General features: G+C 31.8%; 46 protein-coding genes and 1 other RNA gene. 26 read left to right on the top strand and 21 right to left on the bottom strand.

Going from position 1 to position 57,671, the window contains the following annotated elements:
* The first annotated feature begins 14 nt into the window (after positions 1-14).
* From Q1B05_RS10155 to Q1B05_RS10135, 5 genes are all read left to right on the top strand, one after another.
* Positions 15-719 (top strand): FadR/GntR family transcriptional regulator, encoded by a 705-nt coding sequence (locus Q1B05_RS10155; RefSeq protein WP_299780275.1) that lies wholly within the window; start codon positions 15-17, stop codon positions 717-719.
* Between the two features lie 67 nt (positions 720-786).
* The gene (locus tag Q1B05_RS10150; RefSeq protein WP_299780274.1) at positions 787-2,073 is read left to right on the top strand and encodes an MFS transporter; all 1,287 of its coding nucleotides are present in this window, start codon (positions 787-789) and stop codon (positions 2,071-2,073) included.
* A 48-nt stretch (positions 2,074-2,121) separates the two neighbouring features.
* Positions 2,122-2,883 carry an SDR family NAD(P)-dependent oxidoreductase gene (locus Q1B05_RS10145; protein ID WP_299780271.1) on the top strand — a complete coding sequence of 254 codons (762 nt, stop codon included), beginning with the start codon at positions 2,122-2,124 and terminating at the stop codon, positions 2,881-2,883.
* A gap of 577 nt (positions 2,884-3,460) precedes the next feature.
* A complete protein-coding gene (locus Q1B05_RS10140) occupies positions 3,461-3,610 on the top strand; it encodes a hypothetical protein (protein ID WP_299780269.1) in 150 nt (49 codons plus the stop codon).
* A gap of 61 nt (positions 3,611-3,671) precedes the next feature.
* Entirely contained in the window at positions 3,672-4,034 is a 363-nt protein-coding gene (locus Q1B05_RS10135) for a DUF1304 domain-containing protein (protein WP_299780267.1), read from the top strand.
* Positions 4,035-4,121: 87 nt separating this feature from the next.
* Here the strand turns inward: Q1B05_RS10135 and Q1B05_RS10130 are convergent, their stop codons facing one another.
* Entirely contained in the window at positions 4,122-4,985 is an 864-nt protein-coding gene (locus tag Q1B05_RS10130) for an outer membrane beta-barrel protein (RefSeq protein WP_299780265.1), read from the bottom strand.
* 225 nt (positions 4,986-5,210) lie between these two features.
* Between Q1B05_RS10130 and Q1B05_RS10125 the strand changes: the two genes are divergently transcribed.
* Positions 5,211-5,891 carry a peptidoglycan DD-metalloendopeptidase family protein gene (locus Q1B05_RS10125; RefSeq protein ID WP_299780263.1) on the top strand — a complete coding sequence of 227 codons (681 nt, stop codon included), beginning with the start codon at positions 5,211-5,213 and terminating at the stop codon, positions 5,889-5,891.
* 107 nt (positions 5,892-5,998) lie between these two features.
* Here Q1B05_RS10125 and Q1B05_RS10120 read toward each other — a convergent pair whose 3' ends face one another.
* The 10 genes from Q1B05_RS10120 to Q1B05_RS10075 all read right to left on the bottom strand — a co-directional run bounded on the left by Q1B05_RS10120 (position 5,999) and on the right by Q1B05_RS10075 (position 15,245).
* A complete protein-coding gene (locus tag Q1B05_RS10120) occupies positions 5,999-6,490 on the bottom strand; it encodes a DUF6265 family protein (RefSeq protein WP_299780261.1) in 492 nt (163 codons plus the stop codon).
* Between the two features lie 23 nt (positions 6,491-6,513).
* Positions 6,514-8,799, bottom strand: coding sequence for a heparinase II/III family protein (locus Q1B05_RS10115; protein WP_299780259.1), 2,286 nt, complete (start codon positions 8,797-8,799; stop codon positions 6,514-6,516).
* A 293-nt stretch (positions 8,800-9,092) separates the two neighbouring features.
* Positions 9,093-10,397 (bottom strand): AarF/UbiB family protein, encoded by a 1,305-nt coding sequence (locus Q1B05_RS10110; protein ID WP_299780257.1) that lies wholly within the window; start codon positions 10,395-10,397, stop codon positions 9,093-9,095.
* Between the two features lie 8 nt (positions 10,398-10,405).
* Positions 10,406-11,062 carry a TetR family transcriptional regulator C-terminal domain-containing protein gene (locus Q1B05_RS10105; RefSeq protein ID WP_299780255.1) on the bottom strand — a complete coding sequence of 219 codons (657 nt, stop codon included), beginning with the start codon at positions 11,060-11,062 and terminating at the stop codon, positions 10,406-10,408.
* 346 nt (positions 11,063-11,408) lie between these two features.
* Entirely contained in the window at positions 11,409-11,558 is a 150-nt protein-coding gene (locus Q1B05_RS10100; protein WP_299780253.1) for a hypothetical protein, read from the bottom strand.
* A 22-nt stretch (positions 11,559-11,580) separates the two neighbouring features.
* Entirely contained in the window at positions 11,581-11,883 is a 303-nt protein-coding gene (gene raiA / locus Q1B05_RS10095) for a ribosome-associated translation inhibitor RaiA (protein ID WP_299780251.1), read from the bottom strand.
* Positions 11,884-11,903: 20 nt separating this feature from the next.
* Positions 11,904-12,302 (bottom strand): VOC family protein, encoded by a 399-nt coding sequence (locus tag Q1B05_RS10090; RefSeq protein ID WP_299780249.1) that lies wholly within the window; start codon positions 12,300-12,302, stop codon positions 11,904-11,906.
* A gap of 133 nt (positions 12,303-12,435) precedes the next feature.
* Positions 12,436-13,119, bottom strand: a complete 684-nt coding sequence (locus Q1B05_RS10085) for a hypothetical protein (protein WP_299780247.1) — start codon at positions 13,117-13,119, stop codon at positions 12,436-12,438.
* 112 nt (positions 13,120-13,231) lie between these two features.
* A complete protein-coding gene (locus tag Q1B05_RS10080) occupies positions 13,232-14,182 on the bottom strand; it encodes a hypothetical protein (RefSeq protein ID WP_299780245.1) in 951 nt (316 codons plus the stop codon).
* Between the two features lie 112 nt (positions 14,183-14,294).
* Entirely contained in the window at positions 14,295-15,245 is a 951-nt protein-coding gene (locus tag Q1B05_RS10075) for a sterol desaturase family protein (RefSeq protein ID WP_299780243.1), read from the bottom strand.
* 492 nt (positions 15,246-15,737) lie between these two features.
* Between Q1B05_RS10075 and Q1B05_RS10070 the strand changes: the two genes are divergently transcribed.
* The gene (locus Q1B05_RS10070; protein WP_299780241.1) at positions 15,738-18,305 is read left to right on the top strand and encodes a chondroitinase-B domain-containing protein; all 2,568 of its coding nucleotides are present in this window, start codon (positions 15,738-15,740) and stop codon (positions 18,303-18,305) included.
* Between the two features lie 80 nt (positions 18,306-18,385).
* Here the strand turns inward: Q1B05_RS10070 and Q1B05_RS10065 are convergent, their stop codons facing one another.
* Positions 18,386-20,611, bottom strand: coding sequence for a response regulator (locus tag Q1B05_RS10065; RefSeq protein ID WP_299780239.1), 2,226 nt, complete (start codon positions 20,609-20,611; stop codon positions 18,386-18,388).
* 437 nt (positions 20,612-21,048) lie between these two features.
* Between Q1B05_RS10065 and Q1B05_RS10060 the strand changes: the two genes are divergently transcribed.
* The 16 genes from Q1B05_RS10060 (at position 21,049) to Q1B05_RS09995 (ending at position 46,246) form a co-directional block, all read left to right on the top strand.
* The gene (locus tag Q1B05_RS10060; protein WP_299780237.1) at positions 21,049-23,844 is read left to right on the top strand and encodes a LuxR C-terminal-related transcriptional regulator; all 2,796 of its coding nucleotides are present in this window, start codon (positions 21,049-21,051) and stop codon (positions 23,842-23,844) included.
* A gap of 250 nt (positions 23,845-24,094) precedes the next feature.
* A complete protein-coding gene (locus Q1B05_RS10055) occupies positions 24,095-27,193 on the top strand; it encodes a TonB-dependent receptor (RefSeq protein ID WP_299780235.1) in 3,099 nt (1,032 codons plus the stop codon).
* A gap of 19 nt (positions 27,194-27,212) precedes the next feature.
* A complete protein-coding gene (locus tag Q1B05_RS10050) occupies positions 27,213-28,625 on the top strand; it encodes a RagB/SusD family nutrient uptake outer membrane protein (protein WP_366944359.1) in 1,413 nt (470 codons plus the stop codon).
* Between the two features lie 63 nt (positions 28,626-28,688).
* Positions 28,689-30,047 (top strand): glucoamylase family protein, encoded by a 1,359-nt coding sequence (locus tag Q1B05_RS10045; RefSeq protein ID WP_299780233.1) that lies wholly within the window; start codon positions 28,689-28,691, stop codon positions 30,045-30,047.
* A 13-nt stretch (positions 30,048-30,060) separates the two neighbouring features.
* Positions 30,061-30,861, top strand: coding sequence for a prolyl oligopeptidase family serine peptidase (locus tag Q1B05_RS10040; protein ID WP_299780231.1), 801 nt, complete (start codon positions 30,061-30,063; stop codon positions 30,859-30,861).
* Between the two features lie 6 nt (positions 30,862-30,867).
* Positions 30,868-33,216, top strand: coding sequence for a beta-glucosidase BglX (gene bglX, locus Q1B05_RS10035; protein WP_299780228.1), 2,349 nt, complete (start codon positions 30,868-30,870; stop codon positions 33,214-33,216).
* Positions 33,217-33,529: 313 nt separating this feature from the next.
* Complete coding sequence (locus tag Q1B05_RS10030; protein WP_299780226.1) at positions 33,530-35,377, top strand: family 43 glycosylhydrolase; 1,848 nt, start codon at positions 33,530-33,532, stop codon at positions 35,375-35,377.
* A gap of 113 nt (positions 35,378-35,490) precedes the next feature.
* Complete coding sequence (locus Q1B05_RS10025) at positions 35,491-36,870, top strand: sugar porter family MFS transporter (RefSeq protein WP_299780224.1); 1,380 nt, start codon at positions 35,491-35,493, stop codon at positions 36,868-36,870.
* Positions 36,871-37,374: 504 nt separating this feature from the next.
* Positions 37,375-38,967: a DUF5060 domain-containing protein gene (locus Q1B05_RS10020; RefSeq protein WP_299780222.1), complete on the top strand. Its 1,593-nt coding sequence runs from the start codon at positions 37,375-37,377 to the stop codon at positions 38,965-38,967.
* Positions 38,968-39,060: 93 nt separating this feature from the next.
* A complete protein-coding gene (locus Q1B05_RS10015; RefSeq protein WP_299780220.1) occupies positions 39,061-39,192 on the top strand; it encodes a hypothetical protein in 132 nt (43 codons plus the stop codon).
* A 12-nt stretch (positions 39,193-39,204) separates the two neighbouring features.
* Positions 39,205-39,576 carry a GNAT family N-acetyltransferase gene (locus Q1B05_RS18705; RefSeq protein WP_366944362.1) on the top strand — a complete coding sequence of 124 codons (372 nt, stop codon included), beginning with the start codon at positions 39,205-39,207 and terminating at the stop codon, positions 39,574-39,576.
* A gap of 172 nt (positions 39,577-39,748) precedes the next feature.
* Positions 39,749-40,024 (top strand): hypothetical protein, encoded by a 276-nt coding sequence (locus Q1B05_RS10010; protein WP_299780218.1) that lies wholly within the window; start codon positions 39,749-39,751, stop codon positions 40,022-40,024.
* Positions 40,025-40,074: 50 nt separating this feature from the next.
* Positions 40,075-40,587, top strand: coding sequence for a hypothetical protein (locus Q1B05_RS10005; protein WP_299780216.1), 513 nt, complete (start codon positions 40,075-40,077; stop codon positions 40,585-40,587).
* A gap of 254 nt (positions 40,588-40,841) precedes the next feature.
* Positions 40,842-40,940, top strand: a complete 99-nt coding sequence (locus Q1B05_RS18700; protein WP_366944358.1) for a hypothetical protein — start codon at positions 40,842-40,844, stop codon at positions 40,938-40,940.
* Positions 40,941-41,175: 235 nt separating this feature from the next.
* Positions 41,176-42,498, top strand: coding sequence for a glycoside hydrolase family 2 TIM barrel-domain containing protein (locus Q1B05_RS10000; protein ID WP_299780214.1), 1,323 nt, complete (start codon positions 41,176-41,178; stop codon positions 42,496-42,498).
* Positions 42,488-46,246 carry a glycosyltransferase family 2 protein gene (locus Q1B05_RS09995; RefSeq protein WP_299780212.1) on the top strand — a complete coding sequence of 1,253 codons (3,759 nt, stop codon included), beginning with the start codon at positions 42,488-42,490 and terminating at the stop codon, positions 46,244-46,246. The genes Q1B05_RS10000 and Q1B05_RS09995 overlap by 11 nt, the downstream gene beginning before the upstream one ends.
* Before the next feature lie 209 nt (positions 46,247-46,455).
* Here Q1B05_RS09995 and ssrA read toward each other — a convergent pair.
* Positions 46,456-46,851: a transfer-messenger RNA gene (ssrA, locus tag Q1B05_RS09990) on the bottom strand.
* 240 nt (positions 46,852-47,091) lie between these two features.
* On the opposite strand from ssrA, the gene Q1B05_RS09985 reads away from it, so the two are divergent.
* A complete protein-coding gene (locus Q1B05_RS09985) occupies positions 47,092-48,297 on the top strand; it encodes an NAD(P)-dependent oxidoreductase (RefSeq protein WP_299780209.1) in 1,206 nt (401 codons plus the stop codon).
* Between the two features lie 130 nt (positions 48,298-48,427).
* Here Q1B05_RS09985 and Q1B05_RS09980 read toward each other — a convergent pair whose 3' ends face one another.
* Both Q1B05_RS09980 and Q1B05_RS09975 read right to left on the bottom strand, forming a co-directional pair.
* Positions 48,428-49,975 carry a PepSY domain-containing protein gene (locus tag Q1B05_RS09980; RefSeq protein ID WP_299780206.1) on the bottom strand — a complete coding sequence of 516 codons (1,548 nt, stop codon included), beginning with the start codon at positions 49,973-49,975 and terminating at the stop codon, positions 48,428-48,430.
* A gap of 4 nt (positions 49,976-49,979) precedes the next feature.
* Complete coding sequence (locus Q1B05_RS09975; RefSeq protein WP_299780204.1) at positions 49,980-50,279, bottom strand: hypothetical protein; 300 nt, start codon at positions 50,277-50,279, stop codon at positions 49,980-49,982.
* A 125-nt stretch (positions 50,280-50,404) separates the two neighbouring features.
* Between Q1B05_RS09975 and Q1B05_RS09970 the strand changes: the two genes are divergently transcribed.
* Complete coding sequence (locus Q1B05_RS09970; protein ID WP_299780202.1) at positions 50,405-50,590, top strand: hypothetical protein; 186 nt, start codon at positions 50,405-50,407, stop codon at positions 50,588-50,590.
* 97 nt (positions 50,591-50,687) lie between these two features.
* Here the strand turns inward: Q1B05_RS09970 and Q1B05_RS09965 are convergent, their stop codons facing one another.
* On the bottom strand, positions 50,688-51,404 hold the full coding sequence (locus tag Q1B05_RS09965) for a DUF4198 domain-containing protein (RefSeq protein ID WP_299780200.1): 717 nt from the start codon (positions 51,402-51,404) through the stop codon (positions 50,688-50,690).
* Positions 51,405-51,412: 8 nt separating this feature from the next.
* The gene (locus Q1B05_RS09960) at positions 51,413-53,806 is read right to left on the bottom strand and encodes a TonB-dependent receptor (RefSeq protein ID WP_299780198.1); all 2,394 of its coding nucleotides are present in this window, start codon (positions 53,804-53,806) and stop codon (positions 51,413-51,415) included.
* Positions 53,807-53,983: 177 nt separating this feature from the next.
* Between Q1B05_RS09960 and Q1B05_RS09955 the strand changes: the two genes are divergently transcribed.
* Positions 53,984-54,349, top strand: coding sequence for a DUF1801 domain-containing protein (locus tag Q1B05_RS09955; protein ID WP_299780196.1), 366 nt, complete (start codon positions 53,984-53,986; stop codon positions 54,347-54,349).
* Positions 54,350-54,351: 2 nt separating this feature from the next.
* On the opposite strand, the gene Q1B05_RS09950 is transcribed toward Q1B05_RS09955, so the two are convergent.
* From Q1B05_RS09950 to kdsA, 4 genes are read right to left on the bottom strand one after another with little or no spacing between them, the layout of a single operon-like run.
* Positions 54,352-54,819, bottom strand: coding sequence for a GNAT family N-acetyltransferase (locus tag Q1B05_RS09950; RefSeq protein ID WP_299780194.1), 468 nt, complete (start codon positions 54,817-54,819; stop codon positions 54,352-54,354).
* Positions 54,820-54,822: 3 nt separating this feature from the next.
* Positions 54,823-55,608, bottom strand: a complete 786-nt coding sequence (locus tag Q1B05_RS09945) for an META domain-containing protein (RefSeq protein ID WP_299780192.1) — start codon at positions 55,606-55,608, stop codon at positions 54,823-54,825.
* 16 nt (positions 55,609-55,624) lie between these two features.
* Positions 55,625-56,482, bottom strand: a complete 858-nt coding sequence (locus Q1B05_RS09940; RefSeq protein ID WP_299780190.1) for a hypothetical protein — start codon at positions 56,480-56,482, stop codon at positions 55,625-55,627.
* A gap of 18 nt (positions 56,483-56,500) precedes the next feature.
* Positions 56,501-57,319, bottom strand: coding sequence for a 3-deoxy-8-phosphooctulonate synthase (gene kdsA, locus Q1B05_RS09935; protein ID WP_299780188.1), 819 nt, complete (start codon positions 57,317-57,319; stop codon positions 56,501-56,503).
* Positions 57,320-57,671: the final 352 nt, after the last annotated feature.

Genomic DNA, 57,671 nt, shown 5'->3' with positions numbered 1-57,671 from the left:
AATTTTTGAAATAAATGAAAGTAGGAGTTCTATCTAAAAATGATAACGAAGAGATTCACAATAAAATTATTGTTCAAATTACTGAGCTAATTAATTTGAAAAACTTAGAACCTGGAGACAAATTGCCTTCAGAACGTATGTTGTCTGAGAAATTAGAAGTTAGCAGAAGTGCAGTAAGAGAAGCAATTAATAAACTGGAATTTTATGGGATATTAAAATCTATTCCTCAAAGCGGAACTTTTGTCGCAGACATAGGTGTTACAGCTATGAATGGTATGATTGAATACATTCTAGGTCTCGGAGATCCCGATTTTAAATCGTTAGTAGAAACTCGAATTCTTTTAGAATTAAAAATTGTAAAATTAGCTTCATTAAGACGAACTAAAGAAGATCTAATAAATATAAAAAATGCTTTAGATGCTTTTGAAGAAAAAGTTTTAAATGGAGAGGATGCAGTTCAAGAAGATCTGTTGTTTCATTTAGCAATAGCAAATACTTGTGGTAATAGTACCCTTAATGGTTTTATGTTAAAAATAACACCAGAAATTATTACCAATTTTAAAAAGTATCATGTTTGTGGTGATGAATTATCGGTTGTAGCGATTAAAGAACATAAACAAATTTATGAAGCTATTAAAAATAGAGAAACTCAGAAAGCAAGAGAAATAATGAAAATTCATTTTAAAACACTTTACCAATATTGTTATAACATCAAATAAGTATTAATAATTACCAGGAAGATATAGTTAGTAAACCGTCTCTTCCAAAAAAAACGAAAGAAGTATTATGAAAGTAAAAGGATTAAGGTGGTTTATTATTGGGCTAATATTTTTAGCTTCGGTAATTAACTACATCGACAGAAGTGCATTAGCAGTAATGTGGGGTAACGAAAATTTACCAGGTTCAATCTCTTATGATTTAGGATTAACTACAGAACACTATGGTTATATTCTTAACATCTTTATGGTAGCTTATGCCTTAGGACAATTGTTTTCTGGTAAGTTATTCGATAAAGTAGGAACACGTTTAGGTTATGTTATTAGTATTGGTGTTTGGGGATTATCTTCTTTCTTACACTCTACAGTAAGAGGATTTATTGGTCTTGCATTTTTTAGAAGTACATTAGGTTTGTCTGAGGCAGGTAACTGGCCAGGTGGAGTTAAAAGTAATGCGGAATGGTTCCCGATTAAAGAGCGTGCTATAGCTCAAGGATTGTTTAATGCAGGAGCCTCTATTGGTTCAGTAGTTGCACCACCATTTATTGCTATGATTTTCGTAGCATACGGATGGAGAACAACCTTTATGATTGTTGGTTCTTTTGGTCTTATGTGGATTATTCCTTGGTTTTTAATTAACAAAGCAGGACCAAAGAAACACCCTTGGATTACTGAAGAAGAACAAAAATATATTTTAGAGGGTCAAAGCCAGTCAGATCGTGACGCTAGTGATGATGATAAAGGATTAAGTTTAAAAGAAATTTTATCTCACAAAGAAGCTTGGGCTATCGTTGTAGGTCGTTTTTTCTTAGAACCAATCTGGTGGTTATTTGTAGGTTGGATGCCAATTTACTTATTCCAAGTTTATAATTTCGATGTAAAAGCAGTTGGTATGTTTGCATGGGTACCCTATGTTGGTGCTGCAATTGGTAGTATTGCTGGAGGTTATGTTTCAGGTCAAATTATTGCTAAAACAAACTCTATAGATAAAGGTAGAAAAACTACAATTTTAATTGGAGGAATTATCATGTTCTTAGGTTTAGTTGCTACTGTATTATTTGGTAATACACCAGAACGTTTCGTAGGTATTGTATTCGTTGTATTATTCGGATTCCAATTTGCTATCGGTAACGTACAAACTTTGCCTAGTGATTTATTCAATGGTAAAAATGTAGGGTCTTTAGCTGGATTAGGAGGAATGGTAGGAGTGTTCTCTGTTATTATCATGAACTTTATTGTTCCTATAGTAAGTAAAGTATCTTATACACCTGTATTTATTGCAATCGCAGTATTTGTGCCGTTAGGAGTTGGAGCAATTTACTATTTCGCGAAAGAAATTAAGAATGTAGAGGAATAGAATAGATTAAAAAAAAATAAAATTAAGTTAAATATTAAATAAAATAAGATGAGTAATTCAAAAAAAGTAGCTGTAATTACAGGTGCTACAGGTGGAATTGGTTTCGCAGTAGCTCAAAGATTAGGTCAAGATGGTTATACTGTAGTTTTAAATGGTATTGAAGATGAAGCAGGTGCAGAACGTGTAAAAGAACTTACTGCTGCAGGGATCACTGCTGAATATGTTGGATTTGACATGACAAAAGACGAAGCTGTTACTGAAAACATTACTAAAATTGGTGAAAAATACGGGAAAATTGATCTTCTTGTAAATAATACTGGTGGTATTGGTGTAAGAGCTAGATTTGAAGAAATGACAACTGAACAATATAGATTTGTTATGGCTTTAAACTTAGATTCAGTATTTTTTGCTTCAAGAGCAGCTATTCCTTTCCTTAAAAAAGGAGAAAATCCTTCAATTATAAACTATACTTCAAATGCAGCTTGGAATGGTGCAGGACCTGGAGCTGGAATTTATTCAGTATCTAAAGGTGGAGTACAATCTATCACTAGAGCTTTAGCTAAAGATTTAGCTGAATACGGAATTAGAGTAAATGCAGTATCTCCTGGTACTATTGATACACCTTTCCACGCTCAAATTAAAGCAACTAAACCAGAAGTTTTTGCTTCTTGGGCAAACAGTGTTTTATTAGGTAGATTAGGTCAGCCAGAAGAAGTTGCAGGTGTTGTTTCTTTCTTAGCAAGTAAAGATGCCTCTTTTATGACAGCTGAAACTGTTCAAATTGGTGGTGGTCAAGCTTTAGGTATCTAATACAATTTATGCATAATTAGAAGGTCGCTTTAACGGCCTTCTAACTTTTATAGTACATGTTTTATTAATAACTAACTCACGGTGTCGTTTGTTTTTTATTATAATACTGTTTGTTTGTTGCCCCTAATGTTAGGGTTATTCAATTTTTTAAACTTTAGTATTAATTATAGTCAGAACATAGAAATTAAATTAGATTACTGTGTTTTATTTCATAATTTAATTTCTTCATTTTGTGTTTTTTTTTAAGATTCTCAAAAGACTATTTTAAATACTAAAGTTTTTAAATTGAATATAATTTTAATAAACATCTTCCAAATACAAACCAAATTTTTAGAGTTCTTTCTAAAAAAAGATGGTTAAAAAATCAATTCTTTTTCATTACTAGTCAGCAGTATTGGTCTACACTTTAATTCTTAAAAAGATACTTTTATATAAGGAGGTATTCTGCTTTTGTATTGTAGTCAATCGTGTAACTCGTTAAAAATACTTAACTTTAAAATTCCTAAATATTCAGTTATACTATGACTAGAATAACCAAAAATAGAATTTTCTGTTTTATAGCTTTTATTGTAATGTTTTGAATTATTTTTTCAATGCTTTACAAGCTGCATATAGAGCTGTGGTTTCAGGTGTACTTACCGCTATTCTAGCACCTAGAGTCCAGAAAAGAGGTGTTGAAAATCAGTTGACTTGGATTTTTCTAAAAAAGCCAGTTTCAATAAATTAAAAATATGCTTTAGTTTGTTAGATTTGCCGTTATTTAGGTCCTTAATTTAAATAAGAAAATCATGTATTTAGTTGCACAAATATTAACAGCATTAGTCGCTGTAGAACATTTATATATTTTATGGATAGAAATGTTTGCTTGGGAAACAGCTGGTAAGAAAACTTTCGATACGTTACCAAAAGAATTATTTAAATCTACAACAGCATTAGCTGCGAATCAAGGGTTATATAATGGCTTTTTATCTGCAGGATTAATCTGGTCATTCTTTATCTCAGACTCTTATTGGATGAAAAATATTCGTATATTCTTTCTTTGCTGTGTTATATTGGCTGGTATTTATGGAGCAAAAACAATTGCTAAAAAAATATTTGTAGTACAAGCTATTCCTGCTATTCTAACACTAACCTTTATAATATTGTCTTAGACATTATTATATGTTTTTAACGCATAAAAAAGGCGAGGATTTATGTCCTCGCCTTTTTATTTATATGTTATACTTTAACAGGATAGATTATTCTGTTTTAGAAGGTGAATTAAATTTATAAGTCACACCAAAATTAAGTCCGAAAGATGAGTATGGTACTTTTACAGAAAGCTCTTTAGATGAATCTGTGTTTGTATGCGCTAAATCATCTACATAGGTTGTTTTTTTAGAATAACCAGCAGGTAAGTTATCTATAGAGTAAAAACCTTCTACAGCTACAGTACCATCAGGCATCACTATATTTGTATTGAAACTTTGAATTTCAGAATCTTTACGCTTTAAACTGATTCCGTAATATTCAGCTTCTACAAATAAACTGAAGTTTTTGTCTAAGTCATGCTTATAACCTAAAGCTGCAACAAATCCTAAAGGGAATACACCATGAAAATCTTCAACATAATTAGTTTCAGAATAAGATCCTGAAGGAAGACCAAAAGCAGCAGCTTCTTCATCCGAAAATACAGCTGTATTACTAACGACAGCTTCTGTTTTTCCAGCTATTTTAATTAAAGCTCCAAAACGTCCGTAAACATTATTTGTAAATTTATATACAATAGAGGCTGAAGCTCCAAAAGCACGAGCCCTCGCAATGGCATCTACTTGCTGACTTTCAAGATCAACTTTAGAAACCGTTTGATCTGCACCATGTAGGTAACCCAAACTTACATCTGCACCGAATGTATCGTTAAAAAAATAAGTTCCTCTTATTTGAAAATTTAATCCTTCTCCGTAACTCCCGTAGGTGTTTGTTGTTTTAGTCGAATTTATTTCTTCCCCCAATTTCATTCCTGCGCTTCCAATAGCATACCCTGTACTTGCCGAAATTTGGAATTGTGCATAAGACATCGTACTTAATAGTAAGATCCCTAAAAATAGTATCCTTTTTATCATAAAAATTGAATTTAGTTTAAGCAAAAATAAAAATTAAATTATATTATGCAACATTCTTTGAATAATATTTAATTTAAAAGGGTAAAAATTGTTATAAATGCATAATTCTCTATTCATTAGACTATGTTAAACTCTTTATAAAATGATAGGGCATATGTTTTAAAGTGATAAATGAATTGAAAGTTTAATTACTTTTGAATAAATGATTCTATATTCCTTAATAGTATGTTTACAACTCTGATTAAAAGTGTATTTACAAAACCAATACACGTTTTAGCACCCGAAATTAATAGTGTAGACTATGTGTCTTTAGATTTATCTCCTTCTAATTTAGACTTAAAACAGGTTGACGTGTCGTCTTCTGAAAAATTACAAGAATACATAAAATTACATTTAAAGCACCATAACGCTAAATTAGCATATGGAGGTTACTTGGAAGTACGAGATATTTATAAACGTAGTATGTATTTTAATTCCGATGATCGTGTAACCGAGCGTAATATTCATATAGGGATAGATTTGTGGTGCGAAGTAGGATCTTCTGTGCTAGCAGCATTAGATGGGACAGTACATAGTTTTAAAAATAATACAAATCATGGCGATTATGGTCCCACTATAATTTTGAAACATTCCTTTTCAGATTTCGATTTTTACACGCTATACGGACATTTAAGTTTAGATTCTATAGTTGGGTTACAAGTAGGGAAAACGGTTAAGCACGGAGACAAGATAGGAGAGTTAGGGGCTTCTAATGTGAATGGCGATTATCCGCCACATTTACATTTTCAAATTATAAAAGATATGCAAGATTATGTTGGAGATTATCCGGGAGTTTGTTGCCAATTAGATTTAGAATTCTATGTAGCAAATTGCCCCGATCCGAATTTACTATTGAATCTTGTTTAAGATTCTCGCCTAATAATATATAACTAAAAAAGCAAAGTAAAATTTAAAAGTTGCACTTCTAATTTCTATTTTGCTTTAATGAGTTTGTTATTATAACTAGTTAAGGTTTACTTTGTTTTTTCAAATTCAAAAGGAATGGTTATAGCTACGCTAGAAACCATCGCATGTAATTTTTCTCCGTCTATCCAATATTTTATCTGATTTGGAAATTCAATTTCTGTATTCTCACATGTAAAATTATTAGAAGTATGATTAATTCCTTTAAAGGTAATCCAATCTTGTTCGTCCGGTGTTTTTACTTTTAAATTCCAAGATTCTTGTTGTTTAATTAATTGTATGTGTTCTTGTTTAATGGTGTCACCATGTTGCATGGTAAACCCTATTCCAACATATTCCGTTGCACTTATTTTATTCCAATGCTCGAAAGTGTCTTTGCCTTCCTCTTCGTTTAAGCGTTTCCAAGCGCCTAATAACCAGTCAAAATTTTCAGATTTTTCTGCTATCACAGTTGGTGTTTCTGTAACTTTAGGAGTTTCTTTTTTATCTTGATTACAAGAGCAAATCAATAATCCAAGGCATACAATTAACAGTTTTTTCATACGTTTCTGTTTTTATAGTTTCACTAATTTAGACTAAAAATATGTTTGTCTCCAGGTTTAAGAGTAATTTCACTATCATTATTCACAGTTATAGCTGTTTCTTGATCTGCAAGTAAATACACTTCTAGTTTACCGTTAAGCATCTGTATATATAAATCGGTTTCTTTTGATGTTTTTAACGTAATGCCTTGGTGTATAATTTCCTTTATTCCAAAAGCAAAACATTCGTCGTTTTTACTAATTACAGTTGTATCACCTCCGTTTGTGTTCCAATTAAGAGTATTAACAGTCCAGTCGTTTAGTTGGATTTCTTTTTGATCTTTATCGATTCCGTTATTATAGCCTTGGTACGGAAGAATAACTGTTAAAAAATTGAAATCTTTTTGATTGCTTTTAGATATTACAGTCCAGTTTTTTCCATTAGCACCAGATGTTTTGGCGGAGTCGGTTTTGTTTAATTGAAAAATATCGCAACCTACAGCGTCAGGAAAAGAAGCTCGAATTAAATCTGAACCTAATTCGGTAGTATAATGACCTTGCCATACTTGTTTGTAATTGTGAGGTGTTGCAGATTTAAAATTGTCTTTTACAATCCAAAAGTTATCTTTTAAATAGATAACTTGTCTAGAATAAGTAACGTCTTTATTTTTAAAACCATCATGGCTACCAACAAAAAGGTCGAATTTACCTGTTGTTTTCCAAGTAATAATATTAGGTTTTGGTAAGTTTTTAAATTTCCCGAAACCACTTCCACCTTTGTTAGATGTCCATTCTTTTCCTAATAATTCATCATCAACAAGAGCTACATTTTTCACCATAGAATTCTTGAATACATCAAAGTCTTTAAGAGAATATCTTACTTGATAATTTGGTAGAATAACGTGTCCGTTGGCCATGGCCTGAATGCCTAAAACATCTCCGTGTTGGTGGTCTGGTTTGTCGGCATCTACGCCTGCACTAATAATCATCATATCATCATTAGCTTCCCAGCCTTGTCTCATAATATAATATTGGGTGTCTTTAAATGCTAGTGAGCCATATTCTGGTGCTTTCTTTTTAATAGTGTTTAGCTGCTCAACTTGTTTGTTACTTAAAAACCAATACATACCAGAATCGACTTTATCGGTCGCAAAATATCCAAAACTAGGATCGTCATATAATAAATAACCAAGTGTTAGTGCTCCAGAAATGTCGTTGGTTTCTGCCCAAGGTTTATCTGTGTCGTCTTGAAGTACGGGAGCACTTTTGTCTGGATAAGCAATTTTGGGAAGCGTAGTAAATAAAGATTGTAGTTTGTCTTCCCAAGCTTGGTCTACTTTTATGTTATTAATTTTTGTTAGTTGATAAGCATAAAAATAGTTGTTAATATCTGCCATATGGTAATGTACAGAGCGTTCAAATTGAAAACCATCTGGATTAATTTCTTTTTCTAAATGCTCGCTTAATCTAGACATAGCCCTGTCGTACCATTTATTGGTGCCTTCAAAATCACGAAGTAAAATAGATATGGCAGCTAAAGCCGACATGCCTTTTGTTTGGTGATTACCAGCACTAAATTTGGTATTATTCTCATACAGGTTTTGACCGTGTTGCAATAAGGTTGCAATGGTTTGTAACTGATCTGCGTCTGTATACGCTTTATCGCTTAAAAACATATTATGAATCCAAAGCCAATTGGTAATTCTGTATCCTGCTCTATATACTTCGTAAACACCGTTTCCGTCTTTTATGGTTTCAAATTTATTAGCTTTAAGCGCATCATTTAAGGAATGCATTTGGTTTACAAAATATCTGATATACTCCGGATTTTTACCTTCATTAAAATAAAGTAAGGCGATATCTACCATTTTATGTTGCCTCGCCAAATGTCTAAGCGCATAGGCATCTACAGGATCTCCATTTTTGTAATTGAAAGGGAGCTTCCATTGTGTGTAATCTGGAAATTTATTAAGATGATCTAGCGCTCTACTTTTATGATTAGCTTCATTTTTATAAACATTATTGTAAGTAACAAGACGTTCGTTAAATGTTTTATAATCGTAGTAGAAGCGTTCCGAAAATTTTTCTCTAAAATAGTCTGCAAGTTTTGCTTCAGTGATTTTTCCACCGGTTTTTAATTGAGAGCGTACGTCTGATTTTAAATATTTTTCAAGATTTTTATTATCTATCACCCTTTTACTTGAAATAGATTGAGACCAAAGGTTAGGTGTGAAAAATGTGAATAATAGAATAAAGGCTAAACTTAATTTTTTGAGGTTCGTTAAATTGAAATAAAGTGAAGAGGTTGAGTTATTGCGAAATCTTGTCATGTAGTTGTTTTTTCTGATGTACTCTTGTAAGCGTAATTAATTATTAGTTGTTTCAAATATAAAAAAATAGGAGCAGATTTGCCGAGAAATGGGACTGCTATAATTTGATAATACAGAATTTAACGTTCAACGTTTTAGACGATGTAATCTTATTTTATTTAAAAAAAAGGAAACCTTCTAAAATTTGTAGGAGGTGATTTTTTAAGATTGAAGAGAAGTCGAATTAATAAAAAAACCTCTACCATTTATAAATAAAGAGGTAGAGGTTTTATTATATATTAAGCGCAGATTATTTATTCCCACGTTTTAATTTGAACATCTTTTGCTTTCAGGTCGAACATTAAATTATAAAGACCAAAGAAAGTACGATTCATGTAAATAAAATGTTTAGAACCTCTGTTGGCATTCAATTTTCGTAATTGGGTGTTTTTTGAATATTTTTCTCCTAAATCTGCTATTTTACCAAAGAACTGTGCATCAGAAAAATCAAAAACGGTTTCATGTAAAGGTTGGGTAAATAAACTTAACATTTCATGAAACATGGCTGTAAAGAAAGTTACTTCTTCTTTGCTGTCGTCTGTTCTTAAAATTTCAAGCTCGTATAATTTAGTCTGAAATAATTCGGGATTATCCATATTCTCCTTTAATGCTAATTCAAAGTATGGAATATAAAAATCGTTCGGAATCTGTTTCATACATCCAAAATCTAGAGCAATTAAATCGCCTGCTTTAGAAACTAAAAAATTGCCCGGATGAGGATCTGCATGTACTTTTTTTAAGATATGAATTTGATACATGTAAAAATCCCAAAGTGCTTGTCCTAATTGGTTTGATAATGCTTGATTAGTGTTATATGCCGTGAATTCAGATAAATGTTCGCCTTCCATATAATCCATAGTAATGATACGTTCAGACGACCATTCGCTGTAATATTTTGGAAATTTTAAATGCGGAATATGTGTACAGGCTTCAGAGACTTCTTTACTTTGTTGTACCTCTAAAATATAATCGGTTTCTTCTATTAGTTTGTTTTCAACTTCTTTAAAATATTGATCGGAGCCTTCTCCTTTAATATTAAACATGCTCATTGCAATGGGCTTTACCATTGCTAAATCTGAAGCAATACTATCTGCAACTCCTGGATATTGAATTTTTACGGCTAATTTTTTTCCGTCTTTTTCTGCAATATGTACTTGACCAATACTCGCTGCATTAACAGAATTTACGTCGAAAGTATCAAACATATCTTCAGGCATTTTTCCAAAGTATTTTTTAAATGTTTTTAACACTAATGGTGGAGATAATGGTGGAACAGAGAACTGTGCTAAAGAAAATTTTTCTACATAAGCTTGAGGCATTATGCTTTTGTCCATACTTAACATTTGTGCTACTTTAAGCGCACTTCCTTTAAGTTGTTTTAAGCCGTCGTAAATGTCGGCCGCATTATTTTCGTTTAAATTATCTTTAGCTTCGAGTTCTGTTTTCGTAATTTTATCGCCGTAATATTTAATGTAATTCACACCAATCTTAGCTCCTGTAGATACTAATTTTGATGCCCTCTCTATTTTAGAGGTTGGAATTTTATTTATAGCTTTCATATGTTTTCCTATTGCATTTGCATTTTTTCTTTAAACAAAAATTTGCCTAAATCCAGTAAACTTTTAAGTGGTGCTACATCTAAAAATTCAAAACTTGTATTGATGGATTTTTCTATAAAAATGTCTGTTTTTTCAAAACCTACAGAGTCGTCTTCCATCCAGAATTTTAAAGTAACCAAAAGCTGAATCCAAGCACTTTCTTGTAACCCTCTTTCCTGAAATTTATCTATGTGTTGTTGTTTGGTTTCAATCACTTCAATATTTAAACTAGAGATGTAATCTATAAATTCTTGTCGTAATTTTACTAAACACTTTAAGTTTTTTAGTTTGTTTTCGTGCTGGTTTAAGGCAAATAATACATAGCTTCTGTTTGCGGTTAGATTCTCGAAAAATGTAAAATAGAAACTTAATAACTTACTTCTTGAATCGAAAGATTCATAACTTTCACTTTCATGAAGCACTTTTAAGGTGTTATTGAAAAAGGCTTTGAATATATGAGATTCTATAGATTGAAAGGAAGTAAAAAATTCATAAAATTTAGATTCTTCAAAGGCGTTTGCTTTTGCAAAAGCATATACTGTTTTAGGTTGTTGGTTATGTTCTAAAACATAATCCATATATAGATCTATAATGTGTTCTTCTGTAAGAATTTTCTTTTTAGCCATGTTGAAATGATGTTTTTTTAACCTGATGTTTGATAAATTTACAATGTAATTTATTAGAAATAGAATAGTTGATGAGGTTTTATATTGATTTTAACGCTTTTTAATAAAGCGGTTAACTTTAGGGTTTGCTTTTATTATTTTAGTTAGACAAAAGAGAACCTATTCAGCTGTTTATAAATCTGATTGTGTGTTTTTTATTTGGTGTGAGGAGGTGAAAATAAGAATGGTTTGGCTTCGTTTTTTCCTACAAACATGATCACAATTTTTAAGTTTATTGTAAAAAAAAATCGTCCATAAAAATGTTTTTATGAACGATTTAAGTAATTAGTGTTAACTATTTTAGTGTTTATTGTGCTATTTCTTTGTTGCCTTCTTCAGATTTATTTTCTAAATACGTGTAAGCAAGATACCCTAATTGTAAGGCTACAAACACAATTTTTAATTTTTTACTTCTCATTATTGCAGAAGCAGCTCCTAATAATATTGTTGGTTTCATATAATTTAGGTTTTAATGGTTATTAATAGGTTTTCATTTTTTCTTTCCGTTTACGTAATTGGCGTTCTAAATCGTTTATGGATTCAGATACGGAATCTGTAAAATTATCGTGACTTGCTTCTGCAAACAAACGAGGTCCAGGTAAACTCAATCTAATGTTACATATTTTACCAGTCTCATCTGATGTTGTGTTCTCTGTTTTAAAAAACACATCGGCACGTATAACCATATCGTATTTCAATCCTAACTTTTCTAGCTTCTCTGTTGTGATTTGTTCTAAAGCATCACTAGAAGTTACGTCGTGATATTCAAATATTATTTGCATAATTGTAGTTTGTTTAAAGGTTATTTTTCGCAGTTTACCATCCAATTGATGCCATACTCGTCTGTGCATCTTCCAAAATATCCCCATTCGCGTTCTCTAAAATCGTGATGCACTTGCCCGTTTTTAGAAAGTGATTTAAAAATGTGTTCCGCTTCCTCTTTAGAATCTAGATCTACACTCATATGTATTTGGTTTCCATGATTTATAGGAGTGTCTGGAGAAGCATCATAAGCCATAAAATGGATGCCTTTACCTTTAAGTTCTGCGTGTTGTAATTTTTCACGATAACTTAATGGTACATCAATTTTATTATCCTTATATGTTTGTTTATTTATAATTTGAGCATTAAATGTGTCACTATAAAAGTGAAGTGCTTCATGACAGTTGCCTTGAAAAGCAAGATAAGCTTGTATATTCATGATTTCTGTTTTTATGGTTTAATAAAACTAAGATATGAGCTTTATAGGGCTTAGCTTGACTGAAAGACTTTCATTTTTACCTCAAATCAATTCTATAATAATGATGGTGTTTTATAAAAAAGATATAGTAAGATTAACTATGTTTTAAATTACGAATTAAAGCGTTGTTTAAATTAGTTAAGGTTGTTTTGTTATTAATTAACTGCTTTAAGTCTGTCTCGAAAGTTTTGGTTTTTGATAAATTAGGAAACGATAGCTTTTTTTTTGCAATTGAATTGGTTAGTAGTATATTGAAATAATTAAAAATTAAAATCATTTTTTGTAATATCTCTGTTTCTGATATCTTAAAACCTATGCGTCTGGCAGTCCTCTCGTTTATAATATAACTCGTGCCAATAATTTTTAAGTTGGTGTCTGAATTTGTGTTTTCGTAAGTTTCAATTAGAGCTAATACCCCTTCTATTTGCTTTTGAAGAATGAAGTTTGTTCTTTGTTTGCCATTCATATGGTGTTTAAGTACAAATACATAATCAAATAAAGTGCCTCCATGAATTCTGATTATTCCATTTTTAGGACGTTCTGTTATAAATAAAGATGAGTAGTATATTAATTTACCACTTTTTTTTAATTTAGGTGTATCTATAAAAGGAGCCAGTATGGTTAGTACAATAACACTAATTAAAGTCGCGATAAAATAAATGCCCGTAAACCAAGAAAAGCAGAGTGCAATTATTATAATTAATAGCGCTAACAGTACAATCTGTAATTGAATTTTAGTTTGTTCTTTTTTACTTTTTATATAAAACCGATGATCCAAATTATGAAGAGTATATCTGTTTAGTCTTTAAATAGTTTTGAGTAAATAAAGCTAAGTATTAGAATCGCTATGTTTTTCTTTATTAGTAATGGATATTAAATTAATTTGTATGCTATTTTTTTATAGTGGCATAAAATAATTTATAAGAGTCATCATTCAATATAATAGTGTCATTATTAGTGTGTAAAATATGAACTCCGTCTCCGTTATTTGCGTTCTTGGCTTTAAATTTTGTTGTTTCGCTACCTATAGTTAATTCTACATAATTGTAACCAACGGGAGTGTAACCACCTACAAAATGATTACCTGAATAGGTATTGTCTAAAACAACTTTATCAAAAGAAATAGGTCGCTTTTCTAGGTCTATTATACGTTGTACCGTTTTTACATATTTTTCTTTTTTTAAATTGTTCAACTCATCAAAAAATAATAAATTACTATATAATGCGACATCTTTGTCTTGATATTTAAGAATATCTACTTCATTGTTCTCTAAATGCACCATAGCATCGGCACCTTCAATAGCGTGTGTTAATTTTACTAGTGTTTTTTGCTTATCGTTTGTTGTTTCAATAGTGTAGATACTATCAATGTATGTTTTACTTTTTCCTTTTAAATGTGTCGTTAATGAATCTCGAATGTCTAAAAATTCACGAGAAAAAATCTTTAGAATTTCAAGATTTTCTTGTTTAAAATTGTTCTTAGGGCTTAATTTATGTACTGTTTTTAGGGTTTTAATAATATCCCCATTTTCATTAACACTGTATATGTCGCCTTGATTGGTAATATTTTTTAGATTTACAATTATAGGTTCTTGTTTTATTTTTTTGAATTTTCGATCTAAAATCAATAAATCTTGGTTTTCGGTAGTAGCGAAGATATATTTTTTATTAAAGTATAGATCTGTAGTTAAAAAAGGAAAACTAGTTATGTTTATTTTTGAATTTGTGTGTTTTGGAAAAACAGGAATTTCTGGGTGTTTATCTGTTTCTGTAGTTTTGTAACCGCAAGATGTTAATGTGGTTAGGATGATAAGTGAAAGAAGAGTTAATGTTTTATTCATTTTTAATTATAGAATAAAGGTGATTATGGTTGAATAAATTTTATTAAAAAAACAAAGAGAGTAGCTTAATTAAGTCACTTTCTTTGTTTGATATGTTTTAGTCTAAAAAAAGTTAAGATGAAGCAGTTTCTAATTTGGCTTCGGTCTCGTTTTTAGCAATTTCGGCTCTCATTTGTTTTACGGTTAGAGTGCTACCGTCGTGACTCCAGCCAGGAGGAGCAAAAACATACATGAATTTATGATACCAATTACTCGATTTTTTCATGTCTTCCCAGATGTTTTTATATTCATGAGTTAGAATAATAAATAAATTAAAAGAATTTGGAGGTGTAGAAACACCATATTCTATAGGTATAGTTTCGTCTAATTCTTTCCATGTTCCAAAAATTCTATCAAAAATATTTAGAATACCACCATGATTTTTATCCATATACTCTAGGTTTCTAGCATGGTGTACTTGGTGCATGGTGTGGGTGTTCAGGAATTTATCTAAAATTCCTAGTTTCTTAACATATTGGGTATGTAGTTGGAATTGCCATAACGATTCAAACCCTAAACAAACCATTAGCATTTCTGGCGGAAAGCCTATAATTATAATCCAAACGTAAAAAAATGGTTTGTAAAAAAGGGTAAACCAACCGTTTCTTACTGCTGTACCAAAATTAAAATTATCGGAAGAATGATGTACAATATGTGCTGCCCATAAAAACCTAACCATGTGGTTTTGTCTATGAAACCAATAATACGTATAGTCGTCTAATAACATACATATTGCCCAAAAATACCAGGCATAGCCAAAAGATTCCCAGCCCATAATATTGGTACGAACACCATTTACTATAGGGTTAAATAAGTCGTAAGCAAATCTGAAAACCAATAATACAGAGACTGTTTTTACCAGTGCAGCAATTACAGCAGACCCAATACCTAGCGATAAACTAGATATTAAATCTCTTTTATTATATAGTTCTTTATTGTCAAATACTTTACTATACGTTAGCTCCAAGGCAATAAAGCCCAAAAAACAAGGAACTCCGTATACTAAAGGGTTAGTGAAATCCATAAAAATATCTTTTGTCGCAATGTAAGATTTATTTTTATTTAAATTAAATCTGTGGTAAATAGTGTTAGATTTTGAGAGCTTTATTAATAAAATATTAGTATTTATAAGGCGTTAGGCCGTATATATTTATGTTTAATTTATATTTTTTATGTACAATTTTAAATTAGTTTTAAAACAAAAAGTGCTTATGGCTAAGTTTAGTGATTTCTATCTTAGTGCTGAGAATTTAATTGCTTTTATTTATAGATAATTTTTGTTTTAAATCGATTAAATTGCTGTATAGTAAGTGTTTATGAAGAGTTGGGTGGTTGCTAGGATAATCTGAAATTGTATCTAAGAAAATGAAATGCTATTTTAATATTATGTAGGTCTTTTTTTACATTTAGTGGTTATTTTATTGATAAAAAAACAGTTTAATTTATATTAAAAATGTAAATTTATGCTGTTCAAACTACAATAAACTAAATTATTAACTTAAAAGTGATTTTACCAATGAAAAAAATTACACTATTTTTTCTATTACTGTGTTCTATATCAGCAATAGCACAAACTACACATTATATTGACGACCCTGAGGATCTTAGTGATTTGTCTGAGAGCCTTGCCGCAGGGGACACTGTTATTTTAGCAGATGGCGAATATGATTCAGACGAAAGAATTAAATTTTCACCAACTACAGGTACAGCCGCTTTACCTATTACTTTTAGACCAGAGACTCCAGGAGGTGTTACGTTTACAGGAGGTTTAAAAATGAGTATTGGTGGCGACTATGTTATTATAGATGGTTTCTACTGGAAAGGTGGCTATGGAGCTAGTAATTTTATTGAATTTAGAGATGGTTACAATTATGCTAACCATAGTACAATTCAAAATTGTGCTATCGATGGATTAGAAATTGAACCGGATGATAAAGCAGACGATCTAGCCGATAATTCTATAACAAAACATAGATGGGTTGTGCTATACGGAACATATAATACTGTAATTAACTGTACTTTTATGAATAAAGAAAGTGCAGGAGCTTTAGTGTTGGTAGAGTTAGAATATAATGCTTCGCCCGACGACGGAACGAATACACGTTGCGATGTTGTAGGGCACACAATTAGTAATAACTATTTTTATAAATATTCTAAAATAGATTCAAGCTTAAGTAATTCTGGAGATAGTGAAACAATACGTGTAGGAACTAGCGAATATCAAAATGTTAATAGTAATACTACGGTAACTAATAACTATTTTGTTGAAGCCGATGGTGAAAACGAAATCATCACTAACAAAAGTAAAAATAACATTTACACAAATAATACATTTAGAAGAAGTCGTGGGTCTTTAGTACTTCGTCATGGCTCTAATGCAACAGTAGATGGTAACTTCTTTTTAGGTGAAAATGTAGAAGGTACAGGAGGAATTAGAATTGTTGATAGCGACCATACAATTACTAATAATTATATTCAAGATTGTATTAATATTGATGAGCAAGCAAAGTGGAATAACGGAATAACCTTCTTAGGAGGAGGCGATAGCGCAGCGGTTGATTGTTCGTCTACAAGTGTGTCAAACGGATATCAAAAAGCGCAAAACATTACCCTTACTAATAACACGATTGTTAATACAAATGCCCCTTTGTTTTATAACACAGATAAAGGAAAAAATAAAGTAACAGGAACAGTTTCTAATAACTTAATTTATTTTACTGCAGGGAATTCAAATATTACAGATGTTATTACTGGCGATACAGACGATTCTTATAGTGATTTAGGGACAGCCTTAGATTATATAGGAAACGTTTATACAGGAACGGTTTTAGGTGTAACAAATACAGGTTTTTCTGAAGAGTCTGGGATAACAGCTACTGCAGATGGCGAAATTTTTACATTTTCTGGAGCAGATGGTAAAGGTGCCAATTTAGGGAGTAATACACCAATTACAGACGATATGGTGGGGTCAGGAATAGGTGCTTGTTTTTTAAATAATATAGGAACTAAAATCACAGGTACAGATTGTACTATTGCAATTGGAGAAACATTAACTGTTAGTAGCCTGGAAACACTTGCAAAAGAAGCTGGTAGTTACAATGTAACAGTTAATGCTAATGTAAGCTGGACAGCAGCGTCTAACGATGATTGGATTTCTATAGATGTAACTTCTGGAGATGGCGATCAAACGGTATCAGTAACTGTTACAGAAAATACAGATACAATGGGTAGAACAGGTTCTGTAACCTTTACACAAGTTCCAGGAGGAGATAACATTGTAAAAGAATTAATTGTAACTCAAGAAGCTGCACCACGTACAAATTTAATTAATACTGGAGACGATGCAGATCCTGTTGTTATAAACTCAATCTCAAGTGAAAATGTTACAGATTCAAAAAACGAGGCAGCTATTAATACCTTAGATAAAGATGTAACATCAATTTGGTCAGCTCAAGATGGAAGTGTTTTGTCTGGAGATTACAAAGGCGATGGAGAATATATTATTTATGATTTAGGAAGTGAATATACTTTAGATTTTATTCAATTTAATACCACAAATAAATCAGATGCTTTCGGAATTCAGATTTTAGTATCTACTACAGGAACAGATGATTCAGATTTTTCTGTCATCTTACCAACTTCAGGAGATTTATTATTTCCAGCGACAGGAACTACAGATTTTAATGAATATGAAGTTGATGCTAAAGCACGTTATGTAAAATTAATGGGATATGGTAGATTTAATGCTGAAGGAAATAACAGAGAAAGTGCTTGGACTTCGATTGGAGAAATTGAATTTTATGGAACATCATCTACATTATCTATAGATGATGTGGCTACAACCGACATAAAATTATACCCAAATCCAGTAACTAAAGGAACTTTATACTTAAGTAAACAATCTAATAATTTTGATAATTTGGTTATTTACGATGTTTCCGGAAAAGTGGTTTTAACTAAGAATTTAAATGCTTCAGTAAGCAAAGAATCTGTAGATGTATCTGCAATTTCTGAAGGATTATATTTTGTTGAAGTTACAAAAGGAAGCAGTAAATCTGTAACAAAAATTGTTATTTCAAAATAATTAATATTTTAAATTATATAAAACCCCAGAACAATTAATGTTTTGGGGTTTGTTTTTTTAAGCAGTCTATTTTTATATTACTAAACTTTATTCTTACAAAGGTTAGACGCTAATGTTTTTAAAAAGTCATTCATTTTATAAGGCTTCACAATAACATCGTCAAATTGTGCGTCTTCAAAACGATTTTCTTGTTCATCTTGTGTTACTGCGGTAAGAGCAATAATAATGGGGGTGTTTATATTTAGTTTATTAATTTCTTTAGTGGCTTCTATACCATTCATTATTGGCATATTAACATCCATAAGTACAATGTCGTAATCTGTTTGTTTTACTTTATCAATACTCTCTAATCCATTTTTGGCAATTTCAACAAATATGCCATGAGTTTCTAATGTTCTTTTTGTGACTAAAAGATTAATATTATTATCATCTACCACCAATATTTTTTTGCCTTGAAGCCTTTCAAGAGAGTTTTGGTCGCAAATATCGTCCTTAGAGCTTTTCTTTTTCGCAATACCAAAAGTCATTTCAAAAAAGAAATTAGAGCCTTCATCTACAACGCTTTCTAATTGTATTTTTGAAGACATATCTAAAAGCAATTTTTGCACAATAGTAAGTCCTAAACCAGATCCTTGAAAATAACCTTGATGTTTTAATTGTTTAAATTCTTTGAATATTTTTGTCTGATCAATTTCAGAAATTCCCTTTCCGTTGTCTTTAACTTCGAACTTTAATGTTACTTTATTTTTTGTATTATTTAATAAAGTAACAATAAGTTGCACTTGTCCATGGTCTGTGAATTTTAATGCATTTCCTAATAAATTAATAAGGATTTGCGACAGTTTAGTTTGATCTCCTTTTATCCAATCAGGAATATTTGAGTCTAAGGAAATAATAAAATCGTTATTGTTTTGTCCAGTAATATATTCTAGCGATTCTTTAATGTTATTAAGAAAGTCTTTTAGAAGAAATGCTTTAGATTCGGGTTTGTTTTTTTCATTAGAATCCATTTTATTTAAAGTCAATACATCATTTACAAGATTAAGTAAATAGTCTGCCGAAAACTTTAAATTTTGCAACTCCGTTTTGTGCGATTTTAGCTTTTCATCGTTATTAAGAACCGTGCTTAAACCAATAATACCATAAAGCGGAGTACGTAATTCGTGACTCATAGTAGATAAAAAACGCGATTTTGCTTGAGCTAATTTTTCAGATTCCAGCTTGGCTTCTAAATATTCCTGATTCTTCTTTTTTAATTCTATGTTTAACTTTCTTCTGTTTTTAATGACACTTAGGAGGTAGAATAAGAGCCCTAGAAGTAGTATTAAAACCAAAGCGCTAATAATTAATAGCTTTTTCTGAGACTCTGTTTTTTCGGTAATAAGTTTGTTTCTTAATTCTTTGTTTTCAAGTTCGTCCTGTATTTTTGCATTTTTTAAACCAGCAGTTAAAATTTTCGCAGACTTCTCGATTTCGTCCTTGCTTCTTGCTAGAGTAAGGCTGTCTTCTATTTTACCAATTTCATATGCTCTTTTATAATCGCCTTTTTTAACAAGACAATTAATGTAGCCTAGATAACTTTCTCTCAGAATTTGTACATAATTTATTTCTTTAGCCATAGAGATTGTTTGTTGGTATAAACTGGATGCTAAATCATAATCTTTATTGTAAAAAGCGTAATGGCCTTTTAGTAAGCTAATCCCTGTATGGCCAAACTTAAAGTCTTTTGGAACGTTACTATCTGCGGTGTCTAAATATGGTTTAGCGTCTTCAGGAGCTTTTAAGTTGTTAAAATAGATGTCAGCTATATTGTAATTTAAAATAAAAAGGGCCATTTTATTGTTCTGCTTTGAAGCAAGAGGTAAGGCGTTTTTATACGCATTTAAGGCATTGTCTAGTTCTCCTAAACCAACATAAATATTACCCATATCAACTTGAGAGCCTATTATTGTGGTTGTGTCCTTTATTTGTTCAGATAATTTTATGTTTTTCCGGGCATACTCAATCGATTTGATTGAATCTTTTAATTTCAGATAAGAATTTGCTAAATAACTACGAATATTAATAATTTTAAGAGGTAGCTTATTACGTTGTGCAATTTTTAAAATTTCATTGGCAGTAAGAATCACAGAATTGTAATCTTCCTTATAATAATTGGCTACCATTAATTCTTTAATAGAATCTATGTAAACTATGATTTCCGATTCAGGAGTACGTGTTAAAGCATTAGGCTTTTCTACACTTTCTTGTGCATGAAGATTGCAAAATAAAAATAAAAATATGAGGTGGAGTAATTGTATCCGCATTTATATCTGAAAATATCTATTAAAATACTAAAATATTATAATATGTATTGTTTTTTGTTTTTTATGCGATTATTATCAACTTTAATTAATTTGGCTAATTTTAATAATAATAAATCATGATACAATTGCTACACTTGTCTTATAACGTATGCATGCTTTTTTATAGTTAAACGTAACAAATAGAACGTCTTGCAAATTTATGATGCCTGTAATACTGCTAACTGTAATAGTTTTGGTTATTAGGCTTGCTATTTAAAAAACAAAAGGTATTGTTAAAAAGGTTTGGAATAATGTGATAACAATTAATCTGCTAACGCTATTTATCAATTTTCTTTTACCTTTAATCTGTAATTTAAAGTTTTTATAAGCGAAAAAAAAGTTTATAACAACACACAATCCAATGTTTTTAATTTCAAGCAAATAAGTAACATAGCAGAATGATAAACCGTTCAATAACTTTAACTGTACTTTTCTATTGTTTAATTCTATCAGTAGGACATGCACAGTTTTCTCCCAGTCTTCAAAATTATACTTTAGCAGAATATAAAGCAGGTAATCAAAATTGGGACATTTCAAGAGCTAAAAATGGTAAAGTGTATGTGGCCAATAGTAGTGGCTTATTAGAGTATGATGCATTGCTTTGGGAGCTTTATCAATTACCAAACAAAACAACTGTGCGTTCTGTTTTAGCTGTAGATAATATTGTGTACACTGGTTCTTACGAAGAGTTTGGGTATTGGCAAAAAGACGATTTCGGAGTGCTAAAATACAACTCGTTAAGCGATACTATCCTCGATAAAATTTCTCCTAATGAAGAAATATGGGGAATCGTAAAATTCAAGGACAAAATAATTTTTCGGTCATTTTCAAATATTTATGTATACGATTATAAGACTGTTGTACAGTTAAAGTCTAATTCTATCATTATTTCGTTTAGTGTTATAGAAGACGATTTGTACGTAAGTACTTTAAGTGAAGGTGTCTTTTTGCTAAAAGACAATAAACTCGAACCTTTTTATTTTAATGATTTACTTGTAGATACTAAAATTATATCTATAAACAAGTATAAAGATAAACTACTCTTGATGACGTCTTTAAAAGGAAGCTTCTTTTTAAAGAACAGAAAATTAATTTCAACTAATTTTCAGGTAAATGAAAAAATTAAACAACATCAGCTTAATGATTTTTCTATTCTAAGAAATGGAGAAATGGTTTTCGGAACTATAAAAGATGGCGTTTTCTTAACAGATTATTTAGGGAACTTAAAGTTTCATGTTAGTAAAGAAAATGGGTTGTTAAATAATACTGTTTTAGGGCAATCGTTAGATAGCTCTGATAATCTTTGGTTGGGCTTGGATAACGGAATTGCCAATATAGAGCTTAATAGTACTAACTATTTCTTTAATGATGTCTCTGGTAAATTAGGCGCTGTTTACGATATTATTACATTTAAAGGTGTTATTTATATTGGGACTAATACTGGACTTTTTAGATTAAATAATAACGATAAGCTAGAATTTGTAGAAGGATCTCAAGGTCAAGTTTGGGATTTAACAATTATAGGAGACGAGCTGTTTTGTGGGCATAATGAAGGTACTTTTTTAGTAGATGATAATACGTTTAAAAAGATCTCTAGTTTTACCGGAGGATGGACTATAAAGAAAGTTCCAGAACGTAATAATACATATATTCAGGGTACGTATTCTGGCTTAGTGAAATTTGAAAAAAAGGATGGAACGTGGACGGTAAAACACTTCGATAAAGCCATGATCCCCTCACGTTTTTTGGTGTTCGAAAATCCTCATACCGCGTGGGTTGCTCATGAAACAAAAGGGATTTATAAAATTCGTTTCGATGACGATTACCAGGCCATTCAAAGTGTAGAGAATTATCAGAAAAAGGGCATAAGCTCTAATTATAACATTAGGGTTTATAATATTAAAAATAATATTAGTTTTAAAACTAGTGAAGGTTGGCAGAAGTATGAACCTATTTTAGATTCTATTATTCCTTACGAACTGCTAAACACAAAACTAGGTAAGCATAGTTATATTATCTCTGAAGATAACACCAACCTTTTTGCTTTAAAAAATAAAGAAGGTTTTATTAATTTTAAATCATTTTTTAATGATGAAGAGCAACTTGTTTTAAGTGACGATTTTTTGAAGAATAGATATATAGTAGGTTATGAAAACGTATCTAAAATAAACGATTCGGTTTATGCTTTAAATTTAGATAATGGTTTTATGATGATAAATAGCACCATACCTTCTAATTACACCTTACAAAAACCAAAAATAGAAATTATATCGGTTGGTGGTGTGCCCATTAATTTATCCGAGATAACAAACGATGAGGTGCGTTTTAATTTCAATGAAAATATTACCATAGAGTTATCTTCAGCAAAATCTGTAAATCATTTTTTTGAATATAAAATTTCGAATACCGATAACTTATGGTATAAAATAGATGGAAATAAAGTAGAATTTTCTAGCCTTAAAGATGGAGATTATACTATATCTTTTAGAACAGTAGGTAATTCAGGAACAGTTTCTCCTTCTCTAGATCTATATGTTTCTGTACTTCCACCTTGGTATAGAGATACATTTGGTTTTTTATTATACGTGCTTATAGCCATACTAACGGTTGTGTTATTCTATGTTATGCAGAATAAGAAAATAGTAAAAGAACAACGCCTGATTAAAATTAAATATCAGAAAGAACAACAAAAACTACTACGCGAAAAAACTTTAGAAAACGAAAAGCAGATTGTCGAGCTTAAGAATGAATCTTTGCAAAGAGAAATTAAGCTAAAAAGTAAGCAGTTAGCTAATAATGCTATGGCATTGGTTAAGAAGAATGAAACACTCCAGGAAATTAAAAAAGAATTAATGGTTAATAAAGAAGGTTTTAATAGTCATTACTCCTTTAAAAAACTGTTAAAAAAGTTAGATAACTCGATCGTTCTTAAAGATGAATGGGACGTTTTCGAGAATAACTTTAGTCAAGTTCACGACGAATTTTTTGAACGATTAAAAGCTAAACATTCTAAGCTTACACCAAAGGATTTAAAGATTTGCGCATACATCAAAATGAATCTGTCTTCAAAGGAAATAGCACCTTTAATGAATATCTCTGCTAGAGGGGTAGAAACGCATAGATACAGATTAAAAAAGAAGTTAGATTTAGAAAATGATATTTCTGTAACCGATTACTTGTTAAATTTTAAATAAGATCCCTGTTTTTTTATCTAATGCATAATTAAGCACTACGTCATTACTACGTCATTTACTCAATTTGTTTTTAACTACAACGTTTTTTTTAAAAGTATAAAGTACGTCAAGTGAGTTTTCTTGATACTTTTTAACATTTTAAGGGTGTAATGGCGTATTTAAAATGTAAAGGGATTTTAACTTTATTTAACAATAGGTTATAATTTAGTCAGACAAACAAACTGAATATTTAACTTTTAATAATACTAATATGAAAACAAAGATTAGTCTGTTGTTAATGCTGTTTTTTTCATTTTCTGCTTTTGCACAAGAAATGGAAATTAATGGTGTTGTGACAAGTAAAAATGATGGTATCCCTTTACCAGGAGTAAATATTATTGTAAAAGGAACCAGTAATGGAGTATCAACCGATTTTGATGGGAAATACTCAATTAACGTTAATAAAGGTGACGAATTAGAATTTAGCTACATTGGCTTTAAAACAATTACAATAGTTGTAGATAACCAAAAAACTATTAATGTCTTATTGGACGATGATGTAGAAGCGTTAAATGAAGTTGTGGTTATTGGTTACGGTACACAAAAAAGATCTGATCTTACAGGTGCTGTTTCTAGTATTAAATCAGACGAACTTTTAAAACAACCGGCTATTAATGCAACCCAATCAATTCAAGGAAAATTATCTGGGGTAAGTATAATTAATACCAATGCTCCTGGTAGTGACCCTGTAGTCATGATTAGAGGTTTAGGTACAGCCGCATCAGGGACCACACCACTTTATATTGTAGATGGTATACAGGTAAGTGGCATTAGTAATATAAACTCTGCAGATATCGAAACCATGGATGTTATGAAAGATGCTGCATCGGCAGCTATTTATGGTATGGATGCTGCAAATGGTGTTATTTTTATAACCACTAAAAAAGGTAAACAAGGAAAAGCAAAAATATCTTTAAGTTCTTATTATGGAGCGACAAGTATGCTTAACCAAGTAAAAATGGCAAATGCTTCAGAGTATGTTACTTATTATAATGAAGTTCAAACCTCATTAGGATCTACAAATCTACTTTCAACAAATCAACCTTATAATACAGATTGGTATGATGAGTTGGCCGAGATTGGCTTATCTAATAGTAATAATATTTCTATTTCAGGAGCGAATGATCATGTTAACTATTTCTTCAGTTTAAATAATTATAATGAAGATGGTATTTTAGAAGGGCAAGATTTAACTAGAAATACATTAAGATCTAATACGACATTCAATCTTTTTGATGATAGAGTGAAATTCACCCAAAGCCTTAGTGCGGCTTTATCAAAAGAAAATCCAAAACCTTCTTCTGCCTTTGATCAAGCTTACAAACAAGCTCCAATAGTACCAGCATATTATGATAATGGTGGTTTTGGTCAGCCAGATTGGGATCCTGCTACAGGTCTTGTGGCTTACCAAGGAAGTAATAGTCTAAACTCTATTGGTAACCCTTTAGCAACGGTTTATTATTATAATCAAAAAGATGTTACAACAGATTTACAAGGTTCTTTTGATTTGGAAGTTAAATTAACAGATTACTTAAAAGCGAATTCTCGTTTTGGTGCTACAAAATCGTATTACAGATCTAGATCTTTTAATGATATTAAAGCTCAATATTTAACTTCAAATACAGGTCAAGACGAAGATGATTTTAATGCTTTAAAAGAAGCAAATCCTACAACTACACAATATGCAGATAACAGTTTGTCTTATACAACTTCAGAAAGTTATAGATATAACTGGGATAACTATTTAACCTTCGATAAAAAAATAGGGGAACACTCTATTAATGTTGTAGCAGGACTTACTAAAGGTAGTAAAAACGATATATTCCATACATATCAACTTGCTTACGATGTTCCTGAGAAAGAACAATATTGGAATATAAATTTTGCTTCCGATGATTATGATCAAACTTCAGAGCAATATTTCTCAACGCCTACTCATCAATTATCATATTATGGAAGATTGCAATATAACTTCAGCGAAAAATACTTTCTTCAAGCAAATATTCGTAGAGATGGTATAAGCACATTTAATAATGATAACGATACAGAATATTTTGGAAATTTCCCTTCTTTTAGTGGAGGTTGGGTGTTAACTAAAGAGCCTTTTTTAAGTGAAGTAGAACATTTAAATTTCTTAAAAATTAGAGTAGGTTGGGGTAAATTAGGAAACTCAGACGTTCCTTTTAATGTGTCAACATATTCAACATCTACAGGGAGTAGTAATGTAAATTATGTTTTCGGGGCAAATCAAGATTTAGTTTATGGTGCAGCCTTAGGTGCTTCTATTTACCCTATTTCTTGGGAAATTACTAAAGAAACAAACGTTGGTTTAGATTTTCAAGCTTATAACTCTAGATTATCTGGTAGTTTTAATTACTATAACAGAAATACAGAAAATGCTATTTTAAATGTAACTCCTGTTTATACATCAGGAGAAGGGTCTAATTATTACGATCATGGAGCAGAGGTGCTTAACAAAGGTTTTGAAGTTGAGTTTAATTGGAAAGACGATATTTCTGAAGACTTATCATACAGCGTAGGTTTTGTGTTATCTAACAATAAAAATAATGTAGAGAATGTAAAATCTGCTTATGATGGACAAACAGGTGGTAGTTTATCTAACGGTCAAATAACTAAAAGATTAGAAGAAGGTCAGCCAATATATGCATGGTGGATGTGGGAAGCAGATGGTGTTTGGCAAAACCAAGACGAAATAGATAACAATACACATTACGGTACACCATCTCCAGGATATTTGCGTTACAAAGATCAGAACGATGATGGCGTTATTGATGATGACGATAAAAAATTCTTTGGATCTTACATTCCAACTTACAATTTCGGATTTAATCTAGCTGTAAACTATAAAGATTTCGATTTTTCAGTTGATGCTTTTGGAGCTGGTGGAAATAAAATATATAACGGATTAAAAGGTACAACAATAGATGGCGGTGAAAATGTCGCACAAGATACTTTTGCTAAAAGATGGACCGGAGAAGGATCTACAAATGTAAATCCTGGTGCAAATAAAGATTCTTATGCATCAAGTTATTATTTAGAAGACGGAGATTATTTAAGAATCAATAATATTACCATAGGTTATACTTTACCTAAAGTAATAAATCAAGTGTCTAGAATTAGAGTTTATGCATCTGCAAAAAATCCATTCATGTTTACCAAATATTCAGGTTTTACTCCTGAAATTGTTGGATCAAGCGGATCTACCGGAGCAAGCGGAACATCAGGAATAGAGCTTTCTGCATATCCAAATACAAAAACGTTCTTATTTGGTGTTAACATCGATTTATAAAACTTAAAAAACAATTATCATGAAAATTAATATTAAATATATACAAGTTCTATTTTTTCTTGGATTGCTTTTGTTTACGATATCTTGTAGTGAAGATTATTTAGATGTCGATAGTAAAGATTCTCTAGAACAAGAAGATTCTGAAACCGTAACACCAGAAGAAATGGTAAATGGGGTTTATGGAATGTTAACAGATTGGGAATATGCATTTTCTTATCTTGGAATAACAGAAATTATATCTGATAATGCTGATAAAGGAAGCTCTTCAACCGATACTGGATCTGATAAAGATGTACTAGATGCATTAACGTTTACAAGTAGTGCTGGTTCTATTCTTGACATGTGGAATAATTGGTACAAATCAGTAAACAGAGCTTCTACTGCCATAGAATATGCAGAAAACTACGGATTGACAGATGAAGATTATAAAGACAGATTAGTTGGTGAAGCTGAATTTTTAAGAGCTTTAAACTATTTCTGGTTAGTAAGATCTTTTGGTGCTGTACCATTACAGGATATAGATTTAGTTGAAAGACAACCTGTAGCAGATGTATACGCATATATTGAAGCAGATTTATTAGATGCTATAGATAAATTACCGCTTAAAACAGAGTACGATTCAGACGATTTAGGTCGTGTTACAAAAGGAGCCGCTCAAGCGCTTTTATCTAAAGTTTACCTTTACGAAGAAGAATGGCAAAAGGCTTACGATATGGCTAACAATGTGGTTAATTCGGGAGAATATGGCTTACATCCCAATTATGAAGAATTATGGAGAGCTTCAACAGAAAATGGTATAGAATCTATTTTTGAAGTGCAAGCTAGAGGAGAAGCTATAGCTCATGGTGTTCAACAATATTCACAAACTCAAGGTGCAAGAGGTACCGATGGTTGGGGTTGGGGTTATAATACGCCATCTGAAACACTTGTAAATGCTTACGAAGCAGAAGGTGACACTGTTAGAATGAATGCCTCTATTATTTTTGAAGGAGAAACATTATGGGATGGTCGTGAAGTTTTTGAGGTTGAAAACGCTAGATATAATGAGAAAGCATATTCTAGTGCTTCAGCAGGAGCAGACGATGGTGATAAAAATATTAGAATACTGCGTTACGCAGAAATACTATTAATTAAAGCTGAAGCTGCAAAACATATTGGCGAGGATGCTGCAACACCTTTAAATTTAGTGAGAAATAGAGTTGGTTTAGCATCAATAAGCGATCCAACAATCGAGCAAATTTGGAATGAAAGACACCTGGAATTAGCAATGGAACACGATCGTTGGTTCGACCTTATTAGAACAGGACAAGCCGAAGAAGCAATGGCTGCCGATGGTAAAACATTTATTGTTGGAAAACACGAACTGTTTCCTATTCCTTATAATCAATTAGTACAAACCCCAACAATGGAACAAAATCCGGGATGGGAGTAATTTAAATTTTCAGCTGCGCTTAATACTTAAGTGTGGCTGAAATTTAATTTATCATTTATTAATATGTTATATACTCGTAATTTTTTTTTAATAGGCATTCTATCACTATTTTTATTGGGGTGTAATAATCAAAAGGAAGACAAAGAAGACATTACAGAAGAGACGATTGATGAAGATATTATCTCTAATGAAGATCTTTTAAATCGTATTCAAGAACAAACCATAAATTATTTTTGGGAAGGAGCAGAACCAAATTCTGGTTTAGCACGAGAGCGAATACATATGGATAATATCTATTTAGATTCTCCAAAGAATACTGTAACAACTGGAGGAAGCGGATTTGGGTTAATGGCTATTTTGGTAGGTGTTGAAAGAGGTTTTATTTCTAGAGAAGATGCGTTATTACGATTTAAAAAAATTGTCGATTTTTTAGATAAAGCAGATCGTTTTCACGGTGCTTGGCCACATTGGGTAAATGGAGAAACAGGAAAAGTATATCCTTTTAGCGAAAAAGATAATGGAGGTGATTTGGTTGAAACAGCCTTTCTTATTCAAGGTTTATTAACGGTTTCGGAATACTTTGATGAAGATACCGAAGAAGAGAAAGAATTGGTCTCTAAAATAGATAAACTATGGAGAGCTGTAGAATGGGATTGGTACACTAAAAACGGAGAAGATGTTTTGTACTGGCACTGGTCTCCAGAATATGGTTGGGATATGAATTTACCTGTTCAAGGGTATAACGAATGTTTAATTATGTATGTACTAGCAGCAGCTTCACCTACGCATCCTATTAGTAAGTCGGTTTACGAACAAGGATGGGCACGAAATGGAGGTATTGTTTCTAGTAAAACTTATTATAATGAGGCATTAGTGTTAAACTATTTTTATAATGATCAAGATTTGGTAGGACCATTATTTTGGGCGCATTATTCATATTTAGGATTAGATCCTCGAAATCTATCAGATCAATATGCTAACTATTGGACGTTAACACAAAATCAGGCTAAAATTCATTATAAATATGCAGTCGATAATCCGCTTAATTTTAAAGGTTACGGAGATAGTCTTTGGGGGCTAACCTCAAGCTATTCTATAAATGGTTATTATGGACATAGACCTGGTAATGATATTGGTGTTATTTCACCAACCGCAGCATTGTCGTCTTTTCCATACACACCAACGGAAAGCATGAATGTTTTAGAAAATATTTATAAAAATCATGATAGTCTTGTTGGAGAATACGGCCCGTATGATGCTTTTAGTTTTCAAGATAATTGGTATACAGAAAGATATTTAGCTATAGATCAAGGTCCAATTCCTGTAATGATAGAAAATTATAGAACGGGATTGTTATGGCAATTATTTATGAAAAATAACGATGTTCAAAAGGGATTAGATGTCCTTGGATTTACTTATTAATAATTTTTTAAAGATGAAGTTAAAGCCTTTTATAATAACAATATACTTAGTATTTGCAACACCTTTTTTAATACGAGCACAGGAATTAAAAAAGACCGAAGATTTGTTTTTAATTAAAACTCATATTGTTAATACAGATACGCTTAAATACAGAATGCTTTTACCTAAAGATTTTTCTGAAGATAAAACGTACCCTTTGGTGTTATTCCTTCATGGAGCAGGGGAGCGCGGTAATGACAATAAAACACAACTAATAAATGGGAGCGATTTATTTTTAAATGAAACCACTAGAGATTCATTTCCTGCAATAGTTGTTTTTCCACAATGTCCTAAAAATGAGTATTGGGCAAAAGTAGAAGCAGATCGTTCTACTAAACCCATTACATTTAAATACAAATACAAAGAAACTCCTACCAAACCCATGGCTTTGGTAATGGATTTAATGGATACAATGGCTAAAAAACCATTTATAAAAACAAATCAAATTTACGTCATGGGCTTATCTATGGGCGGTATGGGGACATTTGAAATTATTTATAGAAAACCAGAGCTATTTGCTGCTGCTATTCCTATTTGTGGAGGCGCAGATCCGGAATCTGTATTAGCATATGCTAAAAGTATTCCGTTATGGGTTTTTCATGGTGCAAAAGACGATGTTGTAGATCCAAATTTATCTATAAATATGGTATCTGCAATTTTTAATAATGGAGGATTTCCAAGGTTTACACTATTTGACTTTGCAAATCATAATAGTTGGGATCCTGCTTTTGCGGAACCCGAATTACTAACATGGCTTTTCTCTAAATCAAAATAAAATATAATGACAAAACAATTTATTTTAAACATAACAAGTATTCTAATTATAGCAATACTAGTTTCGAGCTGTAACTCTAAAAGCAATACAGATCCGAGTTCTAAAACAGTTACAGCTACCGAAAATCCATTTGCGTCAAAAGTTGATTCAATTTTAAAATTGATGACGATAGATGAGAAATTAGGACAACTTAACTTACCAACTTCTGGAGATATTACAACTGGAGCTGCTAAAGGTTCTGATGTTGGAGAACGTATTAAAGAAGGTAAAGTTGGAGGTTTATTCAATATTAAAACGGCAGAAAAGATTTATGAAGTTCAGAAAATTGCTGTTGAACAAAGCAGATTAGGTATTCCTTTAATTTTTGGAATGGATGTTATTCATGGCTATAAAACAACCTTTCCAATTCCTTTAGGACTATCAAGTTCTTGGGATATGAAAATGATTGAAAAAACAGCTCGAGTAGCAGCGATAGAAGCGAGTGCAGACGGCATTAACTGGACGTTTTCTCCAATGGTAGATATTTCTAGAGACCCACGTTGGGGACGCGTTTCCGAAGGTAATGGAGAAGATCCATATTTAGGGAGCGCTATTGCTAGAGCAATGGTAACCGGATATCAATCAGACGACTTGTCTTCAAATAATACGCTTATGTCTTGTGTAAAACACTTTGCTCTTTATGGCGCTGTAGAAGCTGGTAGAGATTATAATACGGTAGATATGAGTAGAGTTAGAATGTATAATGAATACTTAGCGCCTTATAAAGCAGCTATAGGTGCTGGAGTAGGTTCCGTAATGGCTTCATTTAACGAGGTAGACGGTATTCCTGCTACAGGAAATAAGTGGCTACTTACAGATTTATTAAGAGACGATTGGGGGTTTAATGGATTTGTTGTAACTGATTATACTGGAATTTATGAAATGATAGCACATGGTGTAGGCGATAAATATGCAGTTTCAGAACAAGCATTAAAAGCAGGTGTAGATATGGATATGGCAGGCGATTCACCTTCAATTCCTGCTGCATTTATAAAAACATTAAAAGAATCTTACGAAAACGGTAAGGTATCTATGGATGACATTGATACGGCAGTAAAACGTATATTAACTGCAAAATATCAATTAGGATTGTTTGACGATCCTTATAAATATTGTGATACTAATCGTGCTAAAACTGAAATATTCACTCCAGAACATAAAGCCTTTGCGCGTAAAGTTTCTGCAGAATCTATGGTATTGCTTAAAAATGAAGATCAATTACTTCCGCTTAAAAAATCTGGAACAATTGCTTTAATTGGACCCCTAGCAAAAGCAACGAATAATATGGCTGGAACTTGGAGTGTGGCTACAGATCAGGAAAATTCTAATTCTGTGTTCGATGGCTTAAAAGAAGTTATTGGCGATAAAGCAACTATGTTATACGCTAAGGGAAGTAACATCTCTTACGATTTAGGACTAGAAGAACGTGGAACAATGTTTGGAAAAGACATTCCAAGAGATGGACGTACAGATAAACAATTGCTAGACGAGGCACTTCAAATTGCAGCGAAGTCTGATGTTATTGTGGCAACTATTGGAGAGTCTGCAGAATTAAGTGGTGAAAGCAGTAGTAGAACAGATCTTGGTATTCCGCAAGTTCAAAAAGATCTACTGAATGCGTTACTAAAAACAGGAAAGCCTGTTGTTTTAGTACTGTTTACGGGAAGACCTTTAGTTTTGGTTGAAGAAAACGAAAATGTACCAGCCATACTTAATGCATGGTTTCCTGGAAGTGAAGCTGGTTTAGCAATTTCTGATGTATTGTTCGGAGATGTTAACCCTTCAGGGAAATTAACCGCTACGTTTCCTAGAAATGTAGGTCAGGTGCCATTATTTTACAATCATAAAAATACAGGAAGACCGCTTGGAAATTCTGAAGGGAAATTCGAAAAATTTAAAAGTAATTATATCGATGTTCGTAATGAACCTTTGTATCCTTTTGGATATGGGTTAAGTTACACCACATTCGATTATAGTAACCTGAAATTAGATAAGTCTACCATAAATATGGATGGCGAAATTAATGTATCTGTAGAGGTGACTAATTCAGGAGATTACGACGGGAAAGAAGTGGTTCAGTTATATATAAGGGATGTTGTAGGTTCTATAACACGACCAGTAAAAGAATTAAAAGGCTTTCAAAAAGTATTGATTAAAAAAGGAGAAACTCAAACCATAACGTTCAAAATATCTGTTGAAGATTTAAAATTCTATAATTCAGATTTAGATTTTGTAGCAGAACCTGGACAGTTTCAAGTATTTGTAGGAACAAATTCAGATACTAAAATGATGAAAGCATTTGAATTGACTAAATAAAAACACAGTAATTAACTAATTGCAATCTTATGCCACACATATATTTTAAGTTTTACCCCCTATTCTTAATATTTTGTGTGGCTTTTACGTGTCAGATTACGACACTATTTAGCAATTTGGAAGTGAAGCTTTCAGAAGAGAAAATTGATTTCCTAACAAGAATAAGACCTTTAAGCAGTCTATCACGTTATAGAAAAAGAATGACAACACGCACCAAAAGATAAAGTAGATCGTGCGTATAAACAGTTTGAAAGATTAAGAGGGTAGTACGTCTCTTAATCAATTAACTTAAAAAGATACTAAATTATATATCATGAAAAATTTACTTTTTTTATTCACTATAGTATTATTTTTTTCTTGTAATAATGAAAAGAATCAGAATGTAGAACGCCTTTCTAATACAACGCTAAAGACAGAGATAAATAAAGAGTCTGAAACGTATATTAATCCATTAGATATTGATTATACCTATATGGTTTATAATTCAAGTCAAAATAAATCATATCGCTCAGGAGCAGATCCTGCGGTTATAGAATTTAAAGGTGAGTATTATATGTTTGTAACACGTTCTTTTGGCTATTGGCATTCTACCGACTTGGTAAACTGGAATTTTATTAAACCAGAACAATGGTTTTTTGAAGGAAGTAATGCACCTACAGCTTTTAACTATAAAGATTCGTTAGTGTACTTCGCTGGTAATCCTGCAGGTTACGGAAGTATTCTTTACACAGATAATCCAAAAGAAGGGAAATGGACACCAACCGCATCTATATCTACCGACATTCAAGATTCAGAATTATTTATAGATGACGATGGAGAAACCTATTTGTATTGGGGGTCTTCTAATGTGAATCCGCTACATGTAAAAATGTTGAACAAGGACGATCGTTTTTTAGAAACAGGAGTGCGTAAAACATTGTTTAATCTCGACGAAGAAGTACATGGTTGGGAGCGTTTTGGTGAAAATAACTTTCATCCAACTTTAAAGGAAGGGTATATGGAAGGTGCCTCTATGACCAAACACAACGGAAAATATTATTTGCAATATGCCGCACCAGGAACACAATTTAATGTATATGCTGATGGGGTTTATATTGGAGATACACCATTAGGGCCTTTTACATATATGAAAAATAATCCGATGAGTTTTAAACCAGGCGGATTTACTAATGGTGCAGGACACGGAATAACGGTGAAGCAAACCAACGGACAATATTGGCACTTTGCAACGATGGCACTTGCTTCTAATTCGCAATGGGAACGCCGCTTATGTATGTTTCCTACCTATTTTGATGCCGATGGCTTGATGTATAGCAACACAGCTTATGGAGATTATCCGCGTTTTGGGGCCAATCACCCAACCAAAGCAGGACAACATAATGGTTGGATGTTATTGTCGTATAAAGGAGGTGTTACAGTCTCTTCTTCATTGATGCAGATTAAGAAATTTACCTCTGATGATGATGATGTAGAAGTTACAGAATTGCCGTTAGAAAAAAATAATGATGGTCAAATAATCTCTAAAGTATTAACAGATGAAAATCCTAAAACATTTTGGGTTGCTGATGCAAATGATGATACCCAATGGATAACAATTGAAATGCTAAAACCTGGAAATATTAATGCTTTTCAATTAAATTTTCATGATTATGAATCAGGGATTTATACGCGTACCGAAGGATTAAAACATCAATTTACTATTGAAACTTCTGAAGATGGCGTTAATTGGCAAACCGTTGTAGATAGAAGTACGAGCAAAAAAGATACACCCAATGCCTACATTGTATTAAATGACCCTGTAAAAGCAAAGTATGTACGTTATAACAATATAAAAGTGCCAGGGACAAATTTTGCCATGTCAGAATTTAGAGTCTTTGGATTAGGACTAGAAGACAAACCTGAAAATGTTACAGGATTTACAGTGAAAAGAGAAGAAGATCGCAGAGATGTATTCTTTTCGTGGAATCCTGTTAAAGGTGCTCAAGGGTATAATATCCGTTGGGGAATTGCTAAAGACAAATTATACCAGTCATGGCAAGTTTACGATACAAATGAACACTTTATGCGTTGTTTAGATCGTGATACGCCGTATTATTTTACGATTGAAGCATTTAATGAAAATGGAATTTCAGTAAAAAGTGATATTCTTTTTACAAAGTAAATAGTAACAAACCTAATAATTTTAGGTGCTCTAAAACATCATAAGAACTATGATAAGGTTAGATCACTTTTTAATAATTATCTATACAGACAAATACACTAAAACTAAAAAAAATGAAAAAAAGTCTTTTCTTATTATTAATCGCTGCAGTTTCCGCTTTAGGAGGCTTACTCTTTGGTTATGATACTGGAGTTATTAACGGAGCACAATTTTATCTTACAGAATACTTTCATTTAAGCGATGCTTTAAAAGGATGGGTTGTAGGAAGTGCTCTTTTAGGATGTTTTGTAGGGGCAATTATTGCTGGACCTTTAAGTATTAAGATTGGTAGAAAAAAATCTTTAATCATATCGGCTGTGTTTTTTACGCTTTCAGCTTATGGGTCTGGTTTGCCAGAACTATTGCCGCAAACGGTGAGTATGTTGGTTGTTTTTAGAATTATTGGAGGATTAGGTATTGGTGTAGCATCAATGAATGCACCTATGTATATCGCAGAAATAGCCCCTTCAAATATTCGTGGCCGTATGGTTACGTATTATCAATTAGCTATTGTTATTGGCTTTTTTGTGGTCTTTTTAGCAACTTATTTTATTGGTAGTGATTTAAGCGTAGCCGAGAATATAGAATTCGGGTGGCGTCGTATGTTTTGGTCGGAGTTAATCCCTAGTATTTTATTTTTAGTACTCTTATTTATTGTGCCAAAAAGTCCAAGATGGTTGGCTTTAAAAGGAAGAGATAAAGACGCTTTAGAAGTTTTACAGAAAATTAATGGAGGCGATATCGCTACAAAAGAAATGGCTAATATTAAAGCCTCTTTAAATGAAGCTAACGATGGTGTTGAGGTGAGTTATTTCTCTAAAGCAATCCTAGGAATTATTGCTATCGGTACTGCGCTTTCTATATTGCAACAATTCACAGGAATTAATGCAGTATTGTATTACGGTGCAGATATTTTTGAAAAAGCACTAGGCTTTGGGAAAGAAGATGTGCTTTTGCAACAAATATTACTAGCTTTTGTGAATTTAGTATTCACTTTTGTAGCCATGTTTACTGTAGATAAATTTGGAAGAAAACCATTACTTTACATTGGTTCTGTTGGGATGGTAATTGGTTTTTTATTATTAGGAATTACACTACAACAGCAAAATGTGGGTATGCTATCATTAATAGGTGTATTGGTTTTTATTGCGTCTTTCGCATTGTCTATGGGACCAGTTGTCTGGGTTTTATTATCAGAAATGTTTCCAAATAAAATAAGAAGTGTTGCTATGTCTGTGGCTGTTGCAGCACAATGGGCCGCAAATTATGTTGTATCGCAGTCTTTTCCAATTGTTATGGGAAGTGAAACAAACAATAGCGCACCCTGGAATGGTTCTTTACCCTATTATATATTTATAGCGTTTATTTTAATAATAGTATTTGTTACCTATAAATTTTTACCTGAGACAAAAGGAAAATCTCTTGAAGAAATTGAAGGGTTCTGGAAGAAATAATTGATAAGATCTTAAAATTCACTTTTCCTTTTAAAGGATTAAAACAAAAAGCTCTGAAAACTAATCACTAGTTTTTAGAGCTTTTTTTAGTAGATGTTTTTTGAAATTAATTAAGCTATAATGTTTTATAATAGTAGTTTAATAGGTGTCTGTTTGTAATCAATTGATAATAATTTATTTTTCAAAGTAAAAAAGAACTTTAACTTCAGAAGATTTATTGAATCCTTATTCCTTTCTATATGTTTTGAAGTTACACCAAGTAGATTCTATTTTAAAAGGACATAAAAAACATACTCGTTTGGCATAGTCATTTCATTCAGAATATTGCATATTAAATGACGAATTTGACTGATTAGGTTTCTCAATAGAAATATTCTCGATAATTGATCCATACCTACTAGAAAAAGATACTACACATTAATACTTTTACACTCAATATTTTAAAAAACACTTTCTTATTTAAAAGTAATACGGTAGATTAGTTTTAAATAAATTAAACAAAACATGAAAAAGGTAATAGTATGTGCGCTCTTATTTTTATTTATACTAGGTAATTCATTTGCTAAAAATGGTATTCAAGTACATAAGTGGGAAACAGTTGATTTATCGTTTACAGCAAAAGGAAACATTGATACCCCTTTTCAGGTGGAAATATCTTGTAGTTTTAAAGGGCCTGACGGTTCTCAAATAACCGTACCAGGCTTTTATAATGGAAATAATGAATGGCTTGTACGTTTTAATCCAAACAAAGAAGGACTTTGGACTTCGATTAGCAGCTCTTCGCTTAAAAAAATTAATGGTATTAAGCATGTTATTGAAGTGCAACCTGCAAAAGAAGGGGTTCATGGAGGTGTTACGGTTAGTGATACAGATGCTCAGAAACTTGTATATGAGGATGGTACACCGTATAATCTAGTCGCAAATGAGGTGGACTGGTTGTTTGCCTTAGACTATGGTAACCCAGATTTAACAAAAACAAAAACCTTAGTAGAAGCCATTTCAGCTAATGGTTTTAACCAAATTATAATGAATGTATACGCTTATGATTTGGATTGGAAACAAAGTAAAAACATCGACCCTAAGTGGGATTTTGGATCAAAAAAAGAAATATTTCCCTTTTTAGGAGATAATGATAATCCAGATTATTCAGCACTAAATATAGAATTCTTTAAGCATTACGATCGCGTAATTAACTTACTTGAGGAGCATGGAATCGTTGCGCATATTATGATTTATGTTTGGAACAAAATGGTAAACTGGCCAAAAGCGAATTCGGAGGCAGATAATATGTATTTTGATTATGTAGTAAAAAGATACCAAGCTAAAAACAACGTTATTTGGGATATTTCTAAGGAAGCATTGCGCTATGGATACGATGATCCTAATTATATCACAGAGCGGATAGATAGGTTAAAAAAACAAGATGCGTATAACCGATTGGTAACAGTACATGATTTTGATTACTGTGAGGCTAATCCTGATAAAGTTGATATTATTTCAGCACAATTTTGGCATTCAAATATCTATAATAAAATGCTTGAGCTGAAAGAACGATATCCTAATAAACCAATTATTAATTTAGAAAATGGTGCTTATGAAGAGTGTGAATATGATATTTTTCTCGATAGTAATTACAATAACCCAAGGTCGGGTATAGAAAGAAATTATAAATGTGCTTTTGCCGGAACTTATACTAGTTATTATTGGCAAGGAACGGCATGGAATATAGTAATATATGACCCTTTTTCAGAGGATGTCAAGATTCAGCCAAAATTTGAATACTATAAATATTTACATGAGTTTCTAGATAAAATTAACTTCGAGAAGCTTAAACCGAGTGATCGATATAGTTCAAGCGGCTATTGTCTAGCGAATAATAAAGACGGAGAATATGTATATTACGTGCCTAAAGATAATAGTGCGTTAGCTGTAAAAGGTTTGCCTAAATCTGAAAAATTGCAAATACAATGGTTTAATCCTCTTACAGGAGTATATACAGAACCTTATAAAGTAAACTATAAAGGCTGGCTAGTGCTGAATCCTGAATTTGAAGGCATTGACAATGTACTTATTGTGAAATTAATTAATAGCATTTAGTTAAAAATATATGCCTAGAATTCATGAATAATTTAAACACAAACCCTTACTAATTTTAAAGAATGAGAGTAAAAAATATTATAAATTAAACTAATGATTAAAATAGTAAAAGCAAGTATTGAACATTCTGAACTAATTTCTAAAATTGGAAAAAAAGCATTTCTAGAATCTCACGGACATAACGCATCAACAAAAGATCTTAATAGTTTTATATCAAAAACGTAAACTCAGAAGAGTATCTCTAAAGAGTTTGAAAACACTAAAATACAATATCATATTATCTATTTCAATGATAAAGTTGTTGGGTTTTCAAAGATTGAATTAAATACACCTAATAAAGACATAAATGATTTAAACATAACAAAGCTTGATAGACTATATCTTTTAGAAGCATTTCATGGACAAAAATTAGGTTCAAAATTATTCGATTTTAATATTCAATTGTCAAAAAATGAAGATCAGAACGGTATTTGGCTGGCTGCTTGGATAGAAAATCAAAAAGCTATAAATTTTTATACTAAAATGGGATTTAAAATTGTAGGAAAATATAATTTCAAAATATCCGAAACACGATCAAATCCAAATCACATCATGTTTCTTAAATACTAATTATATGAGTTAATAAAGAATAGAGATAAAAAAGAAATTTATTCTTCAAAACATATATGCATCAATCAAATTAAGATTACAAATTTAATTGATACGGAGCTTTTTTTATTAGTTTATTGTATTGAATAAATAATTAGAACCACTAAATAAGGATAATTTAAAATAAAAAATAATGACTGAAATCGATATTGAAGAATTTGGAAAGCAATATAAAGACAAGAGTTTTTCAGAAATTATGGCAATTGCTAATAACGAAGATAAAAAAGGATCAGCAGAATTATTTTTTATCGAGATTATAAAATGTGGTAAAAATTTAGAAGATGCAGATAAGGAATTTCTTGAAATTTCTGAAAAAATTATAGAATCTTTATTAGATAATTCTAAAGTAATAGATAAAGATTTACTTCTTTATTTAGGCAGAATTAATAATGGTTTAAAAAAATATTAAGTGTGATTACTTCTTATATATAGGCCGTCTTTATTAATAATTTTAGAATAATGAAAATAAATAAGATAGTATTATTTAGTATATTCTTGGTTTTCTCTTTTGCTTATGGACAAAATACAAGATTAAAATGCTCAGAAAATGAAGATTTTAATACTGAAATCAATGATTTATACAATCATTTAAACTTTATGGTCGACATGGAGGGGTATAACCCAACAATTAATTCTGAATCATATTACTTTTTAGTTTCTGGTCATGGTGAAGTATATTATTCTTATGCTGCTTTAATTATACCTTCAAAAAATAAAACGACTGTTTATCAATTGTCTTCTGGAGGATATGTGGTTAAAGAGATTTATAATGAGTTTCTTAGAAGGCAAACTATTGTAAATTTTATAAATGAAAGTAGTAAAGGGGAGGATGATGTTTTGCCAAATGAAATTTATGTATTTATCTCAACAAAACCTGGTGAGTCAGATACCTGTGAATTTATTATAGGAAGTTCGACTGGTTTCCCTCTTAATAATGGGAGGCTATTAGATTTTAAAAATATTTTAGAATGAATTAAATAAGTGAATATGGTTTTAAGAATACGATGCTTGATCTATTTTATTGAAATCATTCATATTATCAAAAGTTACCGTTTTCAGTATTTCTTTTTTTTAGGAAAAGTAAATAGATAAAGACGAAAAAAAAATTAAAGTTTTTTTCTAATAAACATAATAAAATGGCCGAAGAAACAAATTTATCCCAATTATTAAAAGGAATGACATCAAAACTAAACGATGGATAATATGTTTTTTTAACTGTAAAAGATTTGAGTAAGATTGATAGGAGTGATACTATTTGTGAATTCAAAGAACTAGAAGGAACAACTGTTGTAATTGAGAGACAAAAGCAGATGTCCTTAATTTAAATTATGAATTTATTGCATCTTGAATTACATTACAAATTCAATTGATTTAGTTACTTATTGGGTTGAATAGATAATTAGAACCACTTGATGAAAAAAGTTTACTAAATCAAGCTAATTATATACTGAGATTAAAAGCACGCTTTTAATCTATAATTTTTAGTAGTTTAACTGTAATAGCTATGTGTAAAAGAAATTATTCTTTAAATTGTTTAGTGGTAGCACGTTAAACGGATTTATGAGAAAATATTTTTATGGTATAGTTTTAATTGGATTTCTTGTTGTAGTCATTCTGTTATATTTTAATTATTCAAGAACTTATAATGTAGATATAACAAAAAGTGTATATCTGCAAAACACACCCACAGGTAAACAACTTATACGCCATGGATCTCCTTTTTATATTAAAGGGGTATCTGGAACGTCGTATTTTAAAGCATTAGCCGAAATAGGGGGGAATACAGTAAGAGTGTACGATACCACTAATATCGCTCGTGTTTTAGATGAAGCACAGCACTATAATTTGGCTGTTATTGTAGATATACCGTTACCTATATATGGAAAATCTTATAATCCATATAAAGAAGAATCGTATTGTGTGCAAGTGCAAAAAGATGTTAAACGGTTTGTAAATACACATAAAAATCATCCGGCATTATTAATTTGGAATCTAGGGAATGAGTTAAATTATCCGCTAGTTACTAAAAAGAATAACTTTATAAACACATTTAACGCGTTAATAGATGTTATCCATCTAGAAGATCCAAACCATCTTGTAGGAACGACTATAAGTGGAACATCTAGAGGGCAAACCTTAGGAATCTATTTACATTCTCCAAATATAGATGTTTTGGGGTTTAATGTATTTAGTAATCTTAAAGATTTAAACGCCTTAAACTTAAAAATTTCTTTAGTCACAGAACCCATTCCGTATTATGTAAGTGAGTGGGGTATTAATGGCCCTTGGGAATCTACAGAAAATGAGTGGAAAGCAATTCTAGAGTTAAATAGTACCCAAAAGGGAGCCGTTTACAAACAGCGATATGAAGATTATATACAAAACGATGATTTAAGTCTTGGTAGTTTGGCTTTTTATTGGGGCACAAAAATAGAAGGTACGCCAACATGGTTTAATATTTTTGATGCAGCTGGGCGAAAGTCGCAAACATTCTATGATTTACAGGCGCTATGGCGTATATCAGATCATGCAATACCATTACCGCCTCAGGTAGATGGCATGGTCTTAAAAGGGAAGACAGACCAAGAGCCCATTATACTGAAACCAAAGGATACTGTAAAAGCACAAATTCGTGTGCAAGATGTACAGGATACAACCCTAGTTTATAAATGGGAACTATATAAAGAAGGGTGGGGCAATCAAGAATGGATCTATGAGACGTCTTTAAATACATTTCAAATAGATGAAATTGGCAAAGGTTATACCACACGTTTTGTTGTTCCTAAGAAAGCGGGGCCTTATCGCTTGTTTGCGTATGTTTATGATACCCACAATAATTTTTCAACAGCCAATATTCCGTTTTACGTATTAGATGACAGATAATAACAAACTTAAAGCACCCAATAAAAAGGAGGTTATAATGCTAAGAATAATGATTCTTATAGGCTTATTAAGCATCATTAATTTCTTTTATTGGTTTTCTAATAAAAGTCTGATAGATAATGTGTTCCTCTATGTGTTGTTACTGCTCCTTATTGGTTTCGATTGTTTTAGGGTACTTTATATATGGTACCATTATTGGAATATGAGTATTCCTAAAAAACCAACGCTTACAAAACCCTTTTCTGTAGATGTTTTAACAACCTATTTTCCAGGAGAACCCATAGAAATGGTTACCGAAACGTTACGCGCAATAAAAAAGATGAGACACCCTCATACCACCTATTTGTGCGATGAAGCCAATGATGATTATTTAAAAACATTTTGTTTAGAGCATGATATAATTCATGTCACTAGAAGCGTTAGAATAGATGCAAAAGCGGGTAATATAAATAATGCATTGCAACAAGCTACAGGCGATTTATGTCTTATTCTAGATCCCGACCATGTGCCTTCTGAAGATTTTTTAGAAGAAGTGATACCTTATTTCCAAGACGATGGTATTGGTTTTGTGCAGACCGTTCAGGCGTATTATAATATTGAAGAGTCTAATGTCGCAGCAGGCGCGGCAGAACAAACCTTTCACTTTTATGGCCCTTTAATGATGGGGATGAATTCTTATGGAACCGTAAATGCCATCGGAGCCAATTGCGTATTTAGACGAGCCGCATTAAACTCTATAGGCGGGCATGCCCCCGGATTATCTGAAGATCTACACACCGCCATGCTACTTCATGCTAAAGGATGGAAATCTATATATGTCCCTGAATCTTTTACAAAAGGATTAGTTCCAGCAACATTAACCTCTTACTATCAGCAGCAATTAAAATGGTCTAAAGGGACCTTTGAATTGTTAACAGATGTGTATCCTAAATTATTTAAACAATTTACTTGGCGGCAAAAGTTGCATTATGGGGTGTTACCGCTGCATTACTTGTCTGGTCTTATGTTTATGATAAGTTTTATAATTCCTATTATAGCGCTATTTTTTTCAGTTACACCTTGGAAAGGGAATATTTTAAATTTTGGATTACTTGTTTGTCCGATATTAGCAAGTATACTTCTCATTCGATTCTATGTTCAGCAATGGGTAATCAATAAAAATGAAAGAGGTGTACATCTTATAGGAGGTTTATTATTACAATGTGCCTGGTGGGTTTTTTTAATAGGTGTACTATATACTTTTATTCGAAAAAAGGTGCTTTATATTCCAACTCCAAAATCTGATAAAGCGATTACTCGATTAGGCATCATTTTACCAAATATAAGCATTGCTATAATTTCCGTGATAGCGGTAATTTATGGCTTATATGCAGATTTTACTCCGTTTTCAATACTTATGGCTGCTTTTGCTTTATGGAATTCGAGTATTCTACTTTACACTTTAAGTTTTGCTTACGAAAAAAGAAGTTTTATAAATTTTGAAGACTTTCTTGATATGCAAAAACAAGTTATATCCAATACTAAACGGGAAAAAGTATTTAAAATCTTAAATAATTGGGCATTAATCTTGCTGTCGGTTGTTTTGGTGTGCTGTGTTGTTTTGCAATACGATAAAGAACAAATAAAAATACATGGTGTAGATTATGAAAAACCGAAACTAGAACATGTTAAGTATGTGGGGGCATTTGCACCAGATAAAGATAACGGTGTTTCGGTGGATAAAAAGATTAGTGAAGTCGAGCAGATATTAGATAAAAAAATGGATATTATTTCGTTTTATATAGCTTGGGATAAAACTATTGATTCCGGTTTTTTTAATAAAACATTAGACTCTGTTTATAATAAAGGAGCAATCCCCATGATTACATGGGAACCTTGGTTAAACACCTTTTTAGATAGTGTACCCGAAAATAAGCATGTTAACACGTTAATTATCGCTGGTTACCTAGATACGTATATAAACGCCTTTGCGCTTGAATTAAAAAAGTTAAATAAACCGGTGTTCTTAAGGTACTCACACGAATTCGATAATCCTTTTTACCCGTGGTATGATAATACCGAAGTAGCGTCTACAACCTTTAAAGAGGCTTGGAGACATGTCCATGATATTTTTAGAGAAAATGGCGTAGGAAAGGTAATATGGGTTTGGAATCCCTGGAAGGCTAAAAATGTAAAAGCATTTTATCCCGGTCCGGAATATGTAGATTGGTTTGGGGTTAATATTTTAAACTATGCAACATTAAAAGATCCGGAAAATTGGTATAGTTTTAAACAGTTATACGATTCTTTTCATAATGCTTTTAAAACCTTGCCCGAAACACCTGTTATGATTTCGGAGTTTGGCGTTTTAAAGGATGGCGATAATCAAAGAAAATGGTTTTCAAGCGCATTTAATACCTTAAATTATGAGTTTGATGAAATACGTGCTATAGTCTATTTTAATAGTAATTTGGATAATAATTTGCCAGAAGGCACTGAATCTTCAAGTTATTTTGATTGGACCATCTCTAAAGGCGATGTGCCTGTAAATGAGTTTAAAAATAAAGTGCAGTACAAAAAAAATAATCATGACCAGGTTTTAGAACCTAAACAAAAGGACACCAATATTAATTTAATACCTAATATAAAAGGGGTTAATTTAAAAAAAGGTAGAATTTGGAATCAAGATTACCATGTTTTAAGTCGACAAAATTTAATTACAGATTTTGAAAACATGAAAAAACTAGGACTAAACACCATACGGTTTACAGAAAATGCAACGTACGATTATAATGTTTTAAACTTAAGTGCAGCCTATAATTTAAACGTAAGCTATGGGTTTTGGATTCCAGAAAATATAAATTTTAGACGCGATACGATTAGGCTTAAACAACTTGAAAATAAAATTCTCGATAAGATTGCTAAGAATAATCATAGAACTAATATTATTACGTGGTCCATTCAAAATGATGTGTTATCAAATCAGAAAACTATTTTTAATAAACCAGAATTATTTTATCAGAACAAAGCCTATCTGTTATGGCTAAATAATCTTGTCATTAAGATAAAGAATATTGATTCTAAACGCCCTGTAATTTTGGATGTAGAGGTAAACAGTAAAAGTTATCATCATTTTAAATTGATTCAGGAATACTTGCCTAATATAGATGTATTGGGGTTAGTAGTTAGCAATACAGAGTATTTAGATGGTGTATTGGACTACGTGGCAGACGCTAATATTAATTACGAATTAAGTGCTATTGACACTGCAGATGCAGTAGATCTTATAGGTTTAGAACATAACACCTCTTTTTATCTAACAGAATGGCAAGACCAGTATGGTACTAATACGGTAACTTTTAATGGAGTAATAGATAGAAAAGGGAGGTCTAAATCTGATTATTTTAAATTATTAAACACTTTAAACATTGATGAAAAAAATACCGAATGTTTGAAAATTAATATATTAAAACCATCTCGATTACTTTATACTGCTCGTATGTTTACATATCATGCCATGATTTATAATCAGGAAAAAGACTGGATGTTTGGAAAAGATGTAGATGGCATACAGTTTGAATGGTCGTTAATTAAGTATGATGCCTTTGGAAATCCTATAACCATTCTAGATGTTGGGAATGAATCAAAAATAGAACTTGATATCCCAAACAACAATAAATTATACAAATTACTCCTTACGGTTATAGATGGAGATTGCGCTTCTACAATACTAACAACGCTTAATACGCCCTATAATACAAGAGGTTAATATTGTAAAGATAAAAGCGATATTATGCTAGTATGAGATAACATTGGTTTTTTTCGTTCTGTTTTAAAACTTGTATCCAATAAGATTTACAGAATTTATAGGAAAGTCTACATAATGTTTAAGCAGTGTTCTGTTTTTATCAATTAAAAAACTAAGCATTGTCAATACAAAACAAAAAGCCCCGTAAACACTAGGTTTACGGGGCTTAAAAGTGGAGTCGGAGAGAATCGAACTCTCGTCCAAACAAGTCATCAAAGGGCTTTCTACACGCTTATTCTTTTCTTGGGTTTTCGTTTGTAAGCTGGTTAAAGACAACCCACTTACAACTTATCTTCTTTAGTTTCAAAAACGAGTCAAAGCGCCTCATTTTCTATATTGACATTTACGATATCTCAAAATGGAACGCCGTCAATCAAGGCTTTCCGGAGACATAAAGCTTGTACACCTTGTGTACCTAGGCCAATCCTACTATAGTTCGGATTAAGCAGCTAAAGCGTAGTTATTCTCGCCGTTTAAAAGTGTGATCTAGCCTTTAACGTGTATCAAAATCATTACACGACGTGCTTACCGTTCAATAAATCTCGCTGTCAAAACCAGTCGACCCCATTATTGTAAGTATTTTGGCGTTCCCTTTCGGGCAGGCTTTACGCTGTATCTTTTTAATTGAAAAAATTAAAAAGGATGCCGCTTCAATCCTTAACGCAACTAATTTAATCCTGATAGTATAAGAAAAAATTAGGAATGCAAAGCTATTAAAAAATTTGTTTAAACTCGCAATTCCGTGTAATTTAGTGCAAAAGTTGTGCCAATGCCTCTAAGGTGTCAGAATATTAAAATCCGCTACTATGAAATTTGCTATTATTAAAGAACGTAAATCTCCGTTAGACAGACGTGTAGTGTTTTCTCCAAAGACTTTATTGCAAGTAAAACAGCAATATCCAGAGACTAAATTTAAAGTCGAAAAGTCTAAAATCAGAATATTTCCTGACGAAGTTTACAAACTGACAGGTTTTTCAGTAATGAAGGATGTCACAGACTCCGATGTATTTATTGGTGTCAATGAAGTTTCTGTAGAATCTTTAATTCCGAATAAATCATATTTTTTCTTTTCACATACCTTAAAAAAACAACCTTATAACAGGCCGTTGTTACAAGCTCTTTTAGATAAAAAAATTACATTTTACGATCATGAGGCGATAACCGATGTTAAAAATAACCGTTTAATAGGTTTTGGACGTTATGCAGGAATTGTAGGAGCTTATAATGGATTTAGAGCATGGGGTTTAAAATTTACTACATGGAATTTACCACAAGTAAACGCCTTAACAGATCAAAAGGCATTACAACTTCAACTTAAAAAATTACAAGTACCAAACATAAAAATTCTTTTAACGGGTCGCGGAAAAGTGGCTCTTGGTGCTATGGAAATATTAGAATTGCTTAAGATTCCGAAAGTAAGTGTAGATGATTATCTAACTAAAACGTTTACAACGCCTGTATATTGTAATATCGATTCTTTAGATTATAATGCACGTAAAGATGGCAAAGTAAAATCTGTTAGAGATTTTTTTAAAAATCCGAAACATTATCAATCTACATTTATGCGCTTTGTAACACAAACAGATATGTTAATTACAGGTCATTTTTATGGGAATAACTCTCCTGCTTTATTTACGAAAGCAGATGCTAAAAGCCCAGATTTTAATATAAAGGTGGTTGCAGATATCAGTTGCGATATTAATGGTGCAGTAGCATCAACTATTAGAGCATCTACAATAGAAAATCCTATCTATGGATACAATCCAGGAACAGGATTAGAAACAGATTTTAAAGATCCAGAAGCGATTGCTGTCATGGCTGTAAACAACTTGTCTAGCGAACTATCGTCTGATGCCAGTGTGTGGTTCGGGCAAATGTTTTTAAAACATGTCATACCAGCATTTTTTAATAATGATGCTGATGGTATTTTAGAACGTGCTCGCATGACACACAATGGAAAATTAACGCCTCGCTTTGCTTATTTACAAGACTATGTAGATGGTAAAGAGTAAGAATTGAAAACATTATAACTTTCAAATAAATATTAAAGAGCGTTATTCTAAAAAAGAGAACTATTTATATTCATATAAATAGTTCTCTTTTTTCATTTCAACACAATGGTATTCTATTCCAAGTTAAGGATTAGTCCTTTGGTTTGCTTTTTAGTTTAAAGTAAGCATACAATGTTATTGTAGATAAGACTATCCAAAACACATCGATAAAAAAGATCTGGAATTGATCGTTTTTATAGCTTAACCACACCCAATTATTAGTCATAATGCCATTTGTAATCGGAATTAAAAATCCGAATATTGAACCTAAAAGCAGCGTATTCTTATTCGTGAAATAATTGTCTTTTTTTATACTATAAAATAACGTTAATAGTAGCCACCCTATAAAGTAAAAACTGTAAATAAACGTTTTGCTGGCGTGGTTATTTATTTTTACAGCAATAAAAGAAAGCGCTGTAATCGGGTACATGCTTAAACAAATGGCGAGATAGATGGTAACCAACCACGCATTAAATCGTCTTTTCTTTTCAGAAATTGTTTTCTTGTTTCTAGCAACGCCCCAAATCATAACTCCAGAAAGAATAACAACACAAGAAATTATACCAAGTAAAAAACTGACTAATTTTAATGTCATGCCTCCGTAATCACCATAATGTAAACGGAACATTACATTTTTAACACCATCTAAATAGGTGGCACTTTGGTTAGGGTCTTTTTTATGAATAAGGGTGTCTGTATCAACTTTATAAATTGCTTCCCCAACCGCAGTATATTTGTCTTTGTATTTTAAATGTCCTTCTATCATAACGTGCATGTTGGCATCGCCATAATTAAAAACATGAATTTGAGTGGCATCAAAGTTAGGCCATAAGGCTTCTGTTTTATCGACGTAATAATTCAGACTAAAATCTTTATCTAAAGGTGTGTGTGTGTATTCGTATTCTGGATGAGAATATCCCAAGTCATCATAAAATTTAGCAGAATCACCGTTAAAAAGAAAAAAAACAGTAGGGGCAATAATAATGGCTTTTATCATGAAAAACGCCCCCGTTACAGCATACACAAACTGAAATGGTAACCCGATAACTCCTAATGCGGTGTGTGCATCTGTCCACAACGTTTTTAGTTTAGCATAAGGTCTAAAGGTGTAAAAATTCGAGACAATTTTACTCCAATGCACAATAACTCCAGTAATGATTGCGAATAGAAAAAAGAAAGCCACAAAGCCGGCGAGCATATATCCTATAGGTTGCATTTGTGCAAAAAAGTGTAGACGGTATAGAAATTCACCTAAAGTGTAATCTCCATCATAAGAATTCTCTACATAGGATTTAGTGTCTAAAGTTGAATATCTATTTACCTTAGTATTTGGATTAAGTATGGTGTCTTTTGGAGCAGAAAATGCAACACCTATACGTTGTTCTATAAAATGTTTAGAGAGTTCTATATCTCTACTATTTAAATTATAGGTTGTATTTAAGGTATCTAACGCTACATCGAAATCTAAATCGAATGCTTCAGTGTTTTTAACTGTTTGGTTGCGTTCCCAGTTTACAATTTCATCTCGAAAAAAAGAAAATGAACCTGCGAAAAATATCACGTAAAGCAATACGCTAATTACGATACCACTAATAGTATGCGTATGAAATAGAATGTTATAAATTCTTTTATCGCTCATAAAATTAAACTAACGGATTATAAAGAGTTCCTAAATATAGTATTGAAGAGAAAAGTAGGGTTATTAAAATATATATGCCCCAAATTTTCCATCCGTTTTTGGCTATAAATGCCACAACCATTAGTGCAGCCCATAAGATGAATCCTGTGAATGCTGAGGTAATAATTATGTTGGTTGCACTTATCCAAGAGGTTAGTGCCATATGGAAAGACATGCTTACCAAATAACCGCCAAGTATTCCTGCTGTTATTTTGGCAAACCGTTGCCATGGTGATGTTGTAAGATATTTTTTATTTGCAGGCATACAAGTAGAATTAAGGCATATGGACTAAAAATTCGACAGCAACACAAAGTGAAATGAATATGAAAAGCAATTTGACGTTGAATAATTTTAAAGGTGATAAAAGAACAATTAGACTCGCGACCGTCATGAGATTAATTAAAAATAAAAAGATTCCTGCACCAAAGCCAAACACGTTTATTGTTAAAATACAAGACAGTATAAGTAAAATGAGTCCTACTAATTTAGATGCCAATTTATACTTAACTAATCGATTTTCGAAACCTAATAGGATGGGTGCATCCATTTTTTTAGATGTTGAATACAGCAAATAGAAGCCTATAATAACTAATAAAATTGCAATTGAAATCATATCTTTTATAAATTAAACAACTCTGAAGGGATTACTTTCAGAGTTGTTTATAAGTTTTTTTATTGAATACAGTAGGTTGCACAATGCCAAATAAATTGATAATCTTTGTTATTATATTTACCAGGAGCTTCTTCTTTTGTTGTGGTTTCAATAATGTATTTTGTTTGCCACGGACGCTTAAACGTAATGTAACCTTCTGAATCTGTAGTTCGTTTTTTCGACCAATTGTCGGCGACATAAATATCTGCTTCTTGATCCTTTAAAGGCTTTCCTTTAAATAAGACTTGTAGTTTTACTTCTTCAGCATTATTTGCAACTTCTATAACCGAAATTCCAGTTTCACTACTATTCTTCGTGTTTGTTGCTGTGTTTCCAACTTGCACGATGGCAGATGCATTATAATGCGTTTTGAAAATTCCAAAATCATATGCTGTATAGTCAATAACATCTATTTTATTGTTATCTAAAACAATAGTATATGTTCCGTTTGCGGACGGTGTAAATGAAGCTACGTAACGATCTGTTTTTGCTGTAACTTGTAATTGTGTTTTCTTTCCGTTAGTGTCTATAACCCAAAGTGTGAAATCTTTTACCTTAGGAAAAGCTTCCCCAGAAACCTGTTCAATTACATTGTAAGTATATTCTCCGTAAAATACATGTACTTCTTGTGTTTCTCCTACTTTTCCTTCGGGACTAGTTTCTATCCATAAGTAATGTGCAAAAGACGGTGTAGCAACACATATTAAAAGTGCGAGTGTTAGAATTATTTTCTTCATAAAATCACTTAGAATTTAAATGTGAAATTAGCTAATACAGATCTTGGTTGTTGTGGTGTTAGAGTAGACCAACCTGAGTAATACTCTTCGTTAAACATGTTGTTTAATTTTAAACCTACACGGTACTTGTCTGCAGAATAGTAAACAGAAGCATTAGCGACAATATAACTAGGTACGCTAAATACACCAGACGTGTATCCTGAAGCATTTATAATATCACGTTCGCTTGCACCGTTAAATCCAGCACCAATTCCGAAACCTTCTAAAGTTCCTGTTTCAAAAATATAATCTGCCCATAAGTTGTATACAATATCAGAACCAGCATCTACAGGACGTTCTCCGATTGTAGACGCTGTACTTGCTTTTTTAATTTCACTATCGTTATAGCTATATCCAGCTCTAATGTTTAAACCATTTACAGGGTTTGCATTAATTTCTAATTCGAAACCTTTACTAGATACTTCACCATCTTGAATTTGGTTAAAAGTATCGTTTGGATCGATCATTAATCTGTTATTCACTAAAATGCTGTAATAGTTAACTGTCGCGTTTAAACGGTTGTTAAAGAAGTTTGTTTTAACTCCAAATTCAATTTGGTTGGCTTCTTCTGGTTCAAAGTTTTTAAGAGTTTGCCCTTCTACAGAACTAGCATCACCTACTAATTGAGGACCAATGTTTGTAAATCCGTTTTGCCAGTTTGCAAATACAGATAGTCTGTCTTCAATAGGCTGGTATAATAAACCAAATTTAGGAGATATAGCAAACTGATCGTAATCGTCTGTATTTGTTGTAATATCGCCTTCATTGTCAAATTGATCAAAACGAACACTTGCCATTGCAGATAATTTAGATGTAATATCTAATACATCAGACACGTAAGCACTATAAACATTTGTACGTGTTTTGTAATTGTTTATTGTAGATCCTGCTAAAGCGGTATCTACACCTGCCGTTGTTAATGGGTATCCATCTGCTTCTTCTCCAGTACTAGGTGTTACAGATCCGTAATATGCATAACTACTTCCGTTGTCAATGCTTGTTACACTGTAATAATCTAAACCAGCAACAATTCTATTTCTTAAATTTCCGATTTTAAAATCGCCATTAAAATTTTGTTGAATATCTGTAGTTCTGCTTAAAGCATCTTGTTTGTTTAAGTAACGAGAGAATGTTCCTGCTCCTGTTAAATCGTATAAATAGGTGTAATATCCTTTAGTAGATGTTACACTTCTAGATACTATAGTTTGTGAGTTCCAAGCATCAGATAATTTGTAATCCATTTCTACACGATAGTTTTGTGTTGGATTTTCTAATGTTAGAGCATTACTGGTGTACGATTTTTTATAATCGTAACCTAAATCATTTAAGTCTTCATACTGCATTGCTCCAGCACGACTTAAAAATAACATGGTTGGGTTTGTTTTTTCTGACTGAGAAATTTCTCCGTAGAACGAGAACGATAATCTGTTATTTACTTGGTAAGATAAAGAAGGAGCGACAAAGAATGATTTTTTAAAACCTGCATCTTGGAAGCTATCTTCTGTATGGTAAGAGGTATTTAATCTGAAATATAGATTTTCATCTTTATCTAAAGCGGTATTAAAATCACCTGTAATTACATTTAATCCGTAAGATCCTGCTGTATAAGATATTTGTCCGCCAGATCCTTTATATGGTTTTTTAGTTACCACATTTATTAATCCACCGTAAGAGGTTACTGAAGATCCAAACAATGTAGCCGAAGGGCCTTTAATTACTTCAATACGTTCTATATTGGCAGCGTTAATGGTTCCGTTTGTTAATCCAGGAACACCATTTACTAATTGTGGTTGTACACTAAATCCGCGTAGTGAATAATATCCAGCACCATCGCCACCACGTCCAGTAGATGTCCATAGTTGTTGTATACCAGTAGCATTATCTAAAGCGTCTTCAAAATTAGTTGCAATTTGAGATTCTAAGATATCTGTAGTTATTGTAGAATAAACTTGTGTGTTTTCTAAATCTTTTAATGGTAGTTTAGACACGTAAGCTGTTTGTTTTCTCGCAAACATATTGCGGCGTTTTCCATCTATAACAACTTCAGATAGGATTTCTTGTCCTTCGTAAAGTGTAATATTTGATAACGTCATGTTACTATTAGATACCGTAAAAGCGACTTCTTTAGTTTTGTAACCTAAATAGGATATTACTGCTGTGTAATCTCCAGATCCAAGGTTTTTAATTTCAAATTGTCCGTCTATGTCGGTTTGACTTCCGTTATTTGAGTTTTTTAATGAAATATTTGCACCTGCTATAGGGGTGTTTTCTGCATCTGTAACTGTACCGCTTACAATTAATTGTTGTGCATTAATAACAAAAGATGTTAGTAATAGCGCAGCAAAACTGAATAATGTTTTCATTGTTTTTATTTAGACTTATTATTAATTGTGTAAATTTTTTCGACAAATGTATATTAGAGTGTTATATTATCAAAGCTTATTTATAATTAATTTAAATAAAAATATAATAAACTTTATCAGGCCTTGATTTTTAGTGGTTAATGTTATATTGAAACCTAAAATTATATTGTAAAACAGATGAAACCTGCAGAAGAACATATATTAAATCAGCCAGAACCGTATCAATCTATCATGCTGTATGTACGGAGTGTTATAATGAAAACCTTAGCGGTTGAAGAAAAATACAGTTATAAAATGCCGTTTTATTATTATAAGAAAAAGCCTTTTGTGTTTCTTAATGTTTTAAAAGGTACCAATTATGTAGATGTGGTTTTTATGGATGGTGCTCTTCTAGAAACTAAATTTCCCGAATTACAAGACTGTAATAAACGGAAACGTGTGCGATCTATTCCTGTTAAAAGTTTAGAAGATTTAGATGAATTACGATTTGTTGAACTATTGCAATATGCTTCAGAGTTGAAAAAAAATCTAAAAAGTAGTTAAGTTTATAATGTTTTCTTCACGATATAATTCTGAAACACCACGCCTTTAAAATTTTTCTTCTGCTTTTTTACGATGTCGTAATACTTGTTTTCAAAAAAGGGTAATGCTGTTATACTAATGTCTGATCTTATTTCTGGGAACTCTTCAACCATAACTTGCGATTCCATAGTACGCAATAGGGCAGAGGCTACTCCTTGTCTTAGGTAATCTTTATGTACAAATAAACCATCTAAATAATAACCTTTCTTTAAATAAGCAAAGCCCACAATTTCAGTTTCATTTTTGGCCACAATAAAATAAAAGTTGGCTATACGTTCTAACCAAATGTCTGTTTCATTTGCTCCAGAAGCCCAAATTGTTATTTGTTTTTCGTTGTAATGTTTGGCATTAACAGCGGTAATGGTGTTTCTAAAGAGCGCTGTAATTTCTGGTAAATCATCTGCTGTAGCTTGTCTAATGGTAATATCCATAAATTAATCTACTTTTTTAAATGTAAGTGTGTTTTCGTCTGGATTAGATAAGTATAAGCGGTTGTTTTCAATTTTAAATTGCGTGCTATGTTCTAAGGCTTTTAGAAATAGAGCTTCTTTATTTGTAGGCAAACACATTTTTTTTGTGATTACAATATTTGTAAACCTGATTTTAGATTGTTCAGAAAAAATAGATCCGTTCATGGTATTGCATCCTGCATACCCCAAGAAAGAATTGGCTTTGGCGTTAATTTCAATATTAGGTAACTCTTTTGTGAATTGGTCTACGCTAACAGTGTCGTTTGCCATAGTTTCTAGAACCCAAATATCGTGTAAACGATAGTCTGTAACGTATTCTCCACAGCCTTTATAAGATGTAAAATCTGTATCTGAAGCTTGCTTAAAATCTATTGAAACAGCATATGGATGTATTTTTGCATTGGCATCTGGACAATCTTGCATTGCTATTTTAATTCTAATATGAGCAGATTTTGTTAGTGAGCTGTATATTTTAATATTAGCGTCTGCAGCGTTATTAACATGAGGTAAAGGGAAATGAAATACGTGATCTTTTAATGAAAATTGAATTTCATTCTCCCTTAAAATTACGTTCCAATCGGGTGTTGTTCCTGTCCCTTCAAAAAAGACTTTAGAATTATTTGTTTGTATTTTTATTGAGGATGAATTTATAACAGTATCGGATGTGTTTACAGTTTCTTTTTTAGATTGTGCGCAACTAAAAACTGTAATTAAAATAATAAATACGATACTGTTTTTTAATAAATTCATACGTTAAAGAGGTTCTTTATATTCTAAAAATACCACCAATTGATAATATGGTCTCTCCAAAGAAAAAGTGTTGTGAAGCACGATCTGAAGGGTTTTCGGTAGTTCTAATATCTGGCATATTTATAAATCCACCTTTTAAATCGCCTTGAATAAAAAAGTGTTTAAAGAATGTTAAGTTTAAACCTGCACTTGCAGATACTCCATAACCTGCAATATGGAAATCGTCGTTACGATCGTAAACCAATAACTTGGCGTTTGTTTTTGGGTATAAAATTCCACCACCAAGCGCTTCTGTTAATTTAACTTGAAAAACATCTGTATTATTAATACCAAAAAGTTGAGAAATATCGTCGAATCTCGCAATTTCTGTATGTATATAATTTAAACCATCGGTATGTTCAAAAGTTAAAAAACCTTTACTTAAATACACTGGGTCGTCTTGAAAATTATTATTGTAAAGCGAACTTTCTTGGTCTTCAGGAATATCTATATATCCGTTAGCGCGTACTGTTTGTTCTTGGGTCATTACATACTTCATGTGGTCTAAACTCACCGTAACAGCATAATGGTCGCTAATAAAATACCCTAATCTAAAATTAGTTTGAGGTATGGTCATACTTGCCGGATTAATATAATCTACATGCCATCCTTTTGGCTTGTCGTGAGCATCTACATCGTAAAGTGTAAAATTGTAATCGTCTCCAGTAAAGGTGATATCAGATTCAGAAAACTTGTCTCTGTTACCTCCCCAACTTACAAAGAATTTTCCTTTATTAGAATCGGTGTATTTTAGGGGTTCTGTATCTTGTGCACTAGCATTTAATAGGGGGAATGCAATACTTCCTATTAAAAATATAATAGTTTGAATTTTCATTAAAAAGGGAATCTAAATTTAAAATGCAGTTATGGTTTTTCTAATAGCAACTAGATGCTTTAATAAACCTTCTAAGTGATCTAAATGTAACATGTTTGCACCATCACTTTTCGCATTAGCCGGATCGAAGTGGGTTTCAATAAATAATCCATCAACGTTATTTACAATTCCAGCTCTTGCAATGGTTTCAATCATATCTGGTCTTCCGCCAGTTACACCACTAGATTGGTTTGGTTGTTGTAGCGAATGGGTTACATCTAAAACCGTAGGCGCATATTCGCGCATAGTTGGGATGCCTCTAAAATCTACAATCATGTCTTGGTAACCAAACATAGTACCACGATCTGTAATCCAAGCTTTGTTGTTTCCAGAATCTTTTACTTTTTGCACGGCGTGCTTCATAGCCTCAGGACTCATAAATTGTCCTTTCTTTAAGTTGATAACTTTTCCAGTTTCTGCAGCAGCAACCAATAAATCTGTTTGGCGTACTAAAAAAGCTGGAATTTGTAGTACGTCTACATATTCGGCAGCCATTGCGGCATCAGAAATTTCATGAATATCGGTTACTGTAGGGATATGAAATGTGTCTGAAACTTTCTTTAAAATTTTAAGTGCTTTTTCATCACCAATACCTGTAAAACTATCAATTCTACTACGGTTAGCTTTTTTAAAACTACCTTTAAATACGTAGGGTATTTGTAAAGCATCTGTAATAGTTACAATCTTTTCTGCGATACGTAATGCCATATCTTCACCTTCTATAGCACAAGGCCCAGCAAGGAGGAAAAAGTTATTAGCATCTATATGTTTTAATTGAGGAACATCTGAAAGGTTCATATATAATTAAATTTTTTAGGCGACAAAGTTACGGAAAATTAATATGCTAATGTTAAGTGTCGATAAAGGAGTTTACTGTTGTATTGTTAAATTATTTCTTAAAATCCATAATGCCATTATTAAGTTTAAGCCTAATCCTACAGCACTAAATATTATAGTGTGCGATATTTGGTGAATTATGTTTACAACATGTAATTTGTTTAATATAAATATTAAATAAGAGGACAGACAAATAAAAGTAATCGCTAACGAGAAATTTAGTTTGTTATTTGGTTTAATTAATTGCCATAGAAATGGAATTCCAAAGAGTAAAATAAGGTAAGCGCTTAGTCCATTATACCTGTTTATTAAG

This window comes from uncultured Formosa sp., assembly GCF_947500765.1.
In the GTDB taxonomy this organism is placed as follows: Bacteria; Bacteroidota; Bacteroidia; order Flavobacteriales; family Flavobacteriaceae; genus Formosa.
This window is presented reverse-complemented; position numbering and strand designations above follow the sequence as displayed.

Excerpts from the sequence above, each read along its gene's own strand:
- Q1B05_RS10155 (WP_299780275.1), top strand. The coding sequence starts at position 15 with ATGAAAGTAGGAGTTCTATCTAAAAATGATAACGAAGAGATTCACAAT.
- Q1B05_RS10150 (WP_299780274.1), top strand. The coding sequence starts at position 787 with ATGAAAGTAAAAGGATTAAGGTGGTTTATTATTGGGCTAATATTTTTA.
- Q1B05_RS10145 (WP_299780271.1), top strand. The coding sequence starts at position 2,122 with ATGAGTAATTCAAAAAAAGTAGCTGTAATTACAGGTGCTACAGGTGGA.
- Q1B05_RS10135 (WP_299780267.1), top strand. The coding sequence starts at position 3,672 with ATGTATTTAGTTGCACAAATATTAACAGCATTAGTCGCTGTAGAACAT.
- Q1B05_RS10130 (WP_299780265.1), bottom strand. The coding sequence starts at position 4,985 with ATGATAAAAAGGATACTATTTTTAGGGATCTTACTATTAAGTACGATG.
- Q1B05_RS10125 (WP_299780263.1), top strand. The coding sequence starts at position 5,211 with ATGTTTACAACTCTGATTAAAAGTGTATTTACAAAACCAATACACGTT.
- Q1B05_RS10120 (WP_299780261.1), bottom strand. The coding sequence starts at position 6,490 with ATGAAAAAACTGTTAATTGTATGCCTTGGATTATTGATTTGCTCTTGT.
- Q1B05_RS10115 (WP_299780259.1), bottom strand. The coding sequence starts at position 8,799 with ATGACAAGATTTCGCAATAACTCAACCTCTTCACTTTATTTCAATTTA.
- Q1B05_RS10110 (WP_299780257.1), bottom strand. The coding sequence starts at position 10,397 with ATGAAAGCTATAAATAAAATTCCAACCTCTAAAATAGAGAGGGCATCA.
- Q1B05_RS10105 (WP_299780255.1), bottom strand. The coding sequence starts at position 11,062 with ATGGCTAAAAAGAAAATTCTTACAGAAGAACACATTATAGATCTATAT.
- Q1B05_RS10100 (WP_299780253.1), bottom strand. The coding sequence starts at position 11,558 with ATGAAACCAACAATATTATTAGGAGCTGCTTCTGCAATAATGAGAAGT.
- raiA (WP_299780251.1), bottom strand. The coding sequence starts at position 11,883 with ATGCAAATAATATTTGAATATCACGACGTAACTTCTAGTGATGCTTTA.
- Q1B05_RS10090 (WP_299780249.1), bottom strand. The coding sequence starts at position 12,302 with ATGAATATACAAGCTTATCTTGCTTTTCAAGGCAACTGTCATGAAGCA.
- Q1B05_RS10080 (WP_299780245.1), bottom strand. The coding sequence starts at position 14,182 with ATGAATAAAACATTAACTCTTCTTTCACTTATCATCCTAACCACATTA.
- Q1B05_RS10075 (WP_299780243.1), bottom strand. The coding sequence starts at position 15,245 with ATGGATTTCACTAACCCTTTAGTATACGGAGTTCCTTGTTTTTTGGGC.
- Q1B05_RS10070 (WP_299780241.1), top strand. The coding sequence starts at position 15,738 with ATGAAAAAAATTACACTATTTTTTCTATTACTGTGTTCTATATCAGCA.
- Q1B05_RS10065 (WP_299780239.1), bottom strand. The coding sequence starts at position 20,611 with ATGCGGATACAATTACTCCACCTCATATTTTTATTTTTATTTTGCAAT.
- Q1B05_RS10060 (WP_299780237.1), top strand. The coding sequence starts at position 21,049 with ATGATAAACCGTTCAATAACTTTAACTGTACTTTTCTATTGTTTAATT.
- Q1B05_RS10055 (WP_299780235.1), top strand. The coding sequence starts at position 24,095 with ATGAAAACAAAGATTAGTCTGTTGTTAATGCTGTTTTTTTCATTTTCT.
- Q1B05_RS10050 (WP_366944359.1), top strand. The coding sequence starts at position 27,213 with ATGAAAATTAATATTAAATATATACAAGTTCTATTTTTTCTTGGATTG.
- Q1B05_RS10045 (WP_299780233.1), top strand. The coding sequence starts at position 28,689 with ATGTTATATACTCGTAATTTTTTTTTAATAGGCATTCTATCACTATTT.
- Q1B05_RS10040 (WP_299780231.1), top strand. The coding sequence starts at position 30,061 with ATGAAGTTAAAGCCTTTTATAATAACAATATACTTAGTATTTGCAACA.
- bglX (WP_299780228.1), top strand. The coding sequence starts at position 30,868 with ATGACAAAACAATTTATTTTAAACATAACAAGTATTCTAATTATAGCA.
- Q1B05_RS10030 (WP_299780226.1), top strand. The coding sequence starts at position 33,530 with ATGAAAAATTTACTTTTTTTATTCACTATAGTATTATTTTTTTCTTGT.
- Q1B05_RS10025 (WP_299780224.1), top strand. The coding sequence starts at position 35,491 with ATGAAAAAAAGTCTTTTCTTATTATTAATCGCTGCAGTTTCCGCTTTA.
- Q1B05_RS10020 (WP_299780222.1), top strand. The coding sequence starts at position 37,375 with ATGAAAAAGGTAATAGTATGTGCGCTCTTATTTTTATTTATACTAGGT.
- Q1B05_RS10015 (WP_299780220.1), top strand. The coding sequence starts at position 39,061 with ATGATTAAAATAGTAAAAGCAAGTATTGAACATTCTGAACTAATTTCT.
- Q1B05_RS10010 (WP_299780218.1), top strand. The coding sequence starts at position 39,749 with ATGACTGAAATCGATATTGAAGAATTTGGAAAGCAATATAAAGACAAG.
- Q1B05_RS10005 (WP_299780216.1), top strand. The coding sequence starts at position 40,075 with ATGAAAATAAATAAGATAGTATTATTTAGTATATTCTTGGTTTTCTCT.
- Q1B05_RS10000 (WP_299780214.1), top strand. The coding sequence starts at position 41,176 with ATGAGAAAATATTTTTATGGTATAGTTTTAATTGGATTTCTTGTTGTA.
- Q1B05_RS09995 (WP_299780212.1), top strand. The coding sequence starts at position 42,488 with ATGACAGATAATAACAAACTTAAAGCACCCAATAAAAAGGAGGTTATA.
- Q1B05_RS09985 (WP_299780209.1), top strand. The coding sequence starts at position 47,092 with ATGAAATTTGCTATTATTAAAGAACGTAAATCTCCGTTAGACAGACGT.
- Q1B05_RS09980 (WP_299780206.1), bottom strand. The coding sequence starts at position 49,975 with ATGAGCGATAAAAGAATTTATAACATTCTATTTCATACGCATACTATT.
- Q1B05_RS09975 (WP_299780204.1), bottom strand. The coding sequence starts at position 50,279 with ATGCCTGCAAATAAAAAATATCTTACAACATCACCATGGCAACGGTTT.
- Q1B05_RS09970 (WP_299780202.1), top strand. The coding sequence starts at position 50,405 with ATGAGATTAATTAAAAATAAAAAGATTCCTGCACCAAAGCCAAACACG.
- Q1B05_RS09965 (WP_299780200.1), bottom strand. The coding sequence starts at position 51,404 with ATGAAGAAAATAATTCTAACACTCGCACTTTTAATATGTGTTGCTACA.
- Q1B05_RS09960 (WP_299780198.1), bottom strand. The coding sequence starts at position 53,806 with ATGAAAACATTATTCAGTTTTGCTGCGCTATTACTAACATCTTTTGTT.
- Q1B05_RS09955 (WP_299780196.1), top strand. The coding sequence starts at position 53,984 with ATGAAACCTGCAGAAGAACATATATTAAATCAGCCAGAACCGTATCAA.
- Q1B05_RS09950 (WP_299780194.1), bottom strand. The coding sequence starts at position 54,819 with ATGGATATTACCATTAGACAAGCTACAGCAGATGATTTACCAGAAATT.
- Q1B05_RS09945 (WP_299780192.1), bottom strand. The coding sequence starts at position 55,608 with ATGAATTTATTAAAAAACAGTATCGTATTTATTATTTTAATTACAGTT.
- Q1B05_RS09940 (WP_299780190.1), bottom strand. The coding sequence starts at position 56,482 with ATGAAAATTCAAACTATTATATTTTTAATAGGAAGTATTGCATTCCCC.
- kdsA (WP_299780188.1), bottom strand. The coding sequence starts at position 57,319 with ATGAACCTTTCAGATGTTCCTCAATTAAAACATATAGATGCTAATAAC.